This is a genomic window from Streptomyces sp. NPDC058459, assembly GCF_042721685.1.
In the GTDB taxonomy this organism is placed as follows: Bacteria; Actinomycetota; Actinomycetes; order Streptomycetales; family Streptomycetaceae; genus Streptomyces.
The window spans coordinates 1-54,174 of record NZ_JBHXLV010000003.1 but is presented as its reverse complement, the minus strand read 5'-3'; the positions used below and the strand labels follow the sequence as shown (position 1 = coordinate 54,174).

Sequence of the window (54,174 nt, the reverse complement as noted above, 5' to 3'; positions counted from 1 at the left end):
GGGAGTGGGTCGCCGGGGCGTATGTCGACGGCTTCCCGCTGATCTCGTCCCAGTCGTGTCCGTGGGCGCTCGGGACATAACTCGTCGGCTTGCCCGTGACCTGGGACCAGTCGTGCGTGTGCGAGGCCGGGGGCAGGGACGACGGGCGATCGGATATGTCCGCCCACTTGTGGGAGTGGGCCGCCGGGACGAATGACGCGGGCTTGCCCGACAGGTTGGCCCAGGAGATGTTCGAGATCAGCGGTGACCACGAGGTGTCGTCCCAGAACTCGAAGGCCGAGGTGTCGGCGTTGTAGCCGATCTGACCCATGCGCGGGGACGTGGGGCGGGTGCTGGTGTTCCACACCAGGACGCGGGTGCCCATGAAGGGGCGTACGCGGGTGATGTCCCCGGCTGCGATCGACGTTGCGCTCGCCCCCACCGCGACGTTGGCCAGGGCCAGTTCGAAGATACCCGTGTCCGTCTGGGTGAGTGCCGGCGGAGTCGTCGAGCCCGCGGTGCCCTGCTTCACGGCGAGCACGATGGAGTTGAGGGACGGATCGGCCCGCAGGACGACACGATCGACGCGGGCGGAGGTACCGGCCGCCGGGATGGTGACGACCTCGGTCGCGGTCGACTGCACCATGAAGCCGCGCAGGAACGCGAGGCCCGAGGAGACGTTCAGGTTCATGCCGGTACCGGCGGTGACCAGAAGGCTCGGGCCGCCGAAGGAGGCAACGACGCCGGAGTCCTGGAACTCCTTGAACATCTGGGAGAACTGGGTCTCGGTGACGGCCTGGCCGTCGAACGGGTAAGACGTGATTGCCAAAGGGGGAGACTCCTTAGAGGGCCGCGCCTGCGTCCTCGATCACGAGCTGCGACAGGCTGCCGGGGAGGTACCGGACCATGCCGTACGTCGCTGCGGCGCGGCGCGAGTTGAGCGTGACGCCGACCGTCACGGGACCGGCCGGGGCGTTGTTGATGTAGCAGGTCATGTGCAGCCCGCTGGAGGTGTTCGAGTCGTCATCGAAGGTGGTCGAGTAGAAGTCGCCGACCATCGCGCTTGATGTAGAGACCGTCGTCCCGGCCGCCCAGCGGACGGTGGTGTACGCGCCCTGCTTGGCATAGCGGTTGATCGACTGGTCTCCCACGCCGTCCGTGTCCACGGATGCAACACGGAGCACGACCTTGTAGCAGCGGCCCGCCTCGGCCGTGAACGTCTGCCGGTAGACCACGCTGGGCGAGTCGCCGACGTACTCAGTCGTCGAGAGCGTCTGCATGGACCGCACGCCCTTCGCGCTGCTCTCGTTGGCTGCCGCCGTCTTCCACGTTGTCCAGCCGGACGCGTCGTTGCCAGTGCGCCACCACTGCTCGACGGTGGTCGGGCTGAGCCGGTACCAGGTCTGGTGCGCGAAGGTGCTTCCGGTCGGGCGGATGGTCCGCACCGTCCCGTACCGGCCTCCGTTGCCGAAGCTCCATCCGCCGGCAGCGGCCTGGGTGTCGTTCATCGTGAGCGTGGACTCGCCCGCCGGATAGGTGCTGGGCAGGGAGCTTTGCGTGTAGTCGGCGGGGGCGAGCTGGGCGTCGAAGGCGATCTGCCGCCACCCGGTCCAACTGCCATCCGTGCCGGTGCGCTCCCAGTCCTGCATGTCGCCGACCGACGCGAGCCGGGTGAAGCGCTGGTGCGCGTAGTTGCCGTTCGGGTTGCGCCAGGTCCGAAGGAGTCCGTACCCGGCGGCGGCGAACGACCAGCCACCCGAGGCGGCCTGGTCCGCGCTGTAGGTGCACCAGGAATCCCCGGCTGGGTACGCGGTCGGCGGGGCGGCCTGGGTGAACAGCGTCGGGTCGATCTGCGAGTCGAAGGCGACCTGCCGCCAGGGTGACCAGCCGGAAGAGTTGCCGCCACGTACCCACATCTCGTGCGGGGTGGTGCTGGCGTGAACGCGGCGCCACGTCTGTACGGCGTCGCCGCCCGACCAGACCTGGGTGAGGACGATGCCCCACTTCCCGGAGAAGTCCCAGCCGCCCGCCGTGGCGGCCGTCGCGCTCAAGTAGAACTGGACAGTCTCGCCCTGCGGGTAGCTCGTGGGCGGGGTGGCTTGGGTGATGCCGGTGTACGCGGGGTCGATCATGCGGGGGCCGGGCGGAGTGGCCTCCGCTGTCCGCTCCAGTGAGGAGACCCGCGATTCAAGGTCTTTCTGCGCGGAGGCGGCTGCCGCGTCAGCTGATAGCGGGGCCGGGTCTCCTAGGGTGGCTCCGAGGCGGTAGCCGTCTTCGGTGACCTTCAGGGTCATGCCGGTGACGACGGCCGCCATCTCCGTACCGCCGACGATGACCGCTACCTTGTCGCCGAGGAACCAGTCCCGGCCGAAGTCGAGCGCAGAGTCTTCCATCGGTACGGCCTGCGCCGCCTTCAAGGTGGTGCCGCCATCGGCCAAGGACTCGGCGCCCTTCTGGGTCAGCTCGGCCGTGTCCGTCGAGGAGCGCTCGTCGATGAACGACTCGATGCGGCGCCCCCAGTCCGTCTCGGAAGCGATCGAGTCCGGGTTGTCGACGGGAACGAAGAGGCGGTTCGAGCCGTCTCCGTCGCCGCCGACGATGACCCGCGTCTTGGCCGGGGTCGAGACGGTAACCCTCTGGCCCGCCAGGGTGTTGTTCACGACCCCGAGCCGGGCGTCCTTCGTGCGGTCGGCAACGGCGTAGGTCTCGAAGACGAGCGCCGTGCCTCGCTGGACGATTCGAAAGCCCAGGCCGTTCGGTTCGGCCAGCTCCTTGCACAGCTCGCCGAGCTGCTGGAAGCGGGGGCTCTTGGAGACGATGCCGCCGCGCTTGCCGTTGTCGCCCAGACTCAACCCGGCCCGGCGCCGGTTGGCCGGTGCATTCGGTCCGCAGTTCGCCGAGACGTAGTAGTGCATGAGGGTCTCGGCCGCGTCCGTCTTGTCGTCGGTCGCGACGGTCTGCGTGGCCGCGTCACCGTTGGACGGCTGCGGCCAGGCGAGCATGTCCGACAGGATGATCGTGTCGTCCACACCCTCGACCGTCAGTGTGCCGAGCGGGTCGGTCGCGGTGACGGCGGTCTCGGTCTTCGTGACCGGCCCGGAGAACAGAACGTCTCTCGGGCCCGTCACGATCAGGCCCGCGCCGGGCGTCGAGAGCACGGGGGCAAGCCAGTGCTCCGAGCTGATCGTCAGCTTCCACGTGCCGACGTTGTTGTGGATGTCCTCCGCTTCCAGAAGCAGGAGATCCGCGGGGATGGTGCCGATACGCGTCAGGCTCTTGTCGCGTACCTCGACGAGGAGATCCTCTTGCCTCACTAGATCACCACCCACTTCCGAGGGCGCCACGAGACGACGATCCGCGAGGCGGTGGTCGTGTTCAGCAGCGAGACAGAGATCGTTGAAGTCCCCGGCGGGACGGACCAGAGGCGCGGCGCGGTGTTCAGGTAGCGGTAGACGTTGGCCCCCGAACCGTCTCGGACAATGCCCGTGCCCATGTCGACGGTGATGCTGCCGGCCGACGTGATCGCTCCGGTGTAGTGGAGCGTCTCGCCGTTCGGCCCGATGGCCTTGAAGTTGTCGCCCGGCCCGTACACCTGGAACTGGGGATAGGCCAACGTGTCACCATCGTTGGTGAGTTGGACGCTGCCGATCGCCTGCGACGCGGCGAGAGGCATGGCGGAGAGCTGGGACAGGAACGGGGCGGCGGTCGCCCCGCCGATGCGTACGGTCTGCGGTACCTCGGCCAGGAAGTACGGGGTCGACGCGCGCAACGAGATGGTCGTCTGCGCGTCCCGGTCTCCGCTGGCCGGGTCGATCTCACCGCCGCCGGTCCACGCGACGGGGGTAGTCCAGCGTCCCCCGGCGCTGTCGATGCACGTCAGCGTCAGCCCGTTCTCGGTCGCCAGGACGCGGGCGAGGCGAGTGATCAGCTCGGCCAGGTGGGCGCGGTCACGGCCCACGATGTCTAGGGGGATGTCGATGTCGCGGGGCAGGACGCGCCGCCCACGGTAGGCGGCTCCGTCCCCTGCTCCTTCGAGCCACTGGACGGAGAGGGAGGGGAGGCCCAAGCCGGTTGCGCCGGCAAGGGCCTGGAACCCCACCCCGTCCATCTCCACCCCGGACAGGTTCACCTTGTCCGAAGCGGTGCTCAGTTCGAGCTTTACCAACCCACCATCCTTGCCCGCGAGGTAGCCGCGAACAGCTCCTCCTCGGACGAGAGGGAGCTGCTGTTGCCCGCGTAGTAGTTGAGAACCTTCGTCACGGACTGACCGCTGCCAGCCGACAGCCCGCCCGAGACGGCGGCTGTGACCTCGCGGGACGCTCCCGAAGTTGCGCTCTGCGCCAGGGCGTTCGTTGCACGCTCGACGCGCCCGCGCTCGTCGGTGACGCCGAGCGAGAAGCCCTTGCCGACGTAGGAGCCGAGCTTGCGGAACAGCCTCGACGGGCTGTGGATGTCGAGCGCCTTCTTGATCGCGGCGACCATGGAGTCCGCGATCTTGAGCATTTGCTTCTCGATCGTGGACTGCTGTGCTTCCAGGCCCTTGACCAGGCCCTCGGCCGCCTTCACGCCCGCGTCGTACATGTAGTGCGAGGCGGTCGACCCGGCGGAGGTGGCGTACTTCTCCAGCTCCTTTTGCAGGGCGTTGATCTCGGCAACACCGGAGGCGCCCGCGTTGGCGATGGCCTCGGCTGCGGCGAGCCCTGCCTCGGGACCGGCCATGGCGATCTGGTCGTACGAGGCGTCGTTGAGGCCGAGCGTCTTGAGCTTCTTCAGCACGGCCGCGTACTTCTTGGCCTGCTCGACCGCGTTCTTCAGCGAGTCCGAGATCCCGCCGAAGCTGGCATCTTCCACCTTCGTCACGTCGCCCGTGGCGAGCACCTTGTCGGCGACGCTCTTGGCGTAGTCCGACATCTCGTCGCGGAGCTTGTCGAGCTTGTCCTGCGCCGCCTTCAACTTGGTGCCGGCGGTGTCGTACGCGGCGAGCAGCTTGAGGAGCTGCGCGCGGTCGGCGTTGACCCTGGCCTTCAGTGACTTCGACGCGTTCTTCGGGATCTTCGCCGTGAGATCCTGGAGAGACTTCTTCACATCGTCGTGCTTCGATTCCAAGCCCTTGATCAGGCCCGAGATGATCAGCCGACCGGCGTCGTACAGAAGCACGCCGTCCTTCTTCGGCGGGCCCTTCCAGTCCGTGAGCTTGTCGGTTAGGCCCTTGAGGGTCGACTGCACCGAGCCGAACATGTCCTTGATGCCGTCGATGAAGCCGCGAATGAGCGACTTACCCGCCGACATCAGCGTGGAGCCGATCGAACTCAGCGCTGACTTCGCCTTGCCCGGCAGCTCCTTGACCGTGGTCACGGCCTTCCCGATCCATTCACCGATCGTGCGAACGAGCGCGCTCAGCGCAGAACTCGCCGTCGACCGGATCGAGGACCAGGCCGAAGAGAAGAATCGGCCGATGGCGCCGAGCCCGTCAGAGACGAGCCCGCGCATGCCGGTCATGAAGACGCCGAGGTACCCGCGGATCGCGTTGAACGCTCCCGTGCACAGGTCCTCGATCAGCTTCCAGCCGGACTTGAACAGGGCACCGATCGCCTTGAGGCCCTTGCCGATTCCGCCGATCAGACCGATGTTCAGGAACACCGCGAGCGCGCCGAGGATCGTGTCCCAGACGCCCTTGACGAGGCTCCAGAGGCCCTTCCAGAACTGCGACCAACCAGCCTTCAGTGTCGAGAAGTTGCCGGTGAACAGGCCCTCGATCAGGCCCCAGGCCATCTTCAGGACGCCGACGATGATGTCCCAGACACCCCGGACGATCTCGACCAGACCCTCGAAGACGAGAGCCACACCATTGACCGCTGCGACCAGCGCGCCGGCCAGCAGCTCGACGATGAACTTGATCACCGGCACTAGGACCGGCATCAGGAAGTTCACGACCGCGAGCAGCGCGTCGAGCACCGGTTGGATCGCTTCGAGCAAGCGCTGAATCGCGTCAGCGAGCGGCGGGAGAACGCTCTGGATGACCTCCGAGAGCATCGGGAGGAGCGGCTCGATGACCGCCGTGATGATCTGGAGAGCAACCGCGATGATCGGCTGGAGCGCCGTGAGTACCTGCTGAAGTGCGGCAGACAGCACCGGCAGGATCGGAGCCAGCGCGGAGATGAGCGCCTCCGCGAGCGGCATGACCGCCGAGAGGATCTGCGTGAAGATCGCGGCGATCGGAGGCAGGAGCGTCGCGAGGAACTGGAAGGCCGCGCCGAGCATCTGCCCGACGAGCGGAACCATCTGCTGAATGATCGGGGTGAGCTGCTGGAACGCCTGGGTGAGGGCGCCCGTAAGAAGCTCGATGATCGGGGTGATCATCGGCGCCAGGGTCGCGAAGGCGCTGGCCAGTGGGCCCAGTGCCGCAGCGAGGAGAGGGCCGAGCTGGGCGACGAGCGCGCCCACCACGGTCAGAAGGGCGCCGAGAGCTTCGCCCAGGGGGGCCAGCGCCGGGAGGAGGCCCTCGACCCCGGCCTGCATGCCGTCGAACAGGGCGTGGACGCCGTCCGTCACCGCCGGCTGATTCAGCGCGTCGGCGATTCCGCCCAACGCGGTGCCGATGATGTTGCCGACCTGCGGGAGAACGGCGGTCAGCAGTCCGACGAACGTGCTCAGGAACCCTTGGAGCTGCGGGCCCGCGCTGAGCATCAGCTCGTCCATCGCCTCGTGCGCGGAGTAGAACAGCATCCGCATGGCGTCCTGGACGCCGGACGAGTCGATCTTCTGGTGGATCTGGTCGAGCATGTCGGCCAGTGACCCGAGGGTGGAGCCGCCCGCCTCCTCGGCCGCGCGGGCGATGCCCGCGAAGATCCCGCCGATGTCGACGATGATCGCCCCGAGATCCTTGAGGGCGACGATGCCCTCGTCGATCATGTCCTTGAGGCCGTTGTCGGCCTTCTTCGACAGCCAGGCGTCGAAGTTCTCGCTGATCTTGACGAACCACGAAGCGAGATCAGGGAGGTAGCTGGTGCCGACCCGGCCGAGGGTGGCGATGATCGAGGCGAAGGTGTCCGTGCCGTCCGTCGCGATGGAGATCGACGCGGACAGGTCCGTGAACATCTGGGTCAGCGCCGGGGAGAGCGACGTGCCCAGGTTGGTGGCGAACGAGCCGAAGAACGAGCCGAGTTCGGTGGCGGTCTTGGAGACGCCGTCGCGGAACTTGGGAAGCAGATCGTCGACGACGGCGCGGATGGGCTCCGCCGCCTTGGCCCAGAAGTTCTCCGAGATCGTGTCCTGGAGGCCGGACAGTGCCGCCTTGACCTCGGGGATGACCTTGTTGAAGTCCTTCAACGCGGCGATCGAAACGCCCAGGCCGACCGCCATGCCGCCCAGAAGTCCGGGCAGCAGAAGCGCTGTTGGTGCGATCGACGCGAGCGACGCGGACAGCGTGAAGAGGTTCGAGGCCGCGGTGAGCCCCCAGCCCGCGAGGCCCGCGATGGCTGTGGCCAGAGTGCCGATGATCGGCGCGGACCGATCCAGGTTCTTGATCGACTTCCACAGCCGCTCGAAGGTGTCCGACAGAACGCGGGCCCCGGAGAGCGCGGCGAGGGCGGTCCCGACCTTCGCCAGCGCGGCGTTGTCGAGATCGGGAATGATGGGGACGGTGCGTGGCCGGGTCAGGATGCCCAGGCGGGCGCTTACGGCCGCGCTGGCAGCCGAGGGCCAGTTCAGCTCGATGTCGACCTTGACCGGAGAAACGTTTCTCCGCCACCGGTCGATCTCGTCCTTCACGCGGTCGGCGGAGTCCTTGTCGAGTTCCAGCTCGATCTTGCCCGAGCCGGTGACCTCGCCGACCTTGAAGTCGATCTTCTCGTGCTTGGCCTTCTCGCGGAGCTTGACCGCCGCTTCCTTGACGGCCCTGGCCATGCCGTTGTCGTCGATCGTCGTGTAGAAGCGAATCTTGCGGGCGTCGGTCGACTTGTTGTCGCGGTTGATGCCGCGCACGATGTCGAGGACATCGCGGCGCGCGCCGGTCGCGTCGGCCTTCGTCTGGATCGTGATCGCGAGATCGGACTCGATCCGCTTGAGCTGCTCCTTCAGGTCCCGCTTGAAGCCGGACGTGTCCGGCATGACCTTGACCGCAATCCGGCCGACGATGTTCGCGTCGGACAACCACTTACCTCCGCTGGAATACCTTGTAAATCTCGGCGACCGAGCGGGGCTTGCGAGCCTTGGGCTTCGGGGACTTCTTCTTGATCTCGGGCCTGGGGTAGGCGGGGATCTTCGGCGCCCTGCCCTTGCCCCACTGGCCGGTCGCCCTCGTGTTTTGATTGATCGCGTCGTACAGGTCGGCAGTCAGGTGGCGGTCCTGGCCCCAGCCGAACTGGTCACGGCCGCCCGACGCGAGGGCGATCGTCAACGAGGTGTCGGGAAGCCTCTGCACGAGCAGAAGGACGAGTGCCGGAGAGGGCCCCCGGCCTGCGATCACGTCGGCGAGATCGACGCCGTAGTGGAACAGCAGGTCGGGGTACAGGCCCTCGCCGTACTGGTCGATCAGGCCGCAGAGGCCGAGGCTTCCCCCGCCTGGGTGCTCTCGCCGTAGTGGCCGAAGATCTCGGCGAGGATCGCGAGGTCACCGCCCACGGCCGTGAGCAGCTTCTCGGCCGCCTTGTCCGACTCGGCGATGGTGCGGATGGCGTCGGCCAGGGACTCGGCCTGGTCCACGTCGTCGCGGCCCATCTCCTCCTGGAGCTTCGCCAGGCCCTCGCGCTTCGCCTTCGACAGGCGCAGGGGGTTGAGCAGGCGAACGGTGTCGTCGCCGAAGGTGATGTCGGTCGAGCCGTACTTGCGCTCGGCTGCGGCGCGGATGTCGTCGAGGGAGAAAGAAGCCATGGGGGTGCGGACCTCCAGAGAAGAGAGAAAGGGGAGGCGGACCGAAGAAGAAGGGGGAGGCCCGGCGCGGGCGGGTCCGCAGCGCCCGCGCCGGAAGTGATCAGGTGGTCGCGGCCCAGGCCGAGCCGTCCCACTTCGCCTTCGAGCCGTTGCCGAGCACGACGTGCTGCCCGGTGGTCCAGGCGCTCGTCGGGGTGGCGATCACGCCCGCCAGCGCGGCGAGGTTCTCCGGGGCGACTGCGCCGTCCGGAGTGAAGGAGCCGGGGGTGCCGGCGGATGCGCCGGTCGCGAGCGTGCCCCCGAGCGGGGTGATGGCGTAGGTCCACTCGTTCGAGCCGTAGGCCATGGGCTTCACGCCCAGGGGCAGCCCGGCGAGGCTCTCGGTGTCCGAGATCGCCATGTCGTCCGCGCGGTAGATCTCGGCGCGCGGCGCGTAGAAGGCGAAGTGGTTGTCGCCGTCCACGAACACCGCGAGGAAGGCGGCCTGCGTGGGCTCGGGGTTCGTCGGGACGCCGACCGAACCATCAGGAAGAATCGGCGCGTTGGCGCCGAAGTAGAGCTTCAGCGCGGCCGTGTCCCACTGCTGCAACGTGAAGGTCATGGTCTCCGTGCGCGCGCTGTACTTGGTGCGCAGGGACTTGTTCTGGAGCGACCCGATCGTGGTCGCCTCGCCGCCCTCGGACGTGATACCGAAGACGTCTTCCAGGCTGGTGTGGCCAACGTTCTGCCACGGGCTGAGCGGGGTTAGCAGGTCCGCCGGCATCGGCGTAGCGGTCGGCGCGGTCAGGTAGTTACCGGAGCCGACGACGAGAGTCGCGGCGTCGTTGATCGCCAAAGAGAAACGTTCCTTCTTTCGGGCACAAAAAAGGCCCGCACCCCCGAGGGGCCGGGCCTTCCGTCTGCTGCGCTTACTGGGAGATGTAGGGGCGGGTCCGCGGCTTGCGGATCTGCACGTCGTAGATCGACTCGTAGCGCCAGATCCCGGTGGGGAGGTCGGCGTACTGCACGGGCCCCGTCGCGGTCGCCCAGTCGGTTGCCCGCCGGGGCGCCGAGTTCATGTCCACGCGGATGATGTGGCCAAGGCGCGGATAGACCTTCGGCCGTAGCCAGGCATCGCGCAGCGCGACCCGGACAGCCTCGGAGAGGATCGCCGCGTCCTCGTCGCCGTCCGGGTCGGGGACGAAGACGTTGACGACCACCCGGGCGGCGTCGGTGAACCGGGTGTCGCCCTGCCACTCGCCCCAGGTCGGGTCGCGGCGGACGAGCACCAGGGGGAAGGTCTCGTGCAGGTCGACGAGCGACTTCACGCGTACGCCGGGCAGGCCCTCGCGCAGTACAGCCAGGAGGAGATCCTCGACCGGCGACAGCTCCGCCATGGCCCTGATGTGGTCGGGGAGTCCGGCCATCAGTCGAGGTGCACCTTGCCCTTCCGCTTCTTGGGCAGGTTCGCCGCGCGGGCCAGGATGAACAGGCCGTCGCTGGCCGGGATCACGTCGAGGTACGTAGAGCCGTCCTTGGCCGTCTTCACGACGATGGACTCTGCACGGCCGTACTCGATCGACAGGGCGGCCTTCTTGCCGCGCTCGTCGTCGAGGACCACGTACTTGTCGATCCGCCCGTCAACCATGTCGATGGTGGCGTGGCCCTCCTGGCGATGCTGGAGGAGCAGCTCCTCTGCTCTGGCCGCGACTTCGAACTGGGCCTCGTCGAGCGCGTCTTGAACGCCGGGCAGCCGAGCGAGGTACTCCTCCAGCTTCTTGCCGCCGACGCGGGAGTAGACGAATGCCATCAGGGCCGCTCCCGAATGTCGATGGACCAGTGCCGCGTGCGGCGGTCGCCGTGGTGGTAGGAGGGCGGCGTCACGATGTCCCACATGCGGCCCTGCCACTCGACGCGCGACCAGAGGGTCACGCCTTCGAGATTCGGGCTCACGATCATCCGCGTCACGTTGATCTGCTGCTGGCCCGGTACCTCCGCCTTGCCGGAACGCTGGGGGATGAAGGCGGCCTTCACCGTGACGGGGTTGTTCTCGTCCACCGCGACCACGGTGTTCCCCCGCCGGTCGACGACCTCCGTCGTCTTCCACACGCGAGCAGTCTGGCCGCGCCGTCGCTGCACGGTCACCAGGGGCCCGCCTCGTCCACGAACATCGGGAACGGCGAGGCAGGCGAGTAGTCGACCGGTACGCGACCGGCCGCGCTGCGCCCGCCCGGCTTCGTACCCCAGGCGAAGACGGCCACGCTGGTGATGCCGCGCTTTCGGCCGGCAAGTTCTTCCAGGAGCCGGATCTCCTCGCGGGAGAAGTAGACGGTGCCGCCGTCCCGGCCAATATCCGACCAGGCCAGCGTCTCGTCACCTGCCCTGGACTGGGTGTAGCCGTTCGGGTTCCGCATGTACCGGGCGGCCGACTTCAGCACCAGTGTCTTGACCAGCCGGGGCGCGGTGTCTTCGGGCCAGTCGCGGCCGTAGGTGGCCGCGAGGTCCGAGGCGTCGTCCAGCGCTCCCGCTGCGATGCGCAGCTCGTCTTCGTCCGGCTCCCAGTCCAGGCGGCCCCGCAGCTCGTCGAGGGTGGCGTATGCCAAGGGGGGCTCCCTCCTCGGGAGGGCGGCAGCCTTAACCGAGTGGAACTAGGTTAAAACTGCCGCCTGTTGGAATCAGCCGTTGGCGGGGTCGGCCTCGGGCTTCATGCCGGTCGGGGTCCACACCTTCGCGTCCGAGACGCCAGTGATCTTGGCCAGCTCGGAGGCTGCGGCCGGGTAGTCCGAGGCGCCGTCGAGCTGGAGCTTGATGCCGCGCACGAAGTGCTCCTGGGTGGAGATGACTTCCTTCTCGTTGGCCGCGTCCCAGCCGACGAGGATGTCCGTCACCGAGCGGAAGCCCGCGTAGGTGTTCACGACGCTGCGGTCCTGCATGTAGAGCGGGTCGTAGTCCCGGACCCAGCGAAGCGCGATGTTCTCGAAGCTGGTGGTCGCGCCGTACGGGACGGACTGCGGGACGCTCGGGGCGCCGGACAGGAAGATGAACGCCGAGGACGCGAAGGCGTACGCCGCGTCGGCCGGAATCGTCTGGTCGACGACGATGCGGAAGCCCATGCGGTCGCCGATGCTCGCGGTCCGCAGCGCGGACTCGGCCTCGCTGTCACCGACGTTCTGCGCGAGGTTGAGCTTGTCGTCGTTCAGGAGCGCCGACTCGAACTCCGTGCCGACCAGGAGGTACCTGCCCTCCTTCGGCGCGTGGAACGCATTGAGGACGCGGCGGGCCTCGATCAGCGCCGACCGGAGGTTCTGCGCGGCGTTGCCGATGGTGACGTTGTACGCCTGGCCGGTCAGGGTGTTGACCGCCCGGCGCTGAAGGCCGCGCGCGACGGCCTTCGACTGCGGACGGAGCAGCTTCGACCAGTTGTCGATGTCGAAGTCGTTCTGCTCGTCGGTGAGCTTGACGGCCGAGTACACGTTGCCGCCGAAAGTCACGGCGATGGTCCGCTCCGCGTACTCGTCGAAGACGATCGGGCTGGACCGGTCGTTGCGCCACGCGTAGTCGTGGAACGGCAGGATACCCTCCACCTTCATGGAGATCGTGTCGTTCTCGGCGCCCTTGAACTGGTCGATGCCCTGCTTCTGGAACAGGTTCGGGATGAGAAGCTCCTGCTCCAGCATCCCGACTGCCGCGTTCACGAGCTTCTGGGGCTTGACGACCTGGTGCTGTGCGGTGGGCAAGTGGTGCTACCTCCGGGGGCATGAAGAAACCCCCGGCCAGCGGCACGGGGGTGGGGTAAGGGGAACGGGACGCTAGAAGCGGCGTGTTCGCCGCGCGAGCTTGCGCGGGTCCATCTCGCCGTCGTCGTCGCCTTCGGACGGGTCGAGGCCGCCTCCCAGGGCGGACGGAGCCTTCGGGGCGAGGAGAGACTGAAGCGACTTCGCGTCGGCCTCCAGCTCCTCGGGAGTCGTGCCGTGCAGCCGCCCGGCCAGCTCCTCGGGAAGGTCGAACTTCCTGGCCACGGTGCCGATGAGCACCGAGCGCTCCAGCTCGGCGTTCTTCTGCTTCACCTCGGTTAGCGCAGCCTCGAACTCTTCGGGGCTCTTGGCGCCCGAGAGCTTCGTCTCCGCATCGCGCAGACGGGTGCGGTAGCCCGCGGCTTCGCCCCGGACCTTCGCGAGTTCCTTGCGCGCCCAGTCGGGCAGCTCGTCTTCCGGCGTGCCCGACGTTCCGCCGGCACCGGCTTCAGGGTTCGGCGTCTGCTCGTCCGGCTTGTGGCTGGGCGGGGTTTCGCCGGTCTGCTCGCCGGGCTTGTTCTCGACGGGGGTCTGTTCGGGCAACGTCACGCCTCCGGGGCTGTGTCGGTGGGTTGCCGCGCCTCCTGGGCTGCGGCCTGTTTCGCTTCGCGCTGCTTGGCGCGGATGAACCGGCGCCAGACGGTCACGGCCGCCTTGCCGGTGTGGCCCTTGGTGACCTTCGGCCACAGAGCCTCGTACTGCCGCGACAGCGCGGTCAGTTCGCTCGACTGGTACTGATCCCGATTCCAGATCGGCATCGCGTAGCAGTGGCAGTTGTCGTGGTACTTGTCGCCGTCGTTGAACAGCGCGGACTCGCGGGACTTGTAGACCGGACCACGGCTGATCAACATGGCGCACCAGCCGCACGGGGTGCCCGTACGCGAGAGCCGGACGTATCCGAGGGCGCGCCGGTCGCGGGACATGTGCGTCCAGTTCGAGGACCGGCCGCCGTTCATCGCGACTCGGGAGGCCGCTGCCGCCTGTTGGGCCCCGGCCTGCCGGTGTGCGTCGTCAGGGTTGGCGTCCTCGACGGTCATGCGCCGGTCGAGGTTCGAAGTGCCGAGGGCCTCCAGGACCAGCCGGAGTTCTTCCTCGGCCTGGCGCTCGACGCGCTCCTCCTCATCGCGCAGCCCTTCCAGCTCCTCGACGAGGATGCGGTCCCAGTCGTCCTCGTCGTCGTCGACCGGTTCAGCGGGCGAGGCGCTGGCGTTGTCCGGCGGGGAGGTCTCGTCTCCATCGGTGCCGGCGGGGCTCGGAGACCGGCTTTCGTCCGCAGGTGGCGGACCAGAGGGCCGCTCGGCGGGCGCTTCGTAGGTACCGGCCAGCTCCGCGAACTCTCGCCGAAGGTCGGCAAGGGTCACATGGTCCGGCTCGGGGTGATACGGGTCTGCGATGGTCGAGCCGGTCTGAAGCGCTCGCGCGAGCCGGTAGTAGGCCCGCGCCAGGTCGCGCGACTGTCGGCGTCGAGACATGACGAGGGTGATGGCCTTGCGCAGCCACCCGCCCACCGTTGCCGCCCGGCCGTCGACCGGCACCTCCGCCCACAGGGAGAGGGCCTCAGCTGTGGTCTTCGCGCCGATCTGCGTCAGGGCCTCGTGGTACGCGGCCGAGACCTCGTCGGTCTCGGCCTGCTTCGTCTTCCTCGTCACGCAGCCACCGGCACCGAATCCGCGGTGACCGGCTCAGGCGTCGCACGGTTGAGCGCGGACGCGAGCTGGCCCACCGAGTCTTCTTCGTCCGCTAGGTCGTCCCACTCGTCCAGCTCGGTTTGCGTGACGTTCGGGACTCGCTTCCACAAGCCCTTTGCGGGGATGCCGAGTTGCTCGCGGAGCTTGCCCAGGGCGTCAGCAGCCTGCGCGAGGGAGCGCTGCTCCATGTCCCGCCAGATGACCTCGCCCGTGAAGTCGTCCGCGCCGGGCGCCTGGCCCAGCTCAGCCGCCAGCCGGAAGATTCTTTCCCAGGCTTCGCCGAACACGGTCCTGAACTCCTGGATGCGTCGGCTCAGGGAGGTCTCGGCGGCCTGGAGGGCTTCGGCCGAGAGGTTGGCGATCTGCCCGAGTAGGTGATGCGGGGGGACCTGCGCGACCGCACTGAGGTGCCGGATACTCATGTCGATGGACTCGATGAAGCCCCCGAGCGGGGTCTCGTCCAGGCTTCCGAATTTGGTGTCCGCATCTTCCGCGAACAAGAACCTCTTCGCGTTGTGGTTGATCGGCAGGGGGATCGGGTTGCCCTGCTCGTCGTAGATGACTTCGCCCGTCTCCGGATCACGCTGGACCGGCGGGGCCATGCCTGTGACCGTTCTGACCTTCACGGAGGCGTAGGTCTGCGCCACCAACAGGTCGAAGATCGTTTGATTGATGCGGTCCTGGAGCGCGATCATCGGCTCGATCACCCCGACCGTACGGCCTTCGAGGTCGACGGACGCGGCGAAGCGCGTTACGGGGCACTCGGATGCGCCGTGCCGGCGGGGCGCGCCGACCTTCACACCGTCCTCGTCGTCCAGCCCCTTGAAGGTGACCGCGTACTCGGTGAGCGCGTCCCACATCCGGGCCCGGCCGACCGTCTCGCCCGAGGGCCAGGCGGTGACGGTCAGGGCGGCGTAAGGTGTGTCGTCGTTCGCCGGGTCCTCGTAGAGGGCGGCTGTGCGAAGCGCGGAAAGCCCCTTCGTCAGAACCGTCCCGCCCGCGCGCTCGGTCAGGGCGAAGGCGTGGCCGTAGGTCAACGCGCCTTTGTAGATGGCCGATTGACGGGCGTCGAGACGAGACCGCTGCCAGTGCTCCCACTGCGGGGAGGACAGGTTTGCCGCCGAGTTGCCGCTCGAATCGTCGCCGGAACGGAAGCCATCGACATACAGCGCCTGAGTCGGCGTCGACACGAGAAGCGGCATCCAGTTGGAGATCGCGCGCTTCGCGAGGAGCCGGTACTCGTCATCCGCCATCGCGGGCATGTACGGGTCGTCGTGCCTGCCGTGCAGGTAGTCGTCGATCCGGGTCAGCCGGTCCTTATCCCTGCCCAGGATGGCGAGGAGCTGCCGCGCGAGCGCGGCAGGCGACGTGTCGGTCAAGAACTCACCACCGTGGTACTAGGTTAAAATAGCTACAGGAAGAAGCCCCGACCGGTCCGCTTCCGGACCTTCTTGCCACGGGCTCGGAGGTCGACGAGGGCCTCGTGCGCGAGCATCAGCGCGGCGTAGGCGTCGACCTTTTTCGGCGACTCCCGGCTCTCCTTGCCGAAGGAGATGCCGTAGTTGTTCGAGCGACGCATCGCGTTCAGCGTGTGCCGGCGGAGCTTGCGGTCGCCGTCGTGCTTGAGCTTGCGGTCGAAGACCGACCGCATCAGCCGCTCATGCGCCATGGTGGAGAGCTTCAGGCTGGAACGCATGTCCCAGCCGATCGCGTCCTTGCCCGGTGCCTTCACGGCCAGGCCCTCGCCGTACGCGGCGTCCCACTCGGAGATGTAGCTCTCCCACAGGGCCACGTCGGCGTAGAACGCCTTCACGTCGAAGACGCGGAACGCGTCGTGCACGGCGCTGTCGACCTGGGAACGCGGGACCTGCCAGCCGTCGCCCTTCGGCCCGTCCGGCTTCTCCCACAGGCCCAGGACGAAGGCGGCCATGTCGGAGGTGCGGACGGCCAACAGGCAAGTCGCATCGTCGGTCTTGCCGCCGTCGAAGCCGAGGGTGATCTCGTCGCCGGGGTCGAGGCGGAGGGCCTCGTCGCGCAGGACATCCCACTCGGCCGGGCCGTACAGGGCGTCCTCGGAGGCGACGATCTGGTTGAGCCACATCCGCCGGGAGCGGCTCGGCGCCATCGTCGTGTCGAGGATCGACTGAAGGATGGTCTCCACCCGCAGCCACACGGCGTCGCCGCGGATCTTCGGCAGGACGATCCGCATCGCCTCGGGCGTCAGCGGCGTGGCCGGGTGTGCCTCGATCGAGTCGTACATGAAGCCGATGTCGGAGGCGCGGCCTTCGAGGATCTTCTCGAACGCCTCGCGCATCTTCTCGGCCACGGAGTCTTCGCCGGGGAGGTAGGCGTTCGTGATCGCGAGGTAGCGGGCGTCCTTCTTCGTCGCGTTGCCGTCGATTGTCTCGTACATGCGGTCGCCGCCGTTGCCGGTGACCCAGTGGTGCGTTTCATTGAGAACTACGAACGTGGCCCGCTAAGGACCGCGCCCCCTCAAGGGCGCGGTAACTACTGGTCACCGCCTCAAGTCGTTGCCGGCCGCCGTTCGCGCGGATCAGCTCGGCTCCGGCCTTGATGCCGTACGTCTCGATCATCCGCTCGGAGATCAGGGACGGCATCAGCGTCATCGTGTTGCGTGTCTGGTCGCGGCTGACGGCTGCGATCTGGACCCACGCCTGGGGGTGCGGGACGCCGACCGGCTGCCCGTCCGGGCCCCAGTGGGAGAACCGCGAGGGTCCGACGAACTCGACGAGGGAGACCACGGCGAGCAAGGGGTCCTTGCCCTAAGCCCCAGCCCTTGAGGCGCTGAAGGACTCCCTTGCGGTGGACGAAGCGGCCGTTCTCGTCGACCGCGTACCACCACAAGACGAAGCGGAGCTGCTCGCGCGTGAAGCGCCAGGGCCCGCCGTTCTCGGCGTTGATGTACTCGGCACACCATCCGGCGATCTGCCAGCCGAGCGTGCGCTCGGGCAGCGTCCAGGAACCGTCGGGCTTCTTCAACCATGTGGGGCCGAGGAACGTCGGAACGAGTGCGTCGATCTCTTCTTCTGTGAGGGCTGGAATGGGACTCACCTCCCTTCGTCGGTTGGGCCGCCCGGAGGGCGGCTCACCTACTCGGCGAGCCCCAAGTCCTGCTTGTAGTCGGCGATGGCGAGGACAGCCGCAGACTGCACCTCGGGCTCGGGCTCGTGGAGTTCGATGCGCACGCGGCGCCGGTCGCCCTCTGCGACGAGGAGTCGTTCGAAGGCGGAGTAAATCGTCTGAAGCATCTGGCCCGACCGCTTCCCCGACTTCTTGTAGTAGGAGAGGTCTTCGCACAGCGAGTAGGCCAGGGCCCAGTCGGACTGCTGGTAGAAGTCGGCCTGGCCGGACTCCTTCAGGGAGTCCCACAGTCGCTTCGCGATCGGGTGCCAGTTCCGGTCGGCGTTCGGCGCCTTCGCCGGGCGGGCCAGGCCGCGCGTCACGGACTGGACTTCCCCGCCCTTGCGCTCGCGGGGGCGGGCCAGGTCGGCTTCGCGGTTGGGTACGGGGCCGGGCACTGGCTCACCTCCATTCGGGTCAGGTCAGAACGCGCCGCCGGTCAGGAAGTGCGTCGACAGCCAGGCGCAGAAGGCGAGGAGCACGAAGCGGCGCAGCCGCACGGAGCCGGTGACGGTCGGGCGGGGCTCGTCGTGGCGGCCGATGCCGAACCACTTCCAGACGTGTTCGGACAGAGTGTCGCCTCGGTCATCTCGGGCAAGGGCTACTCCTTCGATCACTGCGAAGGCCCCGAGCCAACTGACCCAGAGCCACGACCAGATATCCATGTAGGTCAGGGAGGACTCGAACCCCCGCGCGCGGTGTATGAGACCGCTGCTCTTACCCGCTGAGCTACTGACCCTCGCCGGTTCACATGAGGCCGGGATGTGCCTCGGTCCTACGGAACCGGCGATCAATGCGCCGCCGCTGAACGGCGAGCGCGAGCGCGCCTTCGCGCGACGACTTGGCCCGGTGATGAAACCCGCAGAGCGCTCTCAGGTTGGTCTCTCGATGGTCATCACCAGGCACGATGTGGTCCACGTCCGTGGCCAGCTCCTCGCAGCGCTCCCCGTACTGATCGCGGTGAGTGCAGCGGTGGCCGTCGCGCCGCAGGATGCGAATCCGGATACGCGGCCAGTCCGCCGGCAACCTCTCGTGCCGGTCCGAGCCGGACCAGTTCGGCATCACACCTCCAGGTCGAGGAGCGCGGCGAACGCGAGCGCGGCCTGCTGGGGCACGACGCCGTTGCCGAGGATCTGGAGCTGCTGCCCGCGCGTGAGCCGAGGGATCGCGGTGACGTGGCCGAGGGGGAGGCCCATCAGCCACTCGACCCATTCGACGGTCACGCGAGGGCCGCCCTTGCGTCCGGCCTCCGTGGGCGGAGGGGCGGCGCGATCGGTCACGTGCTCCCACTGCCGGATCGCCGGGGCGTACTCGCCCCACCAGTGAGCGGGAGAGTGCGGACCGGTCACCGCGGATTCGGGCTCGCGACCTTCGCGGATCGCCTCCGAGTAGGGCAACGAGTAGCAGGCTTCGTCGTCGAGGGTCGGTCCGTGACCACCAGCTCGGCGTTCGGCCGGCGGACGGGCACCGCCGTTACTGCCGAGATTGCTCGTCGGGGTTTTCAGGGGTCGCGATACAGAACCACCGGTCACGGAGATGAGGGGCGCGAGCTGCGGTAGCTCGTACGCACACCCACCGCGCGCTGTACCCGATCTCGGCCAGGTCACTGAGGACGACTTCGAGGCCCCGCGTCCGGATGTTCGAGACGTTTTCCAGGAAGAGGATTCGCGGTCCAATGACGCGAACTGCGTCAAGGACGTTGGTCCATACTCCAGAGCGAGCGCCTCGAATTCCAACCCGGTTCCCCGCAATCGAGATGTCCTGGCAGGGGAAACCTGCGGTTATCGCGTCGACCTTGCCGACGAGTTGGGCCCAGTCGATCTCTCGGATATCGCCGAGATTCGGAGCGTCCGGGTACCTCATGGCGAGGACTGCGCTCGGGCCGGGCGCAGTCTCAGCGACGTACGCCACACGACCGCTGACCAGGGGGGCTACAGCCATACCCAGACCGCCGTACCCGGCGCAGAGTTCGAGGAGCTTCAAGCAGACCCTCCTGAGCGAAATACGTACGTACGTACTTCGCCTTCGCCAGGTGGCCCATTCGGGCCAAGCCTGCAATTCGTCTATGCGCAAGGCGTCTTCATGCTGGCGAGCCCCGCCAGGGGCTCAAGCCTCGCGAGCCTTGCGACTTACGTACTTACACTTATAAGTCGCTAGTTGATCTTGGTTTCGGAAAGGCAAGGGCACGTGACGTGCATCACACTTCGGCGGGACCCGAAGGGCGACGGCGAAGAAGTGCAGCGGCGAAGGGGTGATGCCGCCCGAAAGGGCGGACAGGGCGAAGACGGCAGGCGGCTGACGCGGCCGGAGGCCGCCCCTTCAGGAAGCCTCGAAGACGTACTTCAGCCTGGCGAGCGCCACTGAAGTCGACCAGGCTATGTCGGGTGATTGCCTGACAGGTTAGGGGTGGGTCCGGTAGATGTGTGCGTGTGACTGACTCCACGCCCGAGGACGGCGAGCCCACATCCTTCGGCCAGAAGACGAGGAACTGGTACAGGGAGCACAAGCCGAAGATCCGTGCCGTCGGCTCCGTGACCTTCGCCGTGGGCATGGCTGTAGTCGCACATCTGGTCGCGAGGCAGGACGCCGACACGTACGAGGTCGAGGCGTACGAAGCCGAAGGCGACGCGGATTCCGAATCGCTCCCTGCCGCTGAAGCCGTGGGCGAGCCTCGACAGTCCCCTGACCCGTTCGTGCGGAACCTCCCTGCGGGGCAGAACGCCAGCGAGGAGAAGAAGGCGCAGTACAAGGCGGAGACAGGGGGCGATCTCGAACCCGGTACCACCTACGTCCACCGCCTACAGGGCGAGGACCCCGGCGAAGCCGCAGCCTGAGCGCCTGGACTAGGGTCGCCGCGACCTCTCATTCCTGAGCAGTGCCGGCGGTGGCCCCACAGAATGGTCGGATCAGTGCTGACCTGCGCATATCTGCGGCAACGACGAGTGACGCGGGCGCCCTCGTCGACCTTGAAACCGTGGCAGAATCCGAGCTGCTAAGACGTGGCGGCTCTTTCGACGCGCGCGAAGGGGTCATATCCCCACCCATCCCGTCACGCCCGCATCGCTGTGCACTCACCCGCGTCTGTCCGCTTTCGCGTGCTTCGGTGCGCCTGCGCTCACGTGTACGCGCGCGCAGTGGCTAAGGACTCCAGGGCTGAAGATCCGGGGTTGCGCCGTCCACGGGCGAAGGTGTTAAGGTGTGACCACACCGCAGCGAACGCCACGGCAACGGGGCGAACGAAGCGGGGCACGCAGGACGGCAGGGCCGCAGCACTCGCAAGGGAATTGCGGAACACGCCAGACAGTGTGTTAAGGTAGTACCAACACCGAGCGAACGGGCCGCAAGGCCAAGCCGCTCACCTCGGACCTTGGTCCTGGGGTCGCGAAAAGAGATCGCGGCGCTGACCGAACCGAGAGCGTGTTAAGCTAGTACCAGACGGCAGGCCCCAGGGTCCGCCTCACGAACACAGCATGTCGCCTGAGCAGGACAACCCCTCTCAGGTACGCAGGGCACAGACGGGCTTGAAGCCGCGTACGCAAGAGGTGGGGCATCCCACCGTCGAGGGCAAGCGCAGCCGAGACGACATCGAACCCCTGGGGTACAGCCAACGTGCTTAGCGCCGGACCTTCGTCCGATACTCGCTCTGCGCGGTCCTGGTGAAGCCGCGAACCACCCCCTATGGGGGGTAGGCGTGGTGGGAAGTGCCTGCCGGATGCCCGGCAGGGGCGACGCTAGGCAAGCCGCGCGGCCAACCATGTTGACCAGGGCTCACCGTTCATCCGAATGGTCCGGCGAAAGCCGGTCCGGACGGGCCGAACGGCCGGAAGCGGCCGAACGGCGGGTGATGCGAACGGTGAGTCCCGGTGGTCGGAGTAATCCCGCCGCCGAGTATCCAGAGAGATCGACACCCACCCCCATCAGCAAGGCCCCTCCCGGAACGGCTTCGGCCGGGTCCGTGCCTCGAAAGCAGGAGGGGTCGCCAGCTCCCCGTGCCGCCGGCATGGGTGAGCTATGTCGCCAGGTCAACCGGTCTGGCGTCTCTTCGGAGCCACTGTTAAGGTAGTTCCAATTCCGGGAGGCAAGGTCACATGACTGAGTACGTCTTCACTGCCACCGACCGCCAGTACGGCAAGCGGGTCGGCCTCAAGAGGGCCGAGGGCGACTTCCGGTGCTGTCAGTGCGTGGACTTCAGCTTCTACGAGCGGGAGGCCGACGCCAGCGACGCCGAACAGCGCTGCACCTACTGCGGCGGCTTCGTCTTCATCGTTCCCGAGCAGATCGCCCAGCTTGAAGCGCCCAAGCCGGTCCGTCCGGTCAACCTCGCGAAGCGCGAGGTCCAGGGGTTCGACCTGCTGACGATCTCGTACAACCTCGGCCGTCGACTCCAGGATGTGTCCTTCGCGTACGACAAGGCGCGTCAGCGGATCGCAGAGCTTGAGGCCCAGCCCACCGAGCGCGAGAACGTCGCGCTCGTCGCTCTCTGAGCCCTGCATTTTAAGGTAGTTCCAAGGCGCCCCTTCCCGACACAGGGAGACAGGGAGGGGCGCCCCGCTCGAAACGCGAGGACAGATGATCAGCTACGAGTGCGACGACGACACCATGAGCGAGTACGCCGGGAGACTGCTGGAGCGCCCCACCAACTTCGGCACGTCGGACGACCGCCTGTACCGAACCCACGCACCCGTCATCGGCTGCGCCGACAACGCCGACGACCTCATGGCCGAGTCCAACTTCCACGTGGCCCTCGACCTGCTCCGCTCCGCCGCCGACACCGGTCGTACGGATACCGAGATCTCGGACGAACACGTGGTCAACGCAGGCATACGCCACTGGGGCTGGGGGAGTTGCTCCCAGGTCTTCGTGCAGGTCTACGCCGACGACGTGATGCTCTGCCGGAAGTGCGACAGCATCGCCGACTGGGCCGTCAGTCGGAAGAAGCACGGCCGCCGCCGCTTCCTGTGCGCCTCCTGTAAGAGCGACTGGGAATGGGACACCGAGCGGTACGGGCTCCCTGCCCTCACCCCGATCAAGTACCGCCCGAAGTTCACCGCGGCCTGGCGCGAGGCGTGCTCGATCCTCTCCGCCCTGGAGGGCTACGCCGTGCTCGACGACTCGGACTACTCCGAGCGTGAGTGGGAGCGCTGGCAGTCGAACGTGAACGAGGCCATGGAGCGAGCCCAGCGCGAGTACGAGGACGACACCGAGATCCAGTCCGCCGAGATCGCTGACTCCTGCTACGAGGAACTGAGCGAACTCTTCGGTCACGAGCCGGACTGCGGCATCGACTGGCAGAAGGTCGAAGACATCTACCGCAAGGCCCGCGACACCTACTTCACCACCATTGCGAACGAGCACCTGAACGCCCCGATCGCGGGCCAGCTCGCCTTCGCCTGACCGGCAGGGGAGATCCATGCCCGCCGGCACCGAGCCCCCGTGGGTCGATGGTCTCCGCCGAGCCCTCGAAGACCACGCGGCGAAGATCCACATCTCGTACGACAACAGCTCGGGCTACCTCGCCCTTGACCTCCTGGTCGTCACCCGAGTCCGCCGTGACCAGGGGACGGGTACCGCGATCATGCGGGCCCTGACCGCCGAGGCCGACCGGCATGGCGTGCCGATGGCACTCACCCCGGCTGCGGACTTCGGGGGCAGCGTCCCCCGCCTGCGGACCTTCTACCGCCGCTTCGGCTTCACCAGCAACCGAGGCCGAGGCAAGGACTACGCGACCAGCCACGCCATGATCCGGCGCCCCGCACGCAACTCCCGTACTAGGAAGCCAACTTGAACACGCACGACTGCGATTTCTGCAACCTCAAGGGCGCCGCCCGCTGGCTCTACATCCTCGCCGACGACCGACCTCTGATCGGCCTCGGCAACGACTCGGGTGACGTGGCACTCATGCCCGACGACGGAAAGTGGCGCGCTTGTATCGGATGCGCCCCACGCATCGACGCAAAGGACATGAGCGGCCTCCTCCGGCGCGTGAAGGCGCACCTCGGAATGGTGCTGCCCATAGGCGACTTCCAAATCGCATTGTTCACAGCCCAGTTCACCACCGTTATGGAGTTCACCGCGTCCAAGAAGCGGATCTGACCAGCAATACGAGCGCAAAGGCGAAACCCCCGAAAGGGGGTCGGCGGGAGGCGGTTCCTCCCCCCTGACGAAGCCAGCCAGCGTGTCGGCCATATGCACCGAGCGAATGCGAGGACCCATGTCCGCAGTGCAGGAATCCGTACGCATCAACACCGTTACGGCGCCCGGATACCACACTCAGATCACCTTGAACGGTCCGACCATCACCGTGGTCCGCCGTGGAAAAGACGGCTCCGAGATCGGGGGCTGGAACCACACCTACACGACCGACGAAGGCTTCACCGACCCGCAAGCATACGCGATCGACGCGTACCGATACGAGATTGCCCGGCGCATAGAAAAGGGCGACTTCTACGACAGCCGCTCGCAGGAAGTTGTGGGCGCAACCTACGAGGGCGAGAAGGCCCGCATCCGAGCCGACATGGCAATAGCCGCTCGCTTGCCCGTCTGGGAAGCCATCGGCTTCATGGGCCGCTACGGCGCGACCCTGGCCCGCCTCGCCGACGCCTACACCGCTCCCGAGGTCACCTGCTCCATCCTCACCCGCTACGCGGACGAGGCGTACGACGCCGCACTGAACGCTTGACCTTCCAACTCGCCCTGAATCGAGCGCACATGTACGCCCCTACTCAACTCATGCCCCGAGTCTGGATCGGCTGCCTGGCCTGTTACAACGACGGTCGCCTGGTCGGCGACTGGTACGACGGCGACACCGCGGACGACGTGACCCCGGAGGACCTCCACGGCCGCCCCACCTCCCACGAGGAGCTGTGGGTCATGGACCACGACGGCTTTAGCGGCGCCCTCGACGGAGAGTGCTCGCCGTGCCAGGCCGCCGAGATAGCCAGGGCTCTGGCCGAGCTGACCGACGACGAGTCGAGCGCCTTCGCCGCCTGGTTCCAGCTCTATGCACAGCCCGACGAGCGCGCCGAATGGGTCGAGAAGTTCCGCGCCGACTACTGCGGATTCCATGACAGCGAGGCCGATTTCGCCCGCGAGTGGTTCGAGGACACCTCCTCCGAGGAGGAGAAATCCCGGCTGACCCAGTGGCCGTTCTACGACATCGACTGGGAACGCGCCTCGCAAGAACTTTTCACCGGTGGATTCACCTCCGAGGACACATTCGGCGGCATCCACGTCTTCTACGCGGCCTGACCCCCACAGATACGAGAGAGCCCCAACATGATGCCGTCCATCACCCACCCGGACTCTATGCAGCTCGACAGGATCAAGAACCTCGTAGCCGAGGTGCTCAAAACGTGCCGTGAAGTCGAGGAGTGGCGTAACGACTACGACCCTGCCTCGCAGGAGTGGTACACGCTCATCAACCTGGCCCGGACCGCCGAGAGCCTTGTCCTCTCCCTCCCTGTCGAGATGCTCCCCGAGGCCGAATGGCGCTGGGTCAGTACGTCCGAGTACGCGGCTGTTGACGAAATCCTCGACGCGCTCAAGGAGGCCGGGAAATGAAGTTCGGCCACCTCCTTGCCGCAGGCTTCGTCGGCGCGATCATCGCGCTCGGAGCCCAGGCCGCCGGCACCCAGTCGCAGGCCGACCAGCCCGCCCCGGTCGCCCGTGACACCCGCACCTTCGACGAGCGGATGCAGGACCAGGGCCGTCAGGACTGGGGCGACATCGACGGCCACAAGGACTGCTGGGCCCATGTCGGCGACACCTCGTACGTCCTGTGCCGTGACGGCTATCGCACCTCTTCCTGAACCAGACACCGATCAAGGAAACCGCCATGCCCCGACCCAATAGCAAGCACGCCGAAGCCGCCGCGAAGGCCGTCTTCGACCGATACGTGGCCGAAGGCCACACGTCTCAGCACGAGGCTGACATGGCGCTTCGTGGCGGCCTTCCCGACATCCTCGCCGCCCTCGCCGTGCAGCGGATCACCGGAGTCCCAGAGGAGGAGACGACCGCCGCCCTCCAGGCGAAGGTCACCGCAGATCGGCTCCTCCTGAACGAGGCTCGGGGACATCGCGCTCGGCGATGCGCCCGCCTGCGACTCATGGCCGCCGAGGTCGCCCTCGCCGCATGGGACGGCATCCGCCGAGACCTGGACGGGTTTCTCGCGACCGTCACACCCCGCTGACCCGGCTCCTGCCGCCCCGGCCGCGACGCCGGGGCGGCCTCCCGAAAGGCCACACATGCCTACCGCGCCTTCCCGCTCCACGTTCCTGCCCGACACCAAGCGCAACCGCGACTCCTTCGCCGCCGCCTGGCTCCGTGCGCTCGAACTCGGCTACACCACGCGAGCCGTACCGGTCGACGAACCGGAGGGCTGCACCAGAACCCGTTGCGTCGGAGTGCACGAGGGCTACCCCGGCAGCGAACACCGCTGGGCCCTGCACTGCCTGTTGTGCGGCATCGACATCGAGCCCTACCCCAGCCACATGCGGGAGCGCACCGGAAAGAACCCGGCACCGCCCCGCCGCCACAAGGGCTGCGAAGTCTCCGGAGCCAGCCGCGCCAAGAAGCGCGCCGCCCGGTACCTCGAACTCGGCCTCGCCATCCCGGCCTGGGACACGGACGCCCGCTCCGCGCTCCTCGGCTGACCGATCACCTACACCGCGAAAGAGACCCACATGACGAACGTGCTCGACACCACCGACGACGGCCGCTACCGCGTCCGCCTGGTCCACGACGACCACGCACCCAACCCCCGCCACGACCGCGACACCCGGGTCCACGTGATCACCATCGACACCCACCTCGGCCAGTACATACCGGTCGACCGCGACGGCGGCCCGCTCGCCGAAGCCTGGCACCGCGTCTGCTGGAACCGCTGGGCGGGCGTGGACATCTTCACCCGCTACGTCTCCATCTTCCACGGTGGCCTCGTCCTGGAGTCCGCGCCAGCCAAGGGTGCCCGCTCCCTCTGGTACATGACCGGCGAGGAGATGATCGCGCTCGACGCCGGGCTCCTCTCCGAGGGCTACATCGAAGCCGAGATGGAGGAGTACGAAGCCTGGGCCGAGGGCGACACCTGGGCCTGGGTCATCGAGGAGCGCGTCGACTGGACACGCGACAGCGACGAGAGCGCATCCATGGAGACCTGGGAAGAGGTCGAATCCTGCTCCGGGTACTACGGCGCCACCTGGGCGCGAAAAGAGGCCCGCGAGGCTCTCCGCCACTTCGTCTCCTCGCGTTCGAAGGAGGACCAGGCGTCATGAAGCCGTACACCGACCGCGTGACCCTCTCGGACGGCGCCACGGTCCGAGTCCGCATCGTGCGGGGAATGACCGGCGATGCCGTCCTCCACGAGATGAACTCGAACAACTGGGCCGGGGGAGGCCGCATCTACTGGAGCGGCGGCAACCTCTACCTGCTGTTCGGTGACGAGCTGCTCGGCATGCAGAACGCACGCTTCGACATGGCCGGCAGCGTGACCCAGGCCGCCGAGAAGGCTCTCGCCTTCTTCGTCGAGTGCGCCGAGAACTGCATCCGGCACGCCAAGCACGAAGGCGTCGACATCTCCGCCTGCTACACCAACTGACCCTCCACACGCAGAGATCGAGATCATCATGAGTGACAGCAAGTACGCCCGGCACGTAGAGGTCGGCCTGCCCTTCGGGATCGTCTCCTTCGATCAGTTCACCGTCGAACCCAACGACAAGCCGTGGGATGCCCCGGCTCGCCCCTGGATCACCGCCTACGCGGTGAGCGGACCACGAATCCGCGGGACAGTGCGCATCGCCCCCGTCTTCGACGAGCGTGTCATTGAGTGGGGCAACGAGAGCCCCTGGGAGCACGACTGGGAGTTCCTGCCGACCGGCCTCTACATCGGCTACGGGCGCTCGAACCACGCGGCCTGCGAGGGCGACTTGGCCGTCTGGGGCTCGCCCCTCGCTGAAGGAACCAACGTTGTCGTCAAGCGCGAGACGATGCGCGACTTCTCGGTCCGCCGTGACGTGCCCGGCATAGGTGACGAGGCGGCCCCGCGAGGTGTCCGCGACAAGACGCGCGAGCTGATCTGGGCCCTCGTCAAGCTGCACCAGGAGAACGCCGCCCTCGTACACGAAAAGGCCACGGCGCTCCTCCGTAGCGAGCGCGAGAGTCGCGCTGGGAAGCTCCGCAAGGAGTATGCGGGTGTCGACGAGGCACTCCGCAAGCTCCAGGCCCGGCATGCTGGTCTTCGGATGCGGCTCGTGTTCATGGACGACGACGAGGCGTTCGAGTCCGAGATCGACGAAGCCGAGCCCGCTGCGGCCACCTCGTGAGACATCGCCTGCGAAGGCGACCGGAAGGGCGTCTCCAGTGCACCAAGTGCAGAGCGGCCTTCACTGGCGAGGACACGGCCGACCAGTCTCGCTTCGCCTGCCCCGGCCACCAGCTCGTTCATGGGCCTCTCCACTGCCGCGAACATGTTGTCTACCCGATGTGGACGAAGGATCGAGGCTGCGAGACGTGGGGTTGCCCGGACCCCGACCCGTCGCACCAATGGCACGGGCCGGACCCCTTCTGCGACGAGACCACGTGTGGCATCTGCCTGCACGACTGCGACTGCGACGTGTGCGAAGGGCGGGTCGCCGCCCCCGGCCTGTACCGCCTCGTCGAAAGCCGCGAAGGCTGAACACCAACCATGAGGAGAACACCATGCCCGACAAGGGCTACCGCATCCACCTGCCGGCCTTCGAGGGCAAGCACGAGGCCCTCGACTGGTTCGACGGCCTTCGTCGCAGCGGCGCACTCCCGGTCGACGCCGAGTTGTACGAGCCGGACTCGCTCGACCGGGAGCGGCACGGCTACACGGCGCGGGACCTGATCGTCGCCCCGGCCGGTGACCGCGCACCTCACCTCGCGATCCGTAACCAGCCCCGCCGCAACGTCCGACGATGACCACAACCGACTGCAAGGAAAAGATCAAGATGAACTCAACCGAACAGGCGCCGCAGCGATCCACGTGGACGACTGAGCAGCTCAGAGCCGAAGACCTCCGGCCCGGCGACGTGCTCATGCTCGATGGAGCGTGGAGGGAAGTCGTCGGAGTGTGGGGCGAGGAAGAGGGAGCCCGTGAAGAGTTGGGCGACTGCGGCCTGATGAAGGATGTGGCCCGCGCGGTGGCCCGCGCCGACGGTTACTCCTACCGCGCCGTGGCGCTCGTGGACTACAAGGCCAGCACCGATAACGGCGCCGAGTGGGAGGTCCGCGCGTTCCTGTGGTGCGAACTGGTGGCCGTTCAGGTGAAGGTGCGGGTGGAGCCGCCGGCACCCAGCTCCGCCCCGCGATCCCCGGCCCTGCAACTGGCCGGAACGGTCCGGCCCGCCTTCGGAGGAATGAAGTGACCGCGTCCCTGATCGGATTCGCCGGCATTGCCAGGTCCGGCAAGGACACCGCCGCTCAGGCTCTCCTCGACTCGGGCTGGACCCGCCGCGCCTTCGCCGACAATGTGCGGGCCATCCTGCTCGCGATGAACCCCGTCCTCGACGAGCCCTCCTACTCGCGCGGGTTCACCTCCCTGCGGTACGAGGTCGATCACTACGGCTGGGACGCCGTGAGGGAGATGTACCCGGAGGTGCGCAAGTACCTCCAGCGCCTGGGCACCGAGGGCGGCCGGGGAGTCCTCGGCGAGAACGTCTGGGTCGGCGCCCTCTTCCGAGACTTCGAGACCTGGGGCCCGGCCGTCATCACCGATGTGCGCTTCCCCAACGAAGCCGACGCGATCCGGGAGCGCGGGGGATTGGTCGTCGCGATCCGGCGCCCCGGACAAGCCCCGATCTCCGAGGCCCAGCACGTCAGCGAGACGGCGCTTCGGGGCTACCTATTCGACGATGTGATCCTCAACGACGGCTCCGTGGCCCAGCTCCATGACCGCGTGAGGCAGCTCATCCCGCTCCTCGTGTGAACCTAGTACCCACATGTTAAGTTAGTTCCATGCGAATCACTCCCCGCAAGGAAGAGGTCGCGGCAGTGGTGGCGCTCTTGGAGGACCCCACCTTCGAGAGCGCCGACCAGCTCGCCAAAGCGATCTACAAAACAGCCGCCGAACTCCTCCAGATGCGCGACCTGTTCGCCCTCGTCCACACCTGGAAAGACGGGCACCGCGGCCTCAACTTCGGCCCCTTCGGCAGTGAAGCCGAGATGAAGACCTTCGCCTCCAAGATGGCCTTCGGCGGCACCGGAAAGATCGTCAAGCTCTACAGCCCCGGCGTCATGCTCGCCAACGTGGACGGCAAAAAGGGATGGAAGGGCTATTGCTTCCACCCCGAATGCGGCCACGCCCCCTTCACGCACTCCGCCGCCAGCGCCGCCCGAGGCGCCTGCCAGATACCAACCTGCCCCTGCGGCAAGTTCCGCAGCACCTAGAAAGGCACCCACATGTACGGCCTCATCGAGCCCAACCTGTCCGACGCCGACATTGCTGAACTGCATGAGCTTCGCGGACCTCACACCACTCCGGTTCCCAACGTCTTCCTCGTCCGCCTCGCCAGCCACTTCATCAAGGCTGAGATCGACGGCGTGATCAACCCCGGCCGCCACCTCGCCGAGCGACTCGGCCTTACCCGGACGAGCGTCCTCACGTACATGCGCATGGCGCGACGACGCGGCCTCATCGAACGGAGCTAGACCCTTGAAGACCGTCGACTTCCGCCCGTGCGAGTGCGGCGTCAAGCGAGGCTTCCTCGACCAGCGAGCCGCCGAGAAGGCCCTCGGGCGAGCCCAGGCGAAGCGTGACCGGCAGGCTCAGCGATGGGAAGGGGCCCACCCGATCCACCGCGAGAACCGCGTCTACGAGTGCGACTACGGCATGTGGCACCTCACCAAGCAGTCCCGCCGCACCTATGAGGAATGCGCCGCGCGCCTCGCGGCCTAGTTTTAACCTAGTACCGGAGACTGAATCATGACCACGGAAGAGTGGGTCGAAGCCATGCTCGCGAAAGCCCCGGCCCCGACCCCAGAGGACATCGCCTGGGTGTGCGCCCGCTTCGGACTCACACCCGGCGACTAAGCCCTCCTACTTCCACACCACGTCGATCAGGTCCGGGCGGAAGGCATGGTTTCCGCCCCGCGCTTGCTTCTGGATCACCACAGCCTCAATGAACCTGTCGAAGGCCGCCCGCTTCATCGCGACCGTGTACGACTCCCACTCGCGGACGATCCGCTCGGCAGCCGTGGTGCCGGTCTCGCTACCGGCCGCGTTCAGCGACGACACCTCGGACTCCAAAGTGTCCTTCAGCTCGTCGAGGCGCTTGATCTCGCGGACGAACTCGCGGAGGGGGAACTCGCCCGCCTCTCGGAGCTGACGTGCCTCCGCGATCTCCGCGAGCACCTGGTCGAGCCGCGCGCGCGCCGCAACCAACGCCGGATTGATTTCAGGCTGCCCGGCCCGCTTGTTCCCGGCAATCCGCCTCATCCGCTCCAGGAACGCGGCCTCGACCAGCGCCTCGACCGGCGGGCCGGACCGCGAGACGCCTCCGCATCCGCCGGCAGCCTTCAGGCACGCGTAGAAGTACCCATGCCGCTCGTAGCTCGTCGTGCCCCGCGTGTACATCATCGACAGCAGGCCGCCCGCGCATTCGCCGCACCGCGCCAGCCGGGTCAGCAAACGCTTCGTGACTGTCGTGCCCTTCTTCCGGCCGCGTCCGCTCTGCTTCCGCGCTTTCAGCACGTCCACGACCGCACGCCACTGCTCGGGCGTACAGATGGGTTCCCACTCCCCGACAACCGGTGAGCCGTCCGAGCGCTCCAAGAGGAACTCGCTGAGGTCGATCTTCCCGCGCTTCTCGCGCTCTGCCTGCGGCACGTACACCCGATACCCGCACAGCCGAGGGTTCGTGACGATGTAGCCCACGGACGTATAGCTGATGTTCCGGCCGAGCGGCGTTTGACGGCTGCGCACATTGAGCGCTACCCACTCGGCGTGCACCTCGCCGAGGAGCTTCCCGTTCAAGATGTCCTGGTGGGCCTTGACGATCAGCGCGGCCTCAATCGGGTTGGCGCTTCCGTCATCATCCCAGCCGAACGGGGCCACGCCCTTGTGGAGCTTGCCCTGCATCGCGTCGGCCTTCTTCTGCCGCGCGACACGGCGGGCGGCGTCCGCCGAGAACTTGTTCGCGATCATCACGTACAGCCGGGCATTGAACCGGCCGTCCGGGGTCGAGAGGTCGTAGTCGCCCGCAGTCGTCGCGAACACCATGGGGCGCCGAGCGTCCTCGTAGATGTCGATCAGCTTCTCCAGCTCTCGCGGCTGGCGCGTCACGCGGTCGATGTTGTAAGCGGCAACGCCAGAGATGATCTTGGCCTCAAGATCATCGACCAGTTCCCGGAAGTCCGGGCGGACGACTCGGCGCTTGTAGGCCGAGAGGTCGTTGTCGACGTACATGCGGTGCAGCGTGAGAGTCCGAACCCTCACGAGATCGTGTACGTCCTCCTTCTGGCGGGTGACGCCTTCTTCGCCGTCGCGACCGTCTCCGAGTTCTCCTACGTCGCTGATGCGTGCGTATCCGCCGACTAGTATCGCCATGTCTTGCTCGTGCCTCTTCCTGCTGGTCCGAGGCAGGTTAGTTCCGAAGTATGTTCGATTGGCGTTAGGCGAGACCCGGACGTACTCCTTCGAGGCCATGACCAAGGCGGTCCGGCTGATCAACGACGGCGCCCGGTTCATCGCCACCAACCCGGACAACGTCGGCCCCTCCACCGAGGGCGCCCTGCCCGCCACCGGATCGGTCGCCGCCCTGATCACCGCGGCGACCAGGAAGAAGCCGTACTTCGTCGGCAAGCCCAACCCGCTGATGATGCGCGCCGGGCTCAATGTGCTCGGCGCCCACTCGGAGACCTCCGCCATGATCGGCGACCGCATGGACACCGACGTGCTCGCGGGACTGGAGGCCGGGATGCGTACCTTCCTGGTGCTCACCGGGGTCACGGAGGTGGACGAGATCGACCGCTACCCGTTCCGTCCGTCCCAGGTCGTCGACTCCATCGCGGACCTGGTGGACCTCGTCTGAGCTGGGTGTTTCGCGGCACCCTCAAACCGGGTCCCACCCGTACGGAGCAATCGGAGACCCCGTCCGGATGCGAAGGCGCACCGGGCGGGGGAACCTCCCAGTATCTGGAGGTTCACGATGGGCTCACTTCGCCTCACTCTATGCATTGGAATGCTCGCCGCCGCCGCGTTCACCCCGGCTGTCGCCCACGCGGCGGACGGCGGCGGCTCGCACGGAACCGGCGGGCTCACCGTGGCCCCGGCCGTCCCCGTCCCCGGTACCGACGTGTCGCTGCGGGTGCGCGGCTGCACGGCGTCGCAGGGTACGGCGGCGTCGAGCGCCTTCGTCTCGGACGCCCGGCTGACCGGCGGACAGGGCGACCTCTCCGGCCAGACCCGCGTCCGCACCTCCCTCAAGGCGGGCGCCTACGACGTGCGGATCACCTGCGCCGACCACTCGTTCACCGGCCGGATCAGCGTCGACGAGCCCGGGGCCGGTGTGCGCCCCGGCTCCGGCTCCGGCTCCGGCGACGAGCCGGACACCGGACCCTCCCCGGTCGCGCCGGTCCACGCGGGCGGCGGCGGCACGGCGGCCGGTGGCAGCGTCGGCGCGGACACCAGCACGCTGTTCGCCACCGTCGCCCCCACCGGCTCCGGTCCCGGTGCAGCCCAGGCCCTGACCGGGCTGGCCCTCGCCGGCTGCACCGCGGTCACGGTGGGGGCGCTGCGCGGTCGTCGGAGCCGGAACGACGGCTGAGCGGGCGACCGGATGTCCGAGGAGCGAGGGCACACCACCGCCGGCGGCCGGGCGGTCACGGCCGTGGCCTGGGCCGTGCTGCTGCTCGGACTCTGGCTCTGGGGGCGGGACGTGACCGGGCTGCCGGAGAACCCGGCCGGTACCGCGCACGGCGATGTGGCCGGACTCGGCGGCATCCCCCTGCCCGCCCCGGCGACCCCGCTGCCCGACTCCGCCCCGCAGCGCGTCGACATCCCCCAACTCGCCGTCCAGGCACCGGTGGTGGCACGCGGGCTGGACAGCCGGGGCGGCATCGACCCGCCGCCCTTCGACCAGGCGGGGGTGGTCGGCTGGTACGGCGCCGGGACCACGCCCGGCGCGGCGGGCACCGCGCTGCTCGTCGGCCATGTCGACACCGAGACCCGGCCCGCCGTCTTCTACCGGCTCAGCACCCTCGAACCCGGTGACTCCGTCCGGGTGGTCCGCGCCGACGGCAAGGTGGCCCGGTTCGTCATCGACGACGTCGAGGTGCTGCCCACCGACCGCTTCGACGCCGGACGCGCCTACGGCACCCGTCACCCCGGCCGCGCCGAACTCCGCCTGATCACCTGCGGCGGCACCTACGACCGCGTGAGCCGCAGCTACACGGCCAACGTGGTCGTCTCCGCGTACCTCACCGGCACCGGAGGCTGAACACCCCTGGCATTCATGGGCGTTGGCTTCCACATCTCGCCATGTCCTCGGTGATCGAGTCGTACAGCCCGCCGATCTGCCGCAGCGCGCTGATCCGCACCGCGTTGGAGGCGCCGACGAACATCGGGGCGCCGTAGCGGTTCCCGGCGCACTGGATCAGCGTGTGGAAGAGGCTCTGCTGCGACTCGGCGGCCTTGGTGACGAACGTGTCGTGGTTGCCGTGCTCGGTCCGCGCGCGGTGCGGGCCCGAGGGCTGGTTCCACCTCGCCACGCCCTTACGGCTGAAGTGGCGGACGCCCAGCCGGGCGCAGACCTCCTTCACGGCCGGGTCGTCGCCCTCGTCCAGCAGCCAGACGTGCAGCGGGCCCCGGTGCCGCGGCCCCACGGCCGCCGCAAGGGTCCGCGTGACCATCTCCGGCGGCTCCTTGCCTGGCACGAAGGAGGTCAGGAAGGCCACCCGGGTACGAGGGTGGCGTGCGCGTCGGACAGCACGTTCACGCAGCGGAAGAACTCGATCAGGCCGATCGAGACCAGCATGGCGGTGTCCAGCGCGGGCAGCCTGCCGTAGTGCTCGTAGTCGTGGCTCGGCAGGGCCTTTCCGGGCCGGTCGAGCCGTCCGGTGCGGTGCGCGACGGTTCTGAGCCGTGTGGTCCGGGACGGATCATCCGGCTGTTGGTGTTGTCGGTCCTGTCCGTGCTGTGCGTGGCTCTGCCGGGCGCCCGGCGGCGTCGACATCATGAGTCATCCCCCGACACGCGGGTCGGCGCGTGTTTCGTCAGTCCGTTGTTCACCGGTCAAAACCGATCATTGCGGTGACGGGAGACGCAAGCAGGCCCCCCGTTCGCACGGGAGGCCTGCTCGTTGTCTGTGCGCCGCCAGGGACTCGAACCCCGGACCCGCTGATTAAGAGTCAGCTGCTCTAACCAACTGAGCTAGCGGCGCCTGCTGACGGGAAAACTCTACAGGACCAGCCGGGGTGCTCCGAACCGCCACCGATCGCCCGGGAGTCGCCCCTGGGCCGTCCCGGCGGGACGTGTGCACCATTCGGACCGTCAACATGCGCGTCACGCGGACAGTTGTGAGACTGATCGACGTGCACACACACGGACATATCCACCCTCCATGTGAGGCAGATCGCATGACCGCTCCGGTGTTCGAGGAGATCGATCCGGTGAGCGACTGCGACTGCCTCGGCTGCGTCCGGTGGCGCCGGCTCGCCTCCCGGCCGCCGTCCGCCCGCCCAGGTGGCCGCCCGGCCGCCCGGGGCGCCGTGGTCATGGCCGCCGCCGCGTCCGCCGTCCTCGGTGCCGTCCCCGCGGCCGCGGCGCTCACCGCTCAGCCGCCCCGGCACACCACCTCCCAGATCCCCCAGACCCTCCAGACCCCCCAGCTCGCGGCCCGCCCCGGCGCCCCCGGGGCGGACGGGGGCCCCGCCACCCCCCAGGGCAGCGCCGCGCCGCTGCACGGGCCGGGCAACACGCCCGCCCGGCCGCAGGCCAGGACCCCCGCCACCACCCGTACCGCGATCATCAACCGGGCCAAGCTCTGGGTCGGCGCCCAGGTGCCCTACAGCACCACCGCCTTCTGGTCCGACGGCTACCGCCAGGACTGCTCGGGCTATCTCTCCATGGCCTGGGGCCTGCTCTCCAACGAGTGGACGGGCAGCCTGGCCCAGTTCGGCGTGAAGATCACCAAGGAGGAGCTGCAACCCGGCGACATGCTGCTCTTCCACAACGCGGCCGACCCGCAGAACGGCTCGCACGTCGTGCTCTTCGGCGGCTGGACCGACTACACCCGCACCGCCTACACGGGGTACGAGCAGACGCCCCCGCACACCCGCCGCCAGAGCACGCCCTACGCCTACTGGAACAACGCCGCCAAGTACGTCCCCTACCGCTACAAGGGCGTGACCGCGGGGTCGGCGGGCGCCGAGCCGGCGGTCACCGCCGTGCCCTTCCCAGGCGCCAGTCGCTTCGGGCCCGGCGCGAACAACACGTACGTCACCCAGCTCGGCGAGATGCTGGTCGCCCGGGGCGGCGGCTCGTACTACTCGACGGGACCCGGCCCGGTCTGGGGTGAGGCCGACCGGCGCGCCACCCAGGCGTTCCAGCAGGCCCAGGGCTGGACCGGGGCGGCGGCCGACGGGCTGCCCGGCCCGCGCACCTGGGAGCTGCTGGTCACCGGCAAGGGCAAGGACATCACGTCCGGTTCGGCGGGCCCCGGCGGCGTCCCGGCCTTCCCCGGCAAGCGGTACTTCCGGGCGGGCGCCGACAACCCCCACGTCACCCAGCTCGGGCGGCAGCTGGTGAAGAAGGGATTCGGCAGCTTCTACGCCACCGGGCCGGGACCGCGCTGGAGCGAAGCGGACCGGCGGGCCGTGGAAGCCTTCCAGCGCGCCCGGGGCTGGCGCGGCAGCGCGGCGGACGGCTACCCGGGCCCCGATACCTGGCGCCGCCTGTTCGGCTGAGGCGCCCGGTCACCCCCGGGCCCCGCGTCCGCGCGCGGCCCGGCATCCCTTGTCATGACGCATCTGGCGCGGAGGCTGGAGGCACCCATGAGCACGACGACACCCCCCATCCATGAGTCCCATGAGTCCGAGGAACGCCCGGAGAGCCCGCCGGGCGGCGCGGGGACGGCCGTCCGGCCCGCCCGGCTGATCCACAACGAGGCCACGACCGAGATCCCCGTCCATCTGCTCTTCCGTGACGAGCCGGCCCCCGCGTCCGAGGCGCGGCGGCCCGCCGTGGTGAACCGCCGGCAGGGCACCGGCGAGCAGCCCCGGCTCGGCCGTCCGGCGCCGGTCCGCAGACGCCCGGAGCTGCGGCCCGACCCCGGCCTACAGGAGCGCCCGGCGCGGGTGCTGCCCGGCGCCGCCGGGGTGCTGGCCGGGCTCGGCGGGATCGCCGGCTGCCTGGCGACCACCTGGTGGGCGGGGGTGCTGCCCGGGGAGGTGCTCGGCGCGCACCCCGGCGCGGGGCTCGGTGCCGCGCAGTGGGCGGCGTACGCGGGTGCCGGGACGCTGGGGCTGTCCGGCTTCGGCGGGCTGGCGCGCGGGCGCACCGGGCGGGCCTTCGTGCTGGGGCTGTTCGGCCGCTACCGGGGGACCGTACGGCGCACCGGGCTGCTGTGGATCAACCCGCTGCTGCGGCGGCGCCGCGCCGATGTGCGGCTGCGGCACTGGCGCAGCGGCGCGGTGCCCGCGGCCGACGCGAACGGGGTGGCGCTGCGGGTGGTGGTCCTGGTGGTGTGGCGGGTGCGGGACACCGCGCGGGCACTGCTCGGCATCGAGGAGCACGAGACCTACCTGCGCGAATGCGTGGAGTCGGCGCTCGCACGGGTCCCGGTGGAGCTGCCCGGCGGGGCGCGCAGCGGGGCCGACGCGGCCGGGGACGCGCTGACCCGGCTGGTGGCGGCGGACGTGGCGCCGGTCGGCCTTGAGGTGTTCTCCGTGCAGCCGGTCCGGGTGGAGTACGCGCCCGAGGTCGCCGCCGCCATGCAGCGGCGCCGGATCGCCGCGCTGGACGACCGGCAGCGGGCCACCATGCTCAGTTCGGTGGTGGACTCGGTCGAGGACACGGTCACCCGGCTCACCACGCGCGGGCTGGTCGAGCTGGACGACTACGAGCGCAAGGCGCTGGTCCGGGACCTCACGGTGGCGTTCTGCTCGGCCCGCCGGGAACCGGCCTGACGCGCGCCGCCGCACGGTATGGACATGTTCAACTCCCGGCAATAATCTGGTACTTGGTCTGGACCTATCGCACCGTCCCCGCACAGCCCGGCTCAGTGAACCTTCCCCCCACGACGTTCCCCAGGAGCGGCAGCATGCGTACCAGGACCAGGTTGTCAGCGTTGTCCGCGGCCGTGCTCGGCATGGCCACGGCCGGCGCGTTCGTACTCTCCACCGGCGGCGCCAGCGGCCACGGCTACACCGACCTCCCCGTCAGCCGGCAGAAGCTCTGCCAGAACGGCTCCGTGACGAACTGCGGCGACATCCAGTACGAGCCGCAGAGCGTCGAGGGTCCCAAGGGCTTCCCCGGCTCCGGCCCCGGCGACGGCCAGCTGTGCGCCGGCGGCAACAGCCGCTTCGGCCAGCTCAACGCCCCGAACACCCCCTCCGGCGGCGCCTGGCCCACCACCCGGGTCACCGGCGGCCAGTCGTACACCTTCCGCTGGCAGTTCACCGCCATGCACGCGACCAGCGACTTCACCTACTACGTCACCAAGCAGGGCTGGAACCAGAACCACGCCCTCGCCCGGTCCGACCTCAACCTGACCCCGTTCCTCTCGGTGCCGTACAACGGCCAGCGTCCCCCCACCACGCTCAGCCACAGCGGCACCCTCCCCAGGGGCCTGACCGGACACCACGTGATCCTCGCGGTCTGGAACGTGGCCGACACGACGAACGCCTTCTACGCCTGCTCGGACGTCACGTTCTGAGCTTCCCTTGAGCCCGATCACCCTGGGACATGGGTACGTTCGCGGCACGCCGGTCCACCGGGGGCGGCGTGCCGACCCAGGGGGGTTTCATGGATGCACTGCTCTACATCGCGCCCGGAGTGATCATCACCGGGTGTGTCCTCGGCATCGTCCAGGTGATCCGCCGGGCCCTGCGCACCCGCACACTGTGGGCGCACGGCCAGGTGGCCGAGGGGCGCTGCCTGAACACCTACATGAAGACGAGCGGCGGCGACAAGACGGCCGTGCACAGCACGCTCCACCATGTGTACGAGTTCACCAGCCGCGAGGGCGAGCGGTTCCGGTTCGACGAGGCCGGGGGCGACTCGACCGTGGTGGCGGGCGACCATGTGGTGGTGCGCTATCTGGCGGAGCGGCCGCAGTGGGCCACCGCGCTCCGGCCGGCCCGGGGGCGTCTCATCGTCGGCACCGGCGTGGTGGTCGCCTTCCTCGGCGTGATAGCCGCGGGCTGCGTCCTCTTCGCGGTCTCCGCGCACTCCGCCATGTAGAAAGATGTGGAAAGACACCGAGGGCGGATCGATTTCCCGATCCGCCCTCGGCAGTGGTGCGCCGCCAGGGACTCGAACCCCGGACCCGCTGATTAAGAGTCAGCTGCTCTAACCAACTGAGCTAGCGGCGCATGACTCCCGCCTTCCGCTTCTCGCGGCCGACGACAGAGAAAATACTACCTGGTCCCCCGGGGTGCTCCGGACCACCGCCGGGGGCGCTACAGCGCCGGTGGGAGCAGCACCGGGGCCGCGTGCCGGCTGAGGGCGTCCCCGGCCGGCGACCCCGGCGGGATGGCGGGCGACGGACTCCAGCACGCGCGGCGCGTCCTGGACCGGGTGGAACGGGGCGGTCGGCTGGTGCTTCGGCGCCCCGGTCTCCCCCTGCGCCCGCTCGCCCGGCCGCGCGATCCGGCCGGCGGATCGCTTCCACGGTATCGGCCAAGTGGCCTGCTGAGATGAGGTGTTGTCGAGACGTACGGGGGACCTCAGTGCCCCGGTACGTAACCCCGCTTCTTGTCCACCACGTTGATCAGCGGCCTTCCCGCCGCCCAGCGCTCGTACAGGTCCACGAACTGCGCGCCCAGTTCGTCGCGCCAGCCGACCGTGTCGCCGCTCATGTGCGGGGAGACCAGCAGGCCGGGCAGGTCCCACAACGGGCTGTCGGGGGTGAGGGGTTCGGTGGTGAAGACGTCCAGGGCCGCGCCCGCGATCCAGCGTCTGCGCAGCGCCTCGGCGAGCGCCGGCTCGTCCACCAGCTCGCCCCGGCCGACGTTGACGAAGACCGCCGAGGGCTGCATCACCCCGAAGCGGTGCGCGTCGAACATGCCGCGCGTCTGCTCGGTCAGCGGTGCGGCGGCGATCACCCAGTCCGCGCGGGCGATCAGCCGGTCCAGGTCGGCCGGGCCGTGTACGTCGGTGCGCGGCACCCGGCCCACCAGCGCGGGCGTCACCCCGAGCGCCTTCAGCGTGGCGGCGATGGCCCGGCCGATCGGTCCGGAGCCGACCACGCAGGCGCGGGTGCCCGCCACCCGGCGGGTCTCCCGGTGCCGCCAGACGTGATCCCGCTGGAGGTCCACCGTGCGCGGGAGGTCCTTGGCGGCGGCCAGCACCAGCGCGGCCACGTACTCGGCCACCGGCCGGTCGAAGACACCGCGCGCGTTGGTCACCACCGCGCCGGAGGCGGCCAGTTCGGGGCACATCAGGTGGTCCACGCCCGCGCTCGCGGTGTGCACCCAGGCCGGGCGCGGCCCCTCGCCGGGCCAGGCTTCGCGTACCGCCCGCGACCGGAAGTCCCAGACCAGCAGCACGTCCGCCGCCGGCAGCAGCGCGGCCAGGCCCCCGGCGCCGGTGTGCACGACGCGGGCCCGGCCGGTGAGCCGGCCGAGCCTCGGCGGCGGATCGGCGTCCAGCACCAGCAGGGTGGGGAGGGTCATCGGCCTGCCGCCTCCCGTCTCCCGTGCGGCCGCCCACGCTGGCACGGGCACCCGGCGGCGTCAACGGGCCGTGCCGTTCAGGGGGGCGATCCGGCCTCCGCCGGGTACCCGCACCTCCAGCGGGGGTGCCCGTACCGCCGTGCGGGCCACACGGGGCGCCTTCGCGGGAAGCGGGGGAAGACGCGGGGAACAGCCCTGAGTACGCCTGAGTAACCCTGAGTAACTCCGAGTGACACGGAGAAAGGCCGACATGACAGCAATCGGATTCCTCTGTCCGGGCCATCGCGGCGAGGACGACTACCCGCGCGTCGAGCAACTGCTCGCCGGCGCGGTCCGGCTGGACCTGGTGCACACGTCCACCGGCGAGGACGCCCACGCGGTGGACCCGCTGCACGGCGCGGACTTCGCCGGACGGCTCACGGCGGCCATGGAGGGGCTGCGGCTGACCGGCGCCGAGGCGGTGGTGTGGACGAGCCCGGCGGGCGGCTTCGCGCACGGCTGGAAGGACGCACACACCGAGGCGACGGAACTGGCCCGGCAGGCGGGGCTGCCCGCCTCCTCCACCTCGCTGGGCTTCGTGCACGCCGCCCAGGCGCTCGGCGTCCGCGAGGTCGCCGTCGCGCACGCCTACCCGCCCGAGACCGCCGCGCTGCTGCGGGCGTTCCTGGCCGACGGCGGTCTGGAGGTGACCGGCACCGAGGAGGTGGACGCCCTCACCGCCGAGCGGGCCGCCGAGGGTGACGAGGCCGAACTCCTGGCCCTGGCGCGGGCCGCAGACACCCCGGACGCCGAGGCGGTGCTGCTGCCCGACACCGCGCTGCGCACCGCCGCCCACCTGTCCGCGCTGGAGGCCGCGCTCGGCAAGCCGGTGCTCACGGCGTCCCAGGTCTCGGTGTGGGAGGGTCTGCGGCTGGCCGACCGCCGGCTGCGCACCGACGCCCTCGGCGCCCTCTTCACCCGGGAGCCCGTCGTACAGCTCTGACCCGGCTCCGACCAGGTGCCCGGCCCGGCCGGGGGGAATAAGCGGGGACAGCCTCCTGTTGCGCACGCAGTACAGAGCACGCCGTAAACAGGAGGCTTCCACCGTGCCGGCAGACGAGATCCGGGGCGCCGTGCACGGCACCGCCCCCGTCCCCCTCTCCGTACTCGACCTGGTCACCGTGGGCGCCGGGAGCACCGCCTCCGACGCGCTGCGCACCAGCGTGGAGCTGGCACGGTCCGCCGAGGCGCGTGGCTTCCACCGGTACTGGGTCGCCGAGCACCACTCGATGCCGGGCGTCGCCTCCTCCTCGCCCGCCGTGATCCTGGCGCACCTCGCCGCCCACACCGACCGCATCCGGCTCGGCTCGGGCGGTGTCATGCTGCCCAACCACGCCCCGCTGGTCATCGCCGAGCAGTTCGGCACCCTGGAGGCCATGGCGCCGGGCCGGATCGACCTCGGCCTCGGCCGCGCGCCGGGCACGGACGGGGCGACGGCAGCCGCGCTGCGCCGCTCCGACACCCTGAACGAGGGCGTTGACGACTTCCCGCAGCAGCTCGCCGAGCTGACCCGGTTCCTCGACGACGACTTCCCCGACGGGCACCCCTACGCCCGTATCCACGCCATCCCCGGCCCGGTGCAGAGCAGCACCCCCGGTGGCGTCCAGTCCCCGCACCGGCCGGTGCTCTGGCTGCTCGGCTCCTCCGGCTTCAGCGCCCAGCTGGCCGGAATGCTGGGCCTGCCCTTCGCCTTCGCGCACCACTTCTCCGCGCAGAACACCATCCCGGCGCTCGACCTGTACCGGGAGACCTTCCGCCCCTCCGAGGTGCTGGCCGAGCCCCACGCCCTCATCGGCGTCTCCGCGCTCGCCACCGACGACGAGGCCGAGGCCGGCCGCCAGGTCCGCGCGACCGCGCTCAACATGCTCCGGCTGCGCATGGGCCGGCCCGGACTCTTCCCCGACCCCGAGGACGCGGCCCGGCACGAATTCAGCCCCATGGAGGAGGAGTTCGCGGCCTCCTTCACCCGCAACATCGTGCACGGCACCGCCGACGAGGTCCGCGCTGGCCTGGACGACCTGCAGAAGCGCACCGGCGCCGACGAGCTGATGCTCACCAGCCACGCCCACCGCGGCGAACTGCGGCTGCGCTCCTACGAGCTGATCGCCGACGCCTACGGCCTGCCAGCCGCGTAGCTACGCACCCCTCGGGGGTGCCTTGTCGGTCAGGCCGGCCTCGCGGCGTCTGGCACGCCCTGACCCGGCCTGACCGACAGGACACCCCCGAGCAGCTCCGTGATGCGGTCCGGCGGCACCGGGCGGGAGTACAGCCAGCCCTGCCCGGTGTCACAGCCGATCCGGCGCAGCCGGGTGGCCTGCGCGGAGGTCTCCACGCACTCGGCGGTGACGGTCAGCCCGAGCCGGTGGGCCAGCTGGATCATCGCCTCCACGATCACCTCGTCGGCCGGGTTCGCCGTGGTGCCTGCCCGGCCCGGGTCACCGCCCTCGTACTGGAAGCCGCGGACGAAGGACCCGTCCAGCTTCAGCACCGAGACCGGCAGGCGGCTGAGGTAGGCAAGGTTCGAGTAGCCGGTGCCGAAGTCGTCGATGGCGATGCGCACCCCCATGTCGCTGAGGGCCTGGAGCGCCTGGATCGGGCGGCCCCCGGAGCCCATCACGGCCGACTCGGTCAGCTCCAGCTGGAGCAGGTGCGGGGCGAGCCCGGTCTCGGTGAGCGTGCCGGCCACGTCCGCCACCAGGTCGGAGTCCCACATCTGGCGCACGGCCACGTTCACGCTGACGAAGATGGGCGGCTCGTCCGGATGGGCGAGCTGCCACTGCCGGGCCTGACGGCAGGCGGTGACGAGCGCCCAGCGGCCCAGCTGCACGATCGAACCGTCCTCCTCGGCCAGCTGGATGAACCGATTCGGCGTCAGCGTCCCGAACTGCGGGTGGTGCCAGCGCACCAGCGCCTCCACCCCGCTCAGCCGCCCGTCCTCCATGCCGACCAGCGGCTGGTACTCCAGCGCGAACTCCCCGCGCTCGATGGCCGGACGCAGGGTGGATGACAGCGCCTGACGGGTGATCCGGTGCGCGTTGCGCTCGGGGTCGAACAGGGTCCAGCGGCCCCTGCCGTCCGCCTTCGCCCAGTACAGCGTGGTGTCGGCGGCCTGCATCAGACCGGTCGCCGTCGTCCCGGCCATGCGCCGCTCGACCACCCCGATGGACGCGGTCAGCGACAGCCGCCGCCCGGCCAGGTCGAACGGCTCCTCCAGCGCACGCAGCGCCGAGGCGGCCAGGTCGGAGAGCTGCTCGGTGCCGGTGGAGTCCTCCACGAGCAGTGCGAACTCGTCGCCGCCGAGCCGGGCCACCAGCGGGGCCCCGGCCCGCGCGCCCTCGGTCTCCTCGGCCACATGGGTCAGCCGTTTGGCCACGGCCTCCAGCAGCCGGTCCCCGACGCGGTGGCCCAGGGTGTCGTTGACCGCCTTGAACCCGTCGAGGTCGAGGCAGCACAGGCCGATCCGCCCGGTGCCGGCGCCGGTGCCGTCCTCCGGCTCGGCCTCCAGCGCGGCCGAGAGCCGCTCGAAGAACAGGGTCCGGTTGGGCAGCCGGGTCACCGGGTCGTGCATCCGCAAGTGCCGGAGGCGCGCCTGGAGTTCGCGGCGGGCGCTGATGTCGGAGACGGACAGCAGGGCGCCCGGTGTGTCCTCGGTCAGCGGGGTGACGGTGATGCGCACCCATACGGGGTCGCCGTCCGGCTGTTTGAGGCGCCGGGTGCAGCGCAGCCGGTCCTGGCGGCCGCCGAGCACCTCGCGGTAGGCGTGCCGGGTGCCCGGGTCGGGGGCCAGGTCGACCAGATCGGCGGCGGGGCGTCCGGCCAGCGCCTCGGCGGACGTGCCCAGCAGCGCTCCCAGGGCGGCGTTGGCGTGCGCGACCAGCCCGTCGGGGGTCACCACGGCCATGGGGAGCGGGGCCGTCGTGAAGACCCGGAGGTAGATCATGTGGTCACCGTCTGTCACGGCTGACCGGTCGAGGTCTGCCGCGGGCGTCGGCCCTTCGGACGTTCCGCTCACCGCTCGCTCCCGCAGTGCACTCGATCCCAGTCCGTGCCGGAAAGTGTGCCGATCATAGAGGCTGGTCCCGGCCCCTTCCAGCCGGTCTCCAGTCTCCCCGACCGACCCGCCCTCCTGACAGATCGTTTCTGCCCGGACCTGGACGGGTTATTGAGGCCCACGACCAATTGTGACGTTCCGTGAGTGATTCGGGGTGTCGGCCGCCGGGCGCCCAGCGGACGGGCAAACGGGCGTACTCACCCTTCCGGTTCAGGTAAACAGGACATAGCGCAACATAAGCACACAGTCTGGGTGGCGGTGTCCCGCGAACCGCATCCGGAGGTCCCCGACGTGCCCAAGCTGCGCAGCACCGCCGCCGTGGTCACCACGATGTCGGCGCTCGCCGCGACCTCCATCCTCACCGGCCCCTCGGTCGCCGAACCCTTCTCGCCCGAGCCCTGCGCGCTGCACCGCACCGACGCCCACCACTCCGAGGGCCTGGACAGCTGGAACTCCGCCTACCCGCGCCCCCAGGGCCGCCTCGACGCCGCCCTGGTCTTCCTGTCCTTCCCGGACGCCACCCCGCGCACCACCCCCGCCGAACTGACCGCCGACCACTTCCCGGCCACCAGCCGCTACTTCGAGCAGTCCTCCTACGGCCGCTTCACCCTGCGCCCGCACCCGCTGGACCGCTGGCTGCGGATGCCCCGCCCGTCCACCGCGTACGCCATAACGCGGGACTGGAGCGCCTCGGACCGCTCCGCCTATCTGCGGGACGCGTTCGCCGTGGCCGACAAGGCGCTGGACTTCTCCCGCTACGACGTGGTCTACCTGGTCGCCGACCCGGACGCGCCCGGCGTGGACTCCGACGCCACCAAGGTGGTCAACCTCGACACACCCGTCCGGCTGGACGGCACCGACGTACGCCGGGTCGTCACCGTCTTCGAGCGGCACCCGCCCGACCGGCTGGTGCTGGCCCACGAGACCGGGCACGTCTTCGACCTCCCCGACCTCTACCACCGCCCGACCGACTCGGGGGACGACTGGGACACCCACGTCGGCGACTGGGACCTGATGGGAAGCCAGTTCGGCGCGGCCCCCGACCTCTTCGGCTGGCACAAGTGGAAACTGGGCTGGCTGGACCCCCGTCAGGTGGCGTGCGTCCGGGGGACGGGCCCGACCCGGCTCACCCTGGAGCCGCTCGCGGCCGGGCCCGGCGTCCCGGTGCGCGGCGCGTCCGGCGCCCCGGTCTTCGGGCTCGGCAACGGCACCAAGCTCGCCGTGGTACGCACCGGCCCGGACACCGCCCTCGCCTTCGAGGCGCGCGGCCCGGCGGGGAACGACCGTACGGCGTGCGAGCGGGGCATCCTCGTCTACCGGGTGCGCGCCGGCGTCGCGTCCGGGGACGGTCCCGTCGAGGTGGTGGACGCGCATCCGCGCAGCGAGGCGTGCTGGGAGAACTCCGTGTATCCCCCGCTGGCCGACGCGCCCGTCTCGCTGGGGGAGACCTTCACCGTGCCGGGGGAGGGGGTGAAGGTGGAGGTGGAGGAGCACACGCCGGCCGGGGCCTGGACGGTGCGGATCACGCCGGGGGAGGGCGGCTGAGGCGGGGCGCGCGCGGTGGGGTGCATGAGGTGTGGGGCATGCGAAAGGCCCCCGCTTTCGCGAGGGCCTTCGTTGTCTGTGCGCCGCCAGGGACTCGAACCCCGGACCCGCTGATTAAGAGTCAGCTGCTCTAACCAACTGAGCTAGCGGCGCCTGCCGACGTCACAGACCTTAGCATCCTGGTCGGCGGGAGGAAAAATCGATATCCGGGCCGCCGCGCGGGCCGCGCGCACCGCCGCCCAGAGCAGCACCTCGGGGCCGGGCAGCCAGGGGTGGCGGGTGTCCGGGGCGACCAGCCAGCGGGAGCCCGCCGGGGCCGGGGAGGCGTCCCCCTCCAGCGCCGGGACGGTCACCGCGTCCCCGGTGCCGTGACACAGCAGCGGGGGGACGGCATGGGTGCGCGGGCCCCACTCCTCCCAGGCCAGCAGCGTGGGCAGCCGCTGGGACGTACCCGGTGCCGCGAACAGCAGGGTCCGGCCCCGGTGCACCGCGACCGGGCCGCAGCCCGGCCCCTCCCCGCCCCACAACCGGTCCAGCATCCGGCGCCCGAACACCGCGGGCGCGCTCACCACGTCGAAGAGCGTGCCGCAGGGCAGCACCACGGGGGCGCCGGGCCGCTCCTCCCAGAGAGCGAGCGTGCTGCGCGGATACATGCCGGCGGAGGCGAGCCAGGCGGCTCCCTCGGCGGTGGCGGCGGTGACGTCCGGTGCACTGGGCATGCACACAGGTCTACCCTCGGTGAGGGAGCGGTTTCGCTGGGTTGTGGAAATGGGGGACAGGGAGGGGCGGGACGGGGTATCTTGCCCGCCTGGCATATGCCAGCTGCTTCGGGCGTCCTGCTCGGGCTAGTGCGGATCGCTCGCGCGGCGGCCCTCGGGGTCGGCGCCCCGCAGCAGGTCCCGGCCGAACTCCACCATCTTCTTGGCGTAGTCCTCGGTCCATTCCGCGCGCTCGGCGATGTCCGCCGCCGTCAGCCGGTCGAACCGGCGCGGGTCGGCGAGCTGGGCCGCCGCCACGGCCTGGAACTCCATGGCCCGGTCGGCCGCCGCGCGGAACGCCTGGGTCAGCTCGGTGGCCCGGGTCAGCAGCGCGCGCGGGTCGTCCATCGACTCCAGATCGAAGAAGTGCTCCGGGTCGGCGGCCGCCGCCGCAGGCTCGAAGAGCAGGGGCGCGGGGCGTGGCCGCGGTTCGTGCCGACGCGGCGAGGGCTCCGCCATGTCTTCATCTCCTCCTCGTACGTTCGCTTCCTCTCGGCCCGGCCTCCGGCCGGACCACCGTCCATTGTCCCGCGCCGGTGCAAGAGGGCCCCGGGGCCAGGCATCGCACCCACGGTCAGGGCCCCGCGGCTCAGGGCCGGTAGGGCACCCGGTGCTCGGCCAGCCGCGCCAGGACCGCGTGGTTCGCCTCCCAGCCGTCCGGGAACTTCACCAGGGTGCCCAGCTGGACCGGTTCCGTGGACGGGTACTCGTCCAGCAGGTCGCTCACCCCGGCGCGGCACACCACCACGCAGGCGTGGCGGTGCCGGGAGGCCAGGACGCACAGGCGGCCCGTCTCCAGGTGGAAGGCGGTGGCGTCGGGGCGGCCGGAGAGCGGGTGCAGGACCACCGTCACGTCGTACTCCCGGCCCTGGAGCCGGTTCGCGGTGTCCACGGTCACCCCCGTCACACCCAGGTCCGCCAGCGCCGCGCGGACCGCCGCCGCCTGGTCCCGGTGGGCCGTGCCCACGGCGACCCGGCCGGCGGTCAGCGGGGTCGGTGTCTCCGCGCGCTCGGAGACGGCCGCGCCCCCTCGGTCCAGCAGCCGCCGCACCACGGCGGCCACCGCCCGCACCGCCTCCGGGTCGGTGCGCGGGGTGTGCCGGGCCGGCAGCTCCAGCAGCCCCCAGCCGGACTCCGCCGCCTCGTCGATCACCCGGTCCGGACCCGAACCGTCCGACGGCACCGCGAAGGCGAGCCGCCGCTCCCCGTGCCCGGTCCCGCTGCGGAACGGCGTGTACGGGTAGAACGCCGCCGACACCAGCGGGGCCGCCGACGCGGGCAGCCGCCAGGACACCGGCAGCCGGTGCTGCGGCAGCCGGGGGTTGTGCGCGAGCAGCGTGGAGACCGCCGAGGCCGACGGGTCGTAGGACAGGCCCGCCCACTGGTCGCCGCCCACCGTCGAGAACGGGTCCAGCTGGCCAGGGTCGCCCACGAACAGCGCCCGCTCGAACAGCCCGGCCACGGCCAGCAGCGAATCGGAGCGCATCTGGTACGCCTCGTCCACGATCGCGTGCCCCCACGGCTCGTCCACCGTGACGTGCGCCCACTTCGCGGCCGTGGAGAGGACCACAGGGAGCCCGCTCAGATCGCCCGCCTTGGCCGACTTACGCACGTGGGGCAGCGCGTCCAGCGCCCTGTCGTAGGCGTCGGTGTCGCTGCTGTGCAGGCGGCCCAGCGGGAGGTCGGGGTTCTTCTCCGCGAGGCGCAGCACCAGGTCGTCCACCTGGGCGTTGGTCTGCGCCACGACCATCAGCGGGCGGCCCGCCCCGGCCAGTTCCAGCGCGGCCCGGACCACGAGCGTGGACTTGCCCGCGCCGGGCGGGGAGTCCACCACCACACCGCGCTCGGTGCCGTGCAGGGTGTCGGCGAGGATCGCGTCCGTGGCACGCGTGGCGGCGGCCGAGGGGTCGAAGTCCGCGGTCGTCACAGCACGTCCTCCCCGGTCACCGCGTCCGGGATCTCCGGCACGGGCTCACCGGGCGGCCCGCCGTGCGTCCACGGGGTCTGCTCGGGGTCGGGCAGCCTGGCGCCGCCGCGCTGCTCGTGCTCGAAGAGCGTGAAGCACACCGGGTCGCCCTTCTCCGGCACCGAACCGGCGTCCGGCTCCTTGCCCCGGCCCATCCTGTCCATGATCCGCAGCACGAGCACACCGTCCTCCGGCGCGCCCTCGTACCCGGCGAACTCCGCCGTCTGCGGCTTGCCGTTCAGCGAGCGGTACACCCTGGCGCGCTCGCCCAGGTGCGGGCGGTCCTCGGTGCGCACGGTCACCAGCGGGCGCGGGCTCGGCCGCCTGCCCTCGCTGTACGCCATGACCACCTCGGTCACCTCGCCCGCGAGCGCCTCCCCGGCCAGCCGCCGGGCCGCCATCGCCAGCGGGTCGTCCAGCGCCTCCTGCGCCTCCAGCCGGGCCTGCTCGCGCTCGCGCGTGGCCAGCTTGTTCGCCGCCGTCACCGCGTCGTCCCGGCGCGGCTGCGGGGGTTCGCCCGCCGTGATCCGGTCCCGGTGGGCGGTGAAGGACCAGCGGTCCCGGGTCCACCGCTGCTCGACATGCCCGCCCTCGGGGAGCGCCCGCAGCAGGTCGAGCCCGCGCCAGACCGCGTCCCAGGTCGGCCGGGTGCGGCTCTCGACCAGGTCGCGGATCTCCCGCTCGGCGGCGGTGAGGGCGGTCAGCAGGTCCTCGGCGCTCAAGGCGTCCTCGGCGGCGGCCAGCGCGGTGCGCGCCCGGTCGTACCGCTCGATGGCCGGGGCCAGCAGCTTGTTGTCGAACGCCGGGTCGGTGGCCGGCCCCGCCGGGGGACACAGCAGCTGGCCCGCCGCGTCCCGCGCCCGCTCCGCCCGCGCTGCCGCCTCGGCGCCGGACTCGCCCTCGGGCGGGTCGATCCAGGCCAGCAGGGCGCCCAGATGCTGGTCCTCCACCATGGACTGCCCCGTGGCCCAGTGCCGGGACAGCGCGTCGGTCAGCGCCAGCAGCAGCGAGGAGCCCGGAACCCGGGAGCGCTCGCCGTAGTGCGTCAGCCAGCGGCCCAGCAGCGGCACGCGCGCGGGCGCCGGATACGGCGTCTCCGGGTCCTGCTCGGCCGTGCGCCGGAACCGCGTCGAGCGGCCCAGCAGCCGGACGAGGTCCAGGCCCGCGCGGCTCGGCACCACGATCTGGGGCGCGTCCACGCACAGGTCGACCTCGACCTTGACCCGCTTGCCGGTCTCCGGGTCGGTGTCGGTGCGCTCGGCCGTCTCCACCGCCTCGGCGCAGGATTCCAGGTACGGCAGCACGATGTCGGCCAGCTCGGCGAGGAACGCGAACCGCTGGTCGCGGTCGCGGGGCTGCGGCACGACGAGCAGCCGGGGCGCGTCCCGGTCGGTGCCGACCAGCGCGCCGAGCGGGGCGCCCGTCTCGCCGGCGGTGATCAGGGGCACGAACACCAGCGGGCGGTCGGACAGCCGACGGTGCCGGACGGTCGCGGCGGGCTGGGCCCGGCCGGTGGCCACCGCCTCCAGGCGGGCCAGGGTGGCGATCAGGGACATGGCACGGCCGCCCGGTCCGCCGCGCCGGCGAGTGCCTCCACGCGCAGGGCGGCGGCCCGGCGCAGCGCTGCCACCACCGGATCGTCCGGGTCGCCGCTCTCGCCGCGGGCCGCCGACAGCACCTCCTGGACGGTGCCCAGGCCGCCCAGCTCGGCGCGGAGCGGACGGCCGAGCCGGGTCACCGCGTCCGCCGCGCGGGACCGCTCCCGGCAGTGGAAGGCCAGCTCGCAGGAGGACAGGCACTCGGGCGCGTAGGCCGCCGGGACCGCGTCGACGGCGGCCGTCAGCTCACCGGCGGGGCGCTCCGGGTCGAAGCAGGTGCCCTCGGGCAGTTCCGCCGCGATGGTCTCCACGCGGGTGAGCCGGGTGAGCTGCCGCGCGGTGACCGCCCGCTGCGCGCGTACGTCGACCGCGCGCGCGGTGGCCAGGTTGGAGAAGTCCTTCGGGCACACCAGCAGCACCTCGTGCCGTACGGCCGGCGGCGGGGTCAGCCGGGCCGCGACCTCCTCCAGCGCCAGCACGTACACCGCCGCCTGGCGGGCGGCCGCGCCGACCTTCGCCGGGTCGGCCGAGCCGTCCAGCATCGGGAACGACTTGATCTCCACGACCGTCCAGCCGCCGTCGGGGTGCACCACCACCGCGTCCGGCTCCAGGAACGCGGGCGAGCCCGCCACGTCCAGCGCGAGCATCGGGTGGTCCAGCAGCGTCCAGCCGCCCGCCGCGACCGCCTCGCGCAGCGCGAGCGCCGTACGCGCGGTGCGGCCCTCGGGGCCCGGCGCGCTCAGGTCCGGCACGGAGGCCCCGGCGGGGGCTTCGGCGGCCGGGTCCAGCAGGGTGTGGGTGAGCCGCAGCAGCTCGGCGCCGCCGTCCGCCTTGACGCGCGCCTCGAAGGTGTTGCCCCGGATCAGCGCGAACTGGGACTGCCCGTAGTCCGACGGGGCGCCCAGCGCGCCCGCGAGCGCTGCCTTGTCCACCCCGGCGCCGTCCAGGATCGCGCGTCTGCGGCAGCCCGGGTTGGCCGCGAGCGCCGCGAGGGCGCGCGCGTCCAGCGCCTTGGCCGGGACGTTGGGACCGCGCAGCTCAGCGAGCCGGTGCCGCAGCGCCGTCCCCCGCTTCGCTGGGGGAGGCGTCGGTTCCGGCCGCGGGGTCGAGCCGCGAGTCGCGCTGCCGTGGAATTCGCTCACCCGCGGAAGTCTGGCATCCGGCACTGACAACCGGGGAAGGACCGGTGTTTCCGGCCGCCCGCGGCGGGGCCGCCCGGGTGCCGAGGCGCAGCCGCGCGGCGGTCGCGCCACGCGTCACGTACGGGGCCAGGAGCAGGCCGGCGCCCATCACGGCCGCGCCCGCGACCGCGTCCAGGAAGTAGTGGTTGGCGGTGCCCATGACCACGATCGCGGTCACCAGCGGATAGCCGACCGCGGCCGCCCTGGCCCAGCGGGTCCGCCCGCACCGCCACAGCATCACCCCGCAGAACAGCGCCCAGCCGACATGCAGGCTCGGCATCGCCGCGTACTGGTTGGTCATGCCGCCCATGCCGCGCGGGGCGCTGGCCTCACCGCCCCACCAGCCGTACGCGCTGTAGTGCGCCATGGTGTCCACGAAGCCGTGGGCTGGGGAGAGCAGGCGGGGCGGGCAGGTGGGCAGCAGGATGAAACCGATCAGACCGATGAACGTGGACGTCATCAGCCAGGTGCGGGCCGCCCGGTAGTGCTCGGCGTGGGCCCGGAACAGCCAGACCAGGACCGCCGGGGTGACCAGGTAGTGCAGTGAGGCGTACCAGAAGTCGGCCGGCACCCCTATCCAGGGCTCGGCCGTGAACAGCCGGTTCAGCGGGTGCTCGGCGTTCAGGTACAGCGCCTGCTCGGCCCGGAGGATGACCAGACCGTGGTCCACGGCGGAGGAGACGTTTCCGCGAGCGAGGAGCCGGCCGGCGGTGTAGCAGCCGTAGACCAGCAGGATCAGCGGCAGCTCGGTCCACCAGCGCGGCCGGGTACCCGGCACCGCCCCGGTGCCCGGTGTCTCGGTCTGCGGCATCCGATCGCCCTTCCCCTTCGCGTTGCCTGGCACCCCTCGGGCGCCGTGACACCTTACGGTGTCGGTCCGCCCGTCCGCGCGGGCGTTCCGGCTCTCGAAGACGCCGGAATCGCCCGCCGGGTTGCCCGCGCGGGAGGTGCGCCATCATGGAAGGACCCGGCGAACCGGTTTCCCCGGCGTCCACTCGGCGTCCCTCTTCCGGAAAGGTCTCCCCCATGGCACCGCGCATCCTGCTGGCCCGGCACGGACAGACGGCCTGGTCGCTGTCCGGCAAGCACACGGGCCGGACCGACGTGCCGCTGCTGGAGGAGGGCCGGCGCGGGGCCAAGCTGCTCGGCGAACGGCTCCGGCAGAGCCCGCCGGCCGCCTTCGCCGACGTGGAGGTGCGCACCAGCCCGCTGGTCCGCGCCCGCGAGACCTGCGAACTGGCCGGCTTCGGCGACCGCGCCGAGGTGTGGGACACGCTCATGGAGTGGGACTACGGCGCCTACGAGGGCATGACCCCGGCCGAGATCCAGGACGTCCGGCCCGGCTGGCTGATCTGGCGCGACGGTGTCCCCGAGGGCGAGACCCTCGCCGAGGTGACCGCCCGCGCGGACGAGGTCGTCCAGTGGGCCCGCTCGGCCGACCGCGACGTCCTGCTCTTCGCCCACGGCCACATCCTGCGCTCCATCGGCGCCCGCTGGCTCGGTCTCCCCCTCGACTTCGCCGCCCGCCTCCGCCTCAACCCCACCTCCCTCTCCACCCTCGGCTGGGCCTACGGCGAGCCGGCGATCGAGAGCTGGAACGAGACGGGGCACCTGGTCGGCTAGGAGCCCGGCCCGTCACCCCCGCCGAGGCCGCGGCAGCGAGGCATGGCGGTCCAGGAAGTCCGCCACGCCCTTCGCGCGGCGGTGGGGGAGGAGGACGCGGGCGGTACCGGCCAGCATGGTCTGGATGCGGGAGGACTGGACCTGGGTCAGGAGGTCCAGGACGCGCAGACCCGCCGCCGCCGCCTCGTCCGGGTGGCCGTCGCGGGCCAGGTCGTCGGCCAGTTCGGCCGTGTACAGGGCGATGTTGCGGGAGAAGTGCGGGTTCTGGAGCCGGGTCGCGCGGCGGGCGTGCCGGGCCGCGCGGCGCCAGTCCCCCAGCGTCGACCAGCACTGCGCCTCAAGACCCGCCAGCTCGGCCTCGCCGTAGAAGCTCATCCACTCCGGGTCGGCGTCGGAGATGCCCCGCCCGAACAGCGCCTGCGCGCGTACGAGCGCCTGCTCGCAGCCGGTGCGGTCCGCGAGCCCCGCCCAGCCGCCCGCCTCGCGCAGCGCCAGCAGCGACATCAGCCGGGGCGAGCCCAGCGGACGGGCGGCCCGCTGCGCGGCCTGCGCCGCGCGGACCGCCTCGCGGGGGCGCCCGGCGTCCCGCGCGAGGAAGGCGGTGTTGCAGAAGGCGTGTGCCTCCAGCGCCGCGTCCCCGGTCATCCGGGCGGTGGCCAGCGCCTCCGCGTAGTGCGAGCGGGCGTCGTCGAAACGGCCCGAGTCATGGGCCAGCCAGCCCACCGAGATGGCCAGCTCACCGGCGCCCGAGTGGAGCCGCTCGGCGGTGGTCTGCCGGGTCGCGCCCGCGTCCAGCAGGGCGTAGGCGGCGCGCAGCGGCTCCGCCGCGCGCCGGTACAGGCCGTCCGCGCCGTGCCTGTCGTCCAGCAGCCGGATGCGCCGGACGGCCTCCTCCACGGCGGCCGCCTCCGACGTACCGGCCCGCCGTGCGGCCGCCGAGGCGTCCGTGGCGATGCCCAGCGGGCCCAGCGCGGCGGCGGCTGCCACCGTGGCGCCCGTTCCGGTCATGAATGCGCGACGCAGCACGTCGCTCTCCTCGTGGTTCAGGGGGTCGTCCGGGTACGGCGCGTGGGCGCCGTACGGGGCGTCGGGGTCGAAGGGGCGCCCGTCCCC

At 70.2% G+C, this 54,174-nt stretch carries 62 protein-coding genes, 4 tRNA genes, 1 other RNA gene and 2 pseudogenes (1 of these 69 only partly in view); 32 read left to right on the top strand and 37 right to left on the bottom strand.

Features of this window, described 5'->3' with window-relative positions; genetic code table 11:
* The 23 genes from ACFWN1_RS01415 to ACFWN1_RS01305 all read right to left on the bottom strand — a co-directional run.
* On the bottom strand, window positions 1-808 hold the 5' portion of the coding sequence (locus ACFWN1_RS01415) for a tail fiber domain-containing protein (RefSeq protein WP_381272650.1). 503 nt of this gene lie to the left of the window's left edge; the window shows 808 of its 1,311 coding nt (coding positions 1-808); its start codon is at window positions 806-808; the stop codon falls past the left edge of the window.
* Between the two features lie 13 nt (window positions 809-821).
* On the bottom strand, window positions 822-3,293 hold the full coding sequence (locus ACFWN1_RS01410) for a siphovirus ReqiPepy6 Gp37-like family protein (protein WP_381272652.1): 2,472 nt from the start codon (window positions 3,291-3,293) through the stop codon (window positions 822-824).
* Window positions 3,293-4,144, bottom strand: coding sequence for a phage tail domain-containing protein (locus tag ACFWN1_RS01405; RefSeq protein WP_381272654.1), 852 nt, complete (start codon window positions 4,142-4,144; stop codon window positions 3,293-3,295). Before ACFWN1_RS01405 ends, ACFWN1_RS01410 begins: the two co-directional genes overlap by 1 nt.
* The gene (locus ACFWN1_RS01400; protein WP_381272657.1) at window positions 4,138-8,130 is read right to left on the bottom strand and encodes a hypothetical protein; all 3,993 of its coding nucleotides are present in this window, start codon (window positions 8,128-8,130) and stop codon (window positions 4,138-4,140) included. The genes ACFWN1_RS01405 and ACFWN1_RS01400 overlap by 7 nt, the downstream gene beginning before the upstream one ends.
* 4 nt (window positions 8,131-8,134) lie before the next feature.
* Window positions 8,135-8,401, bottom strand: coding sequence for a hypothetical protein (locus ACFWN1_RS01395; RefSeq protein ID WP_381272659.1), 267 nt, complete (start codon window positions 8,399-8,401; stop codon window positions 8,135-8,137).
* A 110-nt stretch (window positions 8,402-8,511) separates the two neighbouring features.
* Window positions 8,512-8,850, bottom strand: a complete 339-nt coding sequence (locus ACFWN1_RS01390) for a phage tail assembly protein (protein WP_381272661.1) — start codon at window positions 8,848-8,850, stop codon at window positions 8,512-8,514.
* Window positions 8,851-8,950: 100 nt separating this feature from the next.
* Entirely contained in the window at window positions 8,951-9,685 is a 735-nt protein-coding gene (locus ACFWN1_RS01385; RefSeq protein WP_381272663.1) for a hypothetical protein, read from the bottom strand.
* Window positions 9,686-9,758: 73 nt separating this feature from the next.
* Window positions 9,759-10,256: a hypothetical protein gene (locus ACFWN1_RS01380; RefSeq protein WP_381272666.1), complete on the bottom strand. Its 498-nt coding sequence runs from the start codon at window positions 10,254-10,256 to the stop codon at window positions 9,759-9,761.
* Window positions 10,256-10,639, bottom strand: a complete 384-nt coding sequence (locus ACFWN1_RS01375; RefSeq protein WP_381272668.1) for a DUF5403 family protein — start codon at window positions 10,637-10,639, stop codon at window positions 10,256-10,258. The genes ACFWN1_RS01380 and ACFWN1_RS01375 overlap by 1 nt, the downstream gene beginning before the upstream one ends.
* Window positions 10,639-10,938, bottom strand: a complete 300-nt coding sequence (locus ACFWN1_RS01370) for a phage head-tail adapter protein (protein ID WP_381272670.1) — start codon at window positions 10,936-10,938, stop codon at window positions 10,639-10,641. Before ACFWN1_RS01370 ends, ACFWN1_RS01375 begins: the two co-directional genes overlap by 1 nt.
* A 32-nt stretch (window positions 10,939-10,970) precedes the next feature.
* Complete coding sequence (locus ACFWN1_RS01365; protein WP_381272673.1) at window positions 10,971-11,432, bottom strand: hypothetical protein; 462 nt, start codon at window positions 11,430-11,432, stop codon at window positions 10,971-10,973.
* A 72-nt stretch (window positions 11,433-11,504) separates the two neighbouring features.
* Window positions 11,505-12,566: a hypothetical protein gene (locus ACFWN1_RS01360; RefSeq protein WP_381272676.1), complete on the bottom strand. Its 1,062-nt coding sequence runs from the start codon at window positions 12,564-12,566 to the stop codon at window positions 11,505-11,507.
* Window positions 12,567-12,638: 72 nt separating this feature from the next.
* Window positions 12,639-13,172 (bottom strand): hypothetical protein, encoded by a 534-nt coding sequence (locus ACFWN1_RS01355; protein WP_381272678.1) that lies wholly within the window; start codon window positions 13,170-13,172, stop codon window positions 12,639-12,641.
* Window positions 13,169-14,272, bottom strand: a complete 1,104-nt coding sequence (locus ACFWN1_RS01350) for a hypothetical protein (protein WP_381272680.1) — start codon at window positions 14,270-14,272, stop codon at window positions 13,169-13,171. The genes ACFWN1_RS01355 and ACFWN1_RS01350 overlap by 4 nt, the downstream gene beginning before the upstream one ends.
* Complete coding sequence (locus tag ACFWN1_RS01345; RefSeq protein ID WP_175512317.1) at window positions 14,269-15,690, bottom strand: phage portal protein; 1,422 nt, start codon at window positions 15,688-15,690, stop codon at window positions 14,269-14,271. Before ACFWN1_RS01345 ends, ACFWN1_RS01350 begins: the two co-directional genes overlap by 4 nt.
* A gap of 32 nt (window positions 15,691-15,722) precedes the next feature.
* On the bottom strand, window positions 15,723-16,724 hold the full coding sequence (locus tag ACFWN1_RS01340) for a terminase (RefSeq protein WP_254870582.1): 1,002 nt from the start codon (window positions 16,722-16,724) through the stop codon (window positions 15,723-15,725).
* A 37-nt stretch (window positions 16,725-16,761) separates the two neighbouring features.
* The gene (locus tag ACFWN1_RS01335; RefSeq protein ID WP_381272682.1) at window positions 16,762-17,073 is read right to left on the bottom strand and encodes a hypothetical protein; all 312 of its coding nucleotides are present in this window, start codon (window positions 17,071-17,073) and stop codon (window positions 16,762-16,764) included.
* A gap of 348 nt (window positions 17,074-17,421) precedes the next feature.
* Window positions 17,422-17,850, bottom strand: a complete 429-nt coding sequence (locus ACFWN1_RS01330; RefSeq protein ID WP_175512318.1) for a hypothetical protein — start codon at window positions 17,848-17,850, stop codon at window positions 17,422-17,424.
* 24 nt (window positions 17,851-17,874) lie between these two features.
* Window positions 17,875-18,117, bottom strand: a complete 243-nt coding sequence (locus ACFWN1_RS01325) for a hypothetical protein (RefSeq protein ID WP_175512319.1) — start codon at window positions 18,115-18,117, stop codon at window positions 17,875-17,877.
* A gap of 1 nt (window position 18,118) precedes the next feature.
* Window positions 18,119-18,191: transfer RNA gene (locus ACFWN1_RS01320), tRNA-Met, on the bottom strand.
* A gap of 8 nt (window positions 18,192-18,199) precedes the next feature.
* Entirely contained in the window at window positions 18,200-18,514 is a 315-nt protein-coding gene (locus ACFWN1_RS01315) for an HNH endonuclease (protein WP_381272685.1), read from the bottom strand.
* Entirely contained in the window at window positions 18,514-18,675 is a 162-nt protein-coding gene (locus ACFWN1_RS01310; RefSeq protein ID WP_381272688.1) for a hypothetical protein, read from the bottom strand. Before ACFWN1_RS01310 ends, ACFWN1_RS01315 begins: the two co-directional genes overlap by 1 nt.
* A gap of 250 nt (window positions 18,676-18,925) precedes the next feature.
* Window positions 18,926-19,435 (bottom strand): DNA cytosine methyltransferase, encoded by a 510-nt coding sequence (locus ACFWN1_RS01305; RefSeq protein WP_381272691.1) that lies wholly within the window; start codon window positions 19,433-19,435, stop codon window positions 18,926-18,928.
* 446 nt (window positions 19,436-19,881) lie between these two features.
* Between ACFWN1_RS01305 and ACFWN1_RS01300 the strand changes: the two genes are divergently transcribed.
* The 21 genes from ACFWN1_RS01300 (at window position 19,882) to ACFWN1_RS01200 (ending at window position 30,362) form a co-directional block, all read left to right on the top strand.
* Window positions 19,882-20,286, top strand: a complete 405-nt coding sequence (locus ACFWN1_RS01300) for a hypothetical protein (protein WP_381272693.1) — start codon at window positions 19,882-19,884, stop codon at window positions 20,284-20,286.
* Between the two features lie 1,254 nt (window positions 20,287-21,540).
* Window positions 21,541-21,936 (top strand): hypothetical protein, encoded by a 396-nt coding sequence (locus tag ACFWN1_RS01295; RefSeq protein WP_381272696.1) that lies wholly within the window; start codon window positions 21,541-21,543, stop codon window positions 21,934-21,936.
* Window positions 21,937-22,021: 85 nt separating this feature from the next.
* Entirely contained in the window at window positions 22,022-22,846 is an 825-nt protein-coding gene (locus ACFWN1_RS01290) for a hypothetical protein (RefSeq protein WP_381272698.1), read from the top strand.
* 16 nt (window positions 22,847-22,862) lie between these two features.
* Window positions 22,863-23,237 (top strand): hypothetical protein, encoded by a 375-nt coding sequence (locus ACFWN1_RS01285; RefSeq protein WP_381272700.1) that lies wholly within the window; start codon window positions 22,863-22,865, stop codon window positions 23,235-23,237.
* Window positions 23,234-23,545 (top strand): hypothetical protein, encoded by a 312-nt coding sequence (locus ACFWN1_RS01280; protein WP_381272703.1) that lies wholly within the window; start codon window positions 23,234-23,236, stop codon window positions 23,543-23,545. Before ACFWN1_RS01285 ends, ACFWN1_RS01280 begins: the two co-directional genes overlap by 4 nt.
* A gap of 18 nt (window positions 23,546-23,563) precedes the next feature.
* Window positions 23,564-23,628: hammerhead ribozyme type II (locus ACFWN1_RS01275), an RNA gene on the top strand.
* Between the two features lie 35 nt (window positions 23,629-23,663).
* Window positions 23,664-24,131, top strand: a complete 468-nt coding sequence (locus tag ACFWN1_RS01270) for a hypothetical protein (protein WP_381272706.1) — start codon at window positions 23,664-23,666, stop codon at window positions 24,129-24,131.
* Window positions 24,132-24,181: 50 nt separating this feature from the next.
* A complete protein-coding gene (locus tag ACFWN1_RS01265) occupies window positions 24,182-24,700 on the top strand; it encodes an antirestriction protein ArdA (RefSeq protein ID WP_381272709.1) in 519 nt (172 codons plus the stop codon).
* Window positions 24,701-24,727: 27 nt separating this feature from the next.
* Window positions 24,728-25,012 carry a hypothetical protein gene (locus tag ACFWN1_RS01260; RefSeq protein ID WP_381272711.1) on the top strand — a complete coding sequence of 95 codons (285 nt, stop codon included), beginning with the start codon at window positions 24,728-24,730 and terminating at the stop codon, window positions 25,010-25,012.
* Window positions 25,009-25,260: a hypothetical protein gene (locus ACFWN1_RS01255; protein WP_381272713.1), complete on the top strand. Its 252-nt coding sequence runs from the start codon at window positions 25,009-25,011 to the stop codon at window positions 25,258-25,260. The genes ACFWN1_RS01260 and ACFWN1_RS01255 overlap by 4 nt, the downstream gene beginning before the upstream one ends.
* 26 nt (window positions 25,261-25,286) lie before the next feature.
* Entirely contained in the window at window positions 25,287-25,640 is a 354-nt protein-coding gene (locus ACFWN1_RS01250) for a hypothetical protein (RefSeq protein WP_381272715.1), read from the top strand.
* A 55-nt stretch (window positions 25,641-25,695) separates the two neighbouring features.
* The gene (locus ACFWN1_RS01245; RefSeq protein WP_381272717.1) at window positions 25,696-26,103 is read left to right on the top strand and encodes a hypothetical protein; all 408 of its coding nucleotides are present in this window, start codon (window positions 25,696-25,698) and stop codon (window positions 26,101-26,103) included.
* Window positions 26,104-26,133: 30 nt separating this feature from the next.
* Window positions 26,134-26,721 carry a hypothetical protein gene (locus ACFWN1_RS01240; RefSeq protein WP_381272720.1) on the top strand — a complete coding sequence of 196 codons (588 nt, stop codon included), beginning with the start codon at window positions 26,134-26,136 and terminating at the stop codon, window positions 26,719-26,721.
* Window positions 26,718-27,044, top strand: a complete 327-nt coding sequence (locus ACFWN1_RS01235) for a hypothetical protein (RefSeq protein WP_381272723.1) — start codon at window positions 26,718-26,720, stop codon at window positions 27,042-27,044. The genes ACFWN1_RS01240 and ACFWN1_RS01235 overlap by 4 nt, the downstream gene beginning before the upstream one ends.
* Before the next feature lie 28 nt (window positions 27,045-27,072).
* The gene (locus ACFWN1_RS01230) at window positions 27,073-27,768 is read left to right on the top strand and encodes a hypothetical protein (RefSeq protein WP_381272726.1); all 696 of its coding nucleotides are present in this window, start codon (window positions 27,073-27,075) and stop codon (window positions 27,766-27,768) included.
* A gap of 376 nt (window positions 27,769-28,144) precedes the next feature.
* Entirely contained in the window at window positions 28,145-28,387 is a 243-nt protein-coding gene (locus ACFWN1_RS01225) for a hypothetical protein (protein WP_381272729.1), read from the top strand.
* Window positions 28,384-28,833: a hypothetical protein gene (locus ACFWN1_RS01220; RefSeq protein ID WP_381272731.1), complete on the top strand. Its 450-nt coding sequence runs from the start codon at window positions 28,384-28,386 to the stop codon at window positions 28,831-28,833. Before ACFWN1_RS01225 ends, ACFWN1_RS01220 begins: the two co-directional genes overlap by 4 nt.
* Entirely contained in the window at window positions 28,830-29,393 is a 564-nt protein-coding gene (locus ACFWN1_RS01215; protein ID WP_381272734.1) for a hypothetical protein, read from the top strand. Before ACFWN1_RS01220 ends, ACFWN1_RS01215 begins: the two co-directional genes overlap by 4 nt.
* A gap of 29 nt (window positions 29,394-29,422) precedes the next feature.
* Complete coding sequence (locus ACFWN1_RS01210; protein WP_381272736.1) at window positions 29,423-29,854, top strand: hypothetical protein; 432 nt, start codon at window positions 29,423-29,425, stop codon at window positions 29,852-29,854.
* 12 nt (window positions 29,855-29,866) lie between these two features.
* Window positions 29,867-30,115: a hypothetical protein gene (locus tag ACFWN1_RS01205; protein WP_381272739.1), complete on the top strand. Its 249-nt coding sequence runs from the start codon at window positions 29,867-29,869 to the stop codon at window positions 30,113-30,115.
* 4 nt (window positions 30,116-30,119) lie between these two features.
* Complete coding sequence (locus ACFWN1_RS01200) at window positions 30,120-30,362, top strand: hypothetical protein (RefSeq protein WP_381272742.1); 243 nt, start codon at window positions 30,120-30,122, stop codon at window positions 30,360-30,362.
* 141 nt (window positions 30,363-30,503) lie between these two features.
* Here the strand turns inward: ACFWN1_RS01200 and ACFWN1_RS01195 are convergent, their stop codons facing one another.
* Complete coding sequence (locus tag ACFWN1_RS01195; RefSeq protein ID WP_381272744.1) at window positions 30,504-32,012, bottom strand: recombinase family protein; 1,509 nt, start codon at window positions 32,010-32,012, stop codon at window positions 30,504-30,506.
* A 64-nt stretch (window positions 32,013-32,076) separates the two neighbouring features.
* Here ACFWN1_RS01195 and ACFWN1_RS01190 point away from each other — a divergent pair.
* The 3 genes and pseudogenes from ACFWN1_RS01190 to ACFWN1_RS01180 form a co-directional block, all read left to right on the top strand.
* Window positions 32,077-32,496 (top strand): annotated as a pseudogene (locus ACFWN1_RS01190) (HAD hydrolase-like protein); the annotation flags it as partial.
* A gap of 150 nt (window positions 32,497-32,646) precedes the next feature.
* Window positions 32,647-33,231, top strand: a complete 585-nt coding sequence (locus ACFWN1_RS01185) for a hypothetical protein (protein WP_384356911.1) — start codon at window positions 32,647-32,649, stop codon at window positions 33,229-33,231.
* Window positions 33,232-33,243: 12 nt separating this feature from the next.
* Window positions 33,244-33,903, top strand: a complete 660-nt coding sequence (locus ACFWN1_RS01180; RefSeq protein WP_384356908.1) for a class F sortase — start codon at window positions 33,244-33,246, stop codon at window positions 33,901-33,903.
* Between the two features lie 37 nt (window positions 33,904-33,940).
* Here ACFWN1_RS01180 and ACFWN1_RS01175 read toward each other — a convergent pair.
* Together ACFWN1_RS01175 and ACFWN1_RS01170 are read right to left on the bottom strand one after the other, a co-directional pair.
* A pseudogene (locus ACFWN1_RS01175) lies at window positions 33,941-34,641 on the bottom strand (hypothetical protein); the annotation flags it as partial.
* A gap of 130 nt (window positions 34,642-34,771) precedes the next feature.
* Window positions 34,772-34,845 (bottom strand) — tRNA-Lys (locus tag ACFWN1_RS01170).
* A 196-nt stretch (window positions 34,846-35,041) separates the two neighbouring features.
* On the opposite strand from ACFWN1_RS01170, the gene ACFWN1_RS01165 reads away from it, so the two are divergent.
* The 4 genes from ACFWN1_RS01165 to ACFWN1_RS01150 all read left to right on the top strand — a co-directional run bounded on the left by ACFWN1_RS01165 (window position 35,042) and on the right by ACFWN1_RS01150 (window position 38,867).
* Window positions 35,042-36,370: a peptidoglycan-binding protein gene (locus ACFWN1_RS01165; RefSeq protein WP_384356905.1), complete on the top strand. Its 1,329-nt coding sequence runs from the start codon at window positions 35,042-35,044 to the stop codon at window positions 36,368-36,370.
* A gap of 87 nt (window positions 36,371-36,457) precedes the next feature.
* Window positions 36,458-37,591: an SPFH domain-containing protein gene (locus ACFWN1_RS01160; RefSeq protein ID WP_384356902.1), complete on the top strand. Its 1,134-nt coding sequence runs from the start codon at window positions 36,458-36,460 to the stop codon at window positions 37,589-37,591.
* 134 nt (window positions 37,592-37,725) lie between these two features.
* Complete coding sequence (locus ACFWN1_RS01155; protein WP_384356899.1) at window positions 37,726-38,340, top strand: lytic polysaccharide monooxygenase; 615 nt, start codon at window positions 37,726-37,728, stop codon at window positions 38,338-38,340.
* Window positions 38,341-38,429: 89 nt separating this feature from the next.
* Window positions 38,430-38,867 carry a DUF3592 domain-containing protein gene (locus ACFWN1_RS01150; protein ID WP_384356896.1) on the top strand — a complete coding sequence of 146 codons (438 nt, stop codon included), beginning with the start codon at window positions 38,430-38,432 and terminating at the stop codon, window positions 38,865-38,867.
* A gap of 54 nt (window positions 38,868-38,921) precedes the next feature.
* Here ACFWN1_RS01150 and ACFWN1_RS01145 read toward each other — a convergent pair.
* A tRNA-Lys gene (locus ACFWN1_RS01145) sits at window positions 38,922-38,998 on the bottom strand.
* 354 nt (window positions 38,999-39,352) lie between these two features.
* The gene (locus ACFWN1_RS01140) at window positions 39,353-40,300 is read right to left on the bottom strand and encodes a D-2-hydroxyacid dehydrogenase (RefSeq protein ID WP_384356893.1); all 948 of its coding nucleotides are present in this window, start codon (window positions 40,298-40,300) and stop codon (window positions 39,353-39,355) included.
* Window positions 40,301-40,550: 250 nt separating this feature from the next.
* Between ACFWN1_RS01140 and ACFWN1_RS01135 the strand changes: the two genes are divergently transcribed.
* Window positions 40,551-41,282 (top strand): decarboxylase, encoded by a 732-nt coding sequence (locus ACFWN1_RS01135; RefSeq protein ID WP_384356890.1) that lies wholly within the window; start codon window positions 40,551-40,553, stop codon window positions 41,280-41,282.
* Window positions 41,283-41,385: 103 nt separating this feature from the next.
* Window positions 41,386-42,474: an LLM class flavin-dependent oxidoreductase gene (locus tag ACFWN1_RS01130; protein WP_384356887.1), complete on the top strand. Its 1,089-nt coding sequence runs from the start codon at window positions 41,386-41,388 to the stop codon at window positions 42,472-42,474.
* Window positions 42,475-42,503: 29 nt separating this feature from the next.
* Here ACFWN1_RS01130 and ACFWN1_RS01125 read toward each other — a convergent pair whose 3' ends face one another.
* Entirely contained in the window at window positions 42,504-44,351 is a 1,848-nt protein-coding gene (locus ACFWN1_RS01125) for a putative bifunctional diguanylate cyclase/phosphodiesterase (RefSeq protein ID WP_384356884.1), read from the bottom strand.
* Window positions 44,352-44,720: 369 nt separating this feature from the next.
* Between ACFWN1_RS01125 and ACFWN1_RS01120 the strand changes: the two genes are divergently transcribed.
* Window positions 44,721-45,935, top strand: a complete 1,215-nt coding sequence (locus ACFWN1_RS01120; protein ID WP_384357013.1) for a M6 family metalloprotease domain-containing protein — start codon at window positions 44,721-44,723, stop codon at window positions 45,933-45,935.
* 79 nt (window positions 45,936-46,014) lie between these two features.
* On the opposite strand, the gene ACFWN1_RS01115 is transcribed toward ACFWN1_RS01120, so the two are convergent.
* The 7 genes from ACFWN1_RS01115 to ACFWN1_RS01085 all read right to left on the bottom strand — a co-directional run bounded on the left by ACFWN1_RS01115 (window position 46,015) and on the right by ACFWN1_RS01085 (window position 52,249).
* Window positions 46,015-46,088: transfer RNA gene (locus ACFWN1_RS01115), tRNA-Lys, on the bottom strand.
* Window positions 46,079-46,654 carry a bifunctional DNA primase/polymerase gene (locus ACFWN1_RS01110; RefSeq protein ID WP_384356881.1) on the bottom strand — a complete coding sequence of 192 codons (576 nt, stop codon included), beginning with the start codon at window positions 46,652-46,654 and terminating at the stop codon, window positions 46,079-46,081. The genes ACFWN1_RS01115 and ACFWN1_RS01110 overlap by 10 nt, the downstream gene beginning before the upstream one ends.
* Before the next feature lie 126 nt (window positions 46,655-46,780).
* On the bottom strand, window positions 46,781-47,152 hold the full coding sequence (locus tag ACFWN1_RS01105) for a hypothetical protein (protein WP_384356878.1): 372 nt from the start codon (window positions 47,150-47,152) through the stop codon (window positions 46,781-46,783).
* A gap of 130 nt (window positions 47,153-47,282) precedes the next feature.
* Window positions 47,283-48,620, bottom strand: coding sequence for an AAA domain-containing protein (locus ACFWN1_RS01100; protein WP_384356875.1), 1,338 nt, complete (start codon window positions 48,618-48,620; stop codon window positions 47,283-47,285).
* Entirely contained in the window at window positions 48,617-50,215 is a 1,599-nt protein-coding gene (locus ACFWN1_RS01095; RefSeq protein ID WP_384356872.1) for a hypothetical protein, read from the bottom strand. The genes ACFWN1_RS01100 and ACFWN1_RS01095 overlap by 4 nt, the downstream gene beginning before the upstream one ends.
* Window positions 50,206-51,399, bottom strand: coding sequence for a hypothetical protein (locus ACFWN1_RS01090; RefSeq protein ID WP_384356869.1), 1,194 nt, complete (start codon window positions 51,397-51,399; stop codon window positions 50,206-50,208). The genes ACFWN1_RS01095 and ACFWN1_RS01090 overlap by 10 nt, the downstream gene beginning before the upstream one ends.
* Window positions 51,296-52,249 (bottom strand): phosphatase PAP2 family protein, encoded by a 954-nt coding sequence (locus tag ACFWN1_RS01085; protein WP_384356866.1) that lies wholly within the window; start codon window positions 52,247-52,249, stop codon window positions 51,296-51,298. The genes ACFWN1_RS01090 and ACFWN1_RS01085 overlap by 104 nt, the downstream gene beginning before the upstream one ends.
* Window positions 52,250-52,464: 215 nt before the next feature.
* Here ACFWN1_RS01085 and ACFWN1_RS01080 point away from each other — a divergent pair, with 215 nt between their 5' ends.
* Window positions 52,465-53,061 (top strand): histidine phosphatase family protein, encoded by a 597-nt coding sequence (locus ACFWN1_RS01080; RefSeq protein WP_384356863.1) that lies wholly within the window; start codon window positions 52,465-52,467, stop codon window positions 53,059-53,061.
* A 12-nt stretch (window positions 53,062-53,073) separates the two neighbouring features.
* Here ACFWN1_RS01080 and ACFWN1_RS01075 read toward each other — a convergent pair.
* The coding region (locus ACFWN1_RS01075; protein WP_384356860.1) for a hypothetical protein at window positions 53,074-54,174 on the bottom strand (1,101 nt) is incomplete at its 5' end.

Excerpts from the sequence above, each read along its gene's own strand:
- ACFWN1_RS01390 (WP_381272661.1), bottom strand. The coding sequence starts at position 8,850 with ATGGCTTCTTTCTCCCTCGACGACATCCGCGCCGCAGCCGAGCGCAAG.
- ACFWN1_RS01380 (WP_381272666.1), bottom strand. The coding sequence starts at position 10,256 with ATGGCCGGACTCCCCGACCACATCAGGGCCATGGCGGAGCTGTCGCCG.
- ACFWN1_RS01375 (WP_381272668.1), bottom strand. The coding sequence starts at position 10,639 with ATGGCATTCGTCTACTCCCGCGTCGGCGGCAAGAAGCTGGAGGAGTAC.
- ACFWN1_RS01340 (WP_254870582.1), bottom strand. The coding sequence starts at position 16,724 with ATGTACGAGACAATCGACGGCAACGCGACGAAGAAGGACGCCCGCTAC.
- ACFWN1_RS01325 (WP_175512319.1), bottom strand. The coding sequence starts at position 18,117 with ATGGATATCTGGTCGTGGCTCTGGGTCAGTTGGCTCGGGGCCTTCGCA.
- ACFWN1_RS01315 (WP_381272685.1), bottom strand. The coding sequence starts at position 18,514 with ATGCCGAACTGGTCCGGCTCGGACCGGCACGAGAGGTTGCCGGCGGAC.
- ACFWN1_RS01295 (WP_381272696.1), top strand. The coding sequence starts at position 21,541 with ATGACTGAGTACGTCTTCACTGCCACCGACCGCCAGTACGGCAAGCGG.
- ACFWN1_RS01290 (WP_381272698.1), top strand. The coding sequence starts at position 22,022 with ATGATCAGCTACGAGTGCGACGACGACACCATGAGCGAGTACGCCGGG.
- ACFWN1_RS01285 (WP_381272700.1), top strand. The coding sequence starts at position 22,863 with ATGCCCGCCGGCACCGAGCCCCCGTGGGTCGATGGTCTCCGCCGAGCC.
- ACFWN1_RS01270 (WP_381272706.1), top strand. The coding sequence starts at position 23,664 with ATGTCCGCAGTGCAGGAATCCGTACGCATCAACACCGTTACGGCGCCC.
- ACFWN1_RS01265 (WP_381272709.1), top strand. The coding sequence starts at position 24,182 with ATGCCCCGAGTCTGGATCGGCTGCCTGGCCTGTTACAACGACGGTCGC.
- ACFWN1_RS01260 (WP_381272711.1), top strand. The coding sequence starts at position 24,728 with ATGATGCCGTCCATCACCCACCCGGACTCTATGCAGCTCGACAGGATC.
- ACFWN1_RS01255 (WP_381272713.1), top strand. The coding sequence starts at position 25,009 with ATGAAGTTCGGCCACCTCCTTGCCGCAGGCTTCGTCGGCGCGATCATC.
- ACFWN1_RS01250 (WP_381272715.1), top strand. The coding sequence starts at position 25,287 with ATGCCCCGACCCAATAGCAAGCACGCCGAAGCCGCCGCGAAGGCCGTC.
- ACFWN1_RS01245 (WP_381272717.1), top strand. The coding sequence starts at position 25,696 with ATGCCTACCGCGCCTTCCCGCTCCACGTTCCTGCCCGACACCAAGCGC.
- ACFWN1_RS01240 (WP_381272720.1), top strand. The coding sequence starts at position 26,134 with ATGACGAACGTGCTCGACACCACCGACGACGGCCGCTACCGCGTCCGC.
- ACFWN1_RS01235 (WP_381272723.1), top strand. The coding sequence starts at position 26,718 with ATGAAGCCGTACACCGACCGCGTGACCCTCTCGGACGGCGCCACGGTC.
- ACFWN1_RS01230 (WP_381272726.1), top strand. The coding sequence starts at position 27,073 with ATGAGTGACAGCAAGTACGCCCGGCACGTAGAGGTCGGCCTGCCCTTC.
- ACFWN1_RS01225 (WP_381272729.1), top strand. The coding sequence starts at position 28,145 with ATGCCCGACAAGGGCTACCGCATCCACCTGCCGGCCTTCGAGGGCAAG.
- ACFWN1_RS01220 (WP_381272731.1), top strand. The coding sequence starts at position 28,384 with ATGACCACAACCGACTGCAAGGAAAAGATCAAGATGAACTCAACCGAA.
- ACFWN1_RS01210 (WP_381272736.1), top strand. The coding sequence starts at position 29,423 with ATGCGAATCACTCCCCGCAAGGAAGAGGTCGCGGCAGTGGTGGCGCTC.
- ACFWN1_RS01205 (WP_381272739.1), top strand. The coding sequence starts at position 29,867 with ATGTACGGCCTCATCGAGCCCAACCTGTCCGACGCCGACATTGCTGAA.
- ACFWN1_RS01195 (WP_381272744.1), bottom strand. The coding sequence starts at position 32,012 with ATGGCGATACTAGTCGGCGGATACGCACGCATCAGCGACGTAGGAGAA.
- ACFWN1_RS01185 (WP_384356911.1), top strand. The coding sequence starts at position 32,647 with ATGCTCGCCGCCGCCGCGTTCACCCCGGCTGTCGCCCACGCGGCGGAC.
- ACFWN1_RS01180 (WP_384356908.1), top strand. The coding sequence starts at position 33,244 with ATGTCCGAGGAGCGAGGGCACACCACCGCCGGCGGCCGGGCGGTCACG.
- ACFWN1_RS01165 (WP_384356905.1), top strand. The coding sequence starts at position 35,042 with ATGACCGCTCCGGTGTTCGAGGAGATCGATCCGGTGAGCGACTGCGAC.
- ACFWN1_RS01160 (WP_384356902.1), top strand. The coding sequence starts at position 36,458 with ATGAGCACGACGACACCCCCCATCCATGAGTCCCATGAGTCCGAGGAA.
- ACFWN1_RS01155 (WP_384356899.1), top strand. The coding sequence starts at position 37,726 with ATGCGTACCAGGACCAGGTTGTCAGCGTTGTCCGCGGCCGTGCTCGGC.
- ACFWN1_RS01150 (WP_384356896.1), top strand. The coding sequence starts at position 38,430 with ATGGATGCACTGCTCTACATCGCGCCCGGAGTGATCATCACCGGGTGT.
- ACFWN1_RS01140 (WP_384356893.1), bottom strand. The coding sequence starts at position 40,300 with ATGACCCTCCCCACCCTGCTGGTGCTGGACGCCGATCCGCCGCCGAGG.
- ACFWN1_RS01135 (WP_384356890.1), top strand. The coding sequence starts at position 40,551 with ATGACAGCAATCGGATTCCTCTGTCCGGGCCATCGCGGCGAGGACGAC.
- ACFWN1_RS01120 (WP_384357013.1), top strand. The coding sequence starts at position 44,721 with ATGTCGGCGCTCGCCGCGACCTCCATCCTCACCGGCCCCTCGGTCGCC.
- ACFWN1_RS01110 (WP_384356881.1), bottom strand. The coding sequence starts at position 46,654 with ATGCCCAGTGCACCGGACGTCACCGCCGCCACCGCCGAGGGAGCCGCC.
- ACFWN1_RS01105 (WP_384356878.1), bottom strand. The coding sequence starts at position 47,152 with ATGGCGGAGCCCTCGCCGCGTCGGCACGAACCGCGGCCACGCCCCGCG.
- ACFWN1_RS01095 (WP_384356872.1), bottom strand. The coding sequence starts at position 50,215 with ATGTCCCTGATCGCCACCCTGGCCCGCCTGGAGGCGGTGGCCACCGGC.
- ACFWN1_RS01085 (WP_384356866.1), bottom strand. The coding sequence starts at position 52,249 with ATGCCGCAGACCGAGACACCGGGCACCGGGGCGGTGCCGGGTACCCGG.
- ACFWN1_RS01080 (WP_384356863.1), top strand. The coding sequence starts at position 52,465 with ATGGCACCGCGCATCCTGCTGGCCCGGCACGGACAGACGGCCTGGTCG.